Below are 57,671 nucleotides of genomic sequence, written 5' to 3' on the forward strand. Positions count from 1 at the left end.
GGACGGGCAAAAAAATGCCTACCCAACAGATAAAGGAGTTGTATTTCAAGTGACCCTCATATGCGTTATAAGGTCAACAAACCTTTGCGCAGGTCAGAAGTTGCCTGGCTGATACGACCACATTTAATGAATTTGATCTGTTGTAACTGATAGTTTACACGCCGGACCTGATTCCGACTGTGAGGGATGCGTGTGGGTTGGCCTTTATGCAAAATGAATAGCGCGTCAGGTTACATTAACTTTAGCGCTAGAGAACTCGTGTTTGCCGGTTAACTGTCAACTATTTGTCAACCGCGGCTTAGAAAACTTAAGCATGATATAGAATGAAGAGACCCGAAAGAAGTGACTCGTGCGGGAGATTGCCAAAAGGAAGCAATCTATTGCTTCTTCAGAGCTGACTTCTTAGCATGAATTCTGCAATAGCGCCACGGCCGTTTTTCGGCCGTGGCGCTATTGCAGAATATTTGGCGTAACTGTAGAAATAGGTCGATGATTGGTCTAGCTTTCATAAGTGGAGAAGTACGCGCGTCCTGAATACACCGTCTTGTGCGGCAAATTCCACCATGCCGTTGTACCGCTCAGCGGTGTAGCGGATGCTCCTTGTCCCGGTTCCGCCGCCTGGCTTTTGTGATTTTGGCAGGTCGCTTTCAAAAACGACGTTATCCGTGCAGGCGTTTTTGAATGCAATGTAAAGCTTTCCGGCTCCGTTATAAACGGAATAGGCGATGTTTACGGTGATAAATCTCACCGTGCCTTCAGGTGTGCGCAGGCAGCCCTCCACGGCATTTTCAAAGGAGTTGGCAAGAATGCCGGCCAGCGCAACCTCGTCCATCGGAAGATTTGCGGGAATGTTCGCGTCTATTTCCGTTTTGATGCCGTTCTCCCTTGCCCGAGCCGCCCATCTTGACAGGATGGCATTCGCTGCAGGATGCTGGCAAACGTCCGACAGAACGACGCTCTCCGTTCTCTGCGTCTGTGCAGTCAGATAAGACACGGCTTCCTGTGTTTTTCCGCCCTCCAGCATAGACAAAAGCGTGTCATAGTGATGGCGAAGATCATGACGGTCGCGACGGGCAGCATTGACGGCATTTTTCTGCTCCTCCAACTGTTCCTCCCACAGCTTGTTTTGCTGAGCAAGGATTCTTTCCCGCTCCTGAGCCTCATATTTCCCCACAATTGCACCGATCGATCGAAAAATCAGCCAGTAGACGCTGAAAAACACCAGATAAGAGCTTGCAACGAGATACCAGCGGTTGTCCGCCTCATACCAGTAAAAACGCGGGTAATATAGAATAACTGCCTCGAGAACGTAGAAGAAGAAGGCGGCCAGAGTGATGAATTGCCACTCTTTTCCCAGGACCTCTACCAGCCTGCGGAAGTGAGGACGCAGACATTTGAAATTAAAAAACAAAAGTGCGCCGAACAGCACAGTCCGGTATATGAAATATTCAATCTGATAGGTAAGCCCCGAGGCTTCCGTGGTGCACACATCCGAAAGATAACAGATCCCAAGATATAAATTGAACTGCGTAAACATGACAAAAAGCGATATGGCCCATTTATCCGCAGAACAAATGATAAGCAAAATCAGACACAACCCAATTTCGACGGGTACAATCAGTCGTTCCGCAAGCTCCTGCCCATGTACAAGTAGGAAGGCACAATATGCCCCGGCAACCGCAACATAAATCGCAACTGTAATTGCGACCCGTTTTCTTTTCGGCCCCTTCAGCTTTATGAGCGAAAAGAAAAACAGACTGATATAAGCTGCCGTCTGTAAAAACCTAAAGAGAACCAATAAACCTAATAATATACGCATAAGGCCCCCCTTTCAGAAGCGGCAGCTGTAATCCATGTACAGCTTTTTTAGCTCCATATATTTCCGGCTAAGAATCGGAATCCTAGCGCCTGAGGAAAAAGCCACGTCTTTGGACGAGAGCTCTACGATATAGTCCATATTTATGATATAGGTACTGCCACATTTGTAAAAACGGGGCTCTTCTTCGAGCAATTCGAATAGCTCGGTTGAGGATTTGCGAACACTGATAACTTTGCCGTCCGACAGATATAATTTCTGAACATGGTTCTCTGTTTCAGAGTATACGAGCTTGTTTAAGTCCACACGGCTGATACCATCCGTTGATTTGATTGTAATATAAACTTCGTCTTTTTTTGTGAGCTTATCCATCACCTTGTCAAGCGCCGAAAAGAACCCCTTCTCAGAATATGGCTTAACCAAATAATGTGCGGCATCCAGTGAAAAGGCGTCTATCGCATGGTCACGCGAGGTGGTCAGAAAGATTATCTGGCACTTATCACCCATGTCTCGTAGTTCTCGTGCTGCATCTGTTCCTAGAATACCGTCCATATAGACATCAAGCAGCAATAAATCAAATCCACCATTTGCTGACACAAAAGAAAGCAGATCTAGCGGCGCAGCAAAGGAATGAATTCTTATATCATATTGCGAGTGTTCAAAAGCATATTGCTTGAGCAAGCCCTTAGCTCGCTCAAGCTGCTGCAATTCGTCGTCACAGAGTGCAATACGAATCATCGGTCTGCTCCTTTTGTTTCGTAAAGGCTACTTTTAGAACTGATAAATAATTCTAACACAGGATATAACAGGTTACAAACAAAAAGCGACTACGTTTTTAATTATGGAGGACATAAAGATATGTCGTGAATCGCGGCCTCTCCGCAGCTTGGCAGTCTCTTTTCCGCCGGCACTCGTTCTCAGAAAGCGGCGCATCGCAAATACTACCTTGTTCTTCCTTTGATTCTATCACATTTGGGGTGCTTGTCTTCTGCACTTCCATGATATCTTTTCGGTCCGGTTTTGAAAAAGCCCCGGCGTGTTTTTGACACGCCGGGGCTTTTTCATGAAACTGGTAGGTTATCCCAAAATGCCAATACTCAGTGCGGGAATGAAGGTCAGCAACATCAAAACGCCAATCATAACCAGGATCATGGGCAGAATCTTTGCGGCGATCCTCGTAACCGGCACATTGGAGATGGCTGAGGCGAAGAACAGGTTGCAGCCGTATGGCGGTGTAATAAAGCCAATGGCCAGGTTCACCGTCATGACAATACCAAACTGAATAGGACTCATTCCGATTCCCAGCACGATAGGCAGCAGAATGGGCGTCAGAATGACGCAGGAGGAGATGTTATCGATGAAGCAGCCTACGACCAGCAGAAACGCGTTAATTACCAGCAGAATTAGAACGGGGTTGCTGATATTTAGGATGCTTCCGGCGATGGTGGCGGGAACCTGGGACATGGTCAGGAAACGGGCGAAGGACATGGAGATACCCACCAGGAAGGTCGTCTGGCCGTTAATCAAAACGGTGTCGCGCACAGCCTCATAAATGGTCTTCAGATTCAACTCCTTGTATACAAAGACACCAATGATGAGGGAGTAGACGATGGCCACGACGGCGGATTCAGTCGGCGTGAAGATGCCGCCGTAAATACCGCCCAAGATGATGACGGGCACCAGCAGCGCCCAGATGGAGGTGCGGAACGAGGTGAAAAGGTTCTTCGCGGAGAACTCTTTCTTGGTGCCGTAATGATGTTTCCTCGCGATAAAGTAGTTGACACCCATCAGCACAACGCCGATCATGACGCCGGGGATAATGCCGGCCAGAAACAGGTCGGAGATGGAGCACTGCGCCGCGACGCCGTAGATGACAAAGGGAATGCTGGGGGGAATGATGACGCCGATGGTTCCGGCCGCGGCGGCCAACGCGGTGGCGTAGGCGGGCTCATAGCCCTCCTTCTTCATCTCCGGGATCGTAATGCCGCCGATGGCGGTCACGGTGGCCGGAGAGGAGCCGGACAGCGCGGCGAAGAACATGGACGCAACAACCGTGACCATGCCGGTGCTGCCGGTGACGGAGCCGACCAGCGCGTCTGCGAAGCTAAGAATTCTTCGCGAGATACCCCCTGATTTCATCAGATTGCCGGCCAGAATAAAGAACGGAATGGCCATCAGCGGGAAGGAGTCCAGGCCGCTGAAGCAGGCCGTGCCGATAGTAGTCAGACCGATATTGGTGGTGCAGACCATGGTGGTGATGGTCGCAACGCCCAGAGAGACGGCGATCGGTGCACCGATAACCATCAGCACGAACATTACGCCAAACAGAATTAAAATATTCAATGCCATCAGTCTTCACCGCCTTCCTTTTTCGCCTGAGATGCGGCTCTGAGATCATGGACGCAGTTCTGAAGCAGTCGGAACAGCATCAGGATCATTCCGGTGGGGATGGAGGCATAGGGGATCCACATGCGCAGTCCGCTACCTACGGCGATCTGGCCGCCGCTTGCGACGCTGACGGTCAGCTTCACGGAGATATAGACCATGATGCACACGAAAGCAAGCCAGATGAGGGTGGAAAGAACGGTACAGGTCTTCTGTCCCGCCCGGGAAAGCTTTTGATAGACGACGTCAATGTTGACGTGCTTGCGCTCCTTCGTTGCAAAGGAGGCACCGACCCACGTCAGCCAGAGGAACATGTAGCGGGCAATCTCTTCGCTCCAGGGCAGGGGAATCTTTAAAATGTACCTAGTAAAAACCTGTGCGAAGACCAGAACGGTGGCGGCGATCATCAAGACCACCAGAAAAATTTCCTCCAGCTTTTCATTTAAAAAATGCATAACTTTCATGAAAAAGTTGGCGCTCCTCTCTCTAATGGGCTGTATGGGGGCCCAAAGCCCCCATACAGATTCCCATCTGTTCGCTTTTACGCTTCTTACTTATTGTGGGCTGCGGCCATGTCAATCAGATCCTGACCGTAATCCTTTGCGGCTGTTTTGTAAACAGAGTCCTCAGCAACCTTCTTGAAGGCCGCTTTCTCATCGTCGGTCAGAGTGGTGACTTTCACGCCGGCCTCTTCAATCTTGGAGGCAAGGTCCGCGTTCTGCTGAGTGATGAGCTCACGCTGATAGGAGATCGTGGCCGCGGCGGCTTCCTTAATCAGTTCCTGATAGTCGGAGGGCAGGCCGTTGAAGAAATCGGCGGCAATGCACATCGGGCAGCTGGTCCAGACGTGCTCGGTGATGGTCATATACTTCTGGACCTCATAGATACCATTGTTGTAGATCAGCGCGGTGGGGTTCTCCTGCCCGTCCACAGTCTTCTGCTGGAGCGCGGTGAACAGCTCGCTGAAGGACATGGGGGTGGGGATAGCGCCCAGAGCGGTGAAATACTCCACATGCAGGGGGTTGGTCATGGTGCGGATCTTCAGGCCCTTCAGATCGTCGGGGATCTTAATTTCCTTTTTGCTGTTGGTGATGTTGCGGAAGCCCACGTCCGCATAGCCGAGGTTGATGATGTTGCAGGTATCCAGCAGCTTCTGGCTCAGATATTGGCCGAAGTCACCGTCCAGCGCATCATGCGCGGCATCGATGGAGGTCCACAGATAGGGCAGGCCTACCACGCTGAACTCGGGAACGGAAGCTGAGATCGTGCCGTCGTTCAAATAGGCCATCTCCAGATCGCCAATCCGCATGGACTCCATATTCTCAGCCAGAGAGCCCAGCTGAGAGTTGGGGTACAGTTCGACGGTGATGTTACCGTTGGAGCCCTGCTCCAGCATGGCCTTGAATTTTTCGACGGTGGCCTTATGAGAGGGGTGGGATTCTGCAACGTCGTACGCGACGCGGATGGTGATCTTGTCGGTGGAGGTGACCTTGGTTTTCACTTCTACGGGTGTGGAACTGGAACTAGAGCTGGAGCTGGAAGATGCCGAGGCGCTGCTACCTGCAGACGTGGGGGTCTTGTCAGTGCTGCCGCTCCCGCAGCCGGTCAGAACAGCGGCGACCATCGCCAGGGAAAGAAATAGGCAAAATAACTTTCTCATCACAATCCTCCTCACAGTTTTGGGTCCTCTTGCTTTATTATCAAATACGCTTGGCGTATCCGACACGAAGTCAGGCGCGCGAGTAAACGAGCTGTCCGCCCAGGTAAGTCTTCTTGATGCCAATGTCCTTGATTTTTTCCGGATCCGTGTGAAACACGTCCGCGTCCAGCAGCACAAAGTCCGCCAGTTTGCCGGGCTCAATGGTACCCTTGATGTCCTCCTCGTAAGAGACGAAGGCGGCGTTTCGCGTATACATGGAAACGGCCTCATAAACCGTAACGCGCTCCTCCGGAAACCAGCCGCCCGCAGGCCAGCCATCCATTCCCTGACGGGTGGTAATGGCATAAACACCATCCATGGGGGCATAGGACTCGCAGGGGGAATCGGAGCCTGCCGTCAGGATCATGCCGTTGTCCAACAACTTCCTCCAGCAGTAATGGTATTTGGATCGCTCATGCCCCACGCGAGTCTCCGACCAATGGACGTTGGTGGAGACAAACATGGGCTGAATGTCCACCACTACCGGCAGCTTGGCGATGCGGTCCACCACGTCCTGATTCAAAAGGGACATATGGATCATGCGGAAACAACGGGGATCGGCGTTGGGCCGGTCGGCCCGGGCGCGTTCAATGGCGGTGGTCAGCATCTCGGCAGCCTTGTCACCGATGACGTGGGCGCCAACCTGAATGTGCAGGTCATAGGCCAGCTTCACCTGAGCGTCCAACTCCTCCTGCGTGTAGTTGGGAATGCCGCAGGTGGAAGAATCATCCTCATAGGGCTGCGTCAGCAGCGCCGTGCGTCCGCCCATGTTTCCGTCCACGTAGAGTTTGTAAAAGCCATATTTGACCATGTCGTCGCCCAGCCCCGTACGGATGGAGCAGCCGGGCAACCGGTCAAAGCCGAGAAAAACCCGTGCGGTCAGGCGGCCCTCGTCGGACAAATCCTGATAGACGTCGGTAAATTCCGGAAGGTTGCAGTGCAGGCCCTGAATGGCGTGAACGCCCGTCAGTCCGTGGCTGTTGAGCTCGCGGCAGGCTGCCTCCACCGCATCCTTACGTCCTTCCTGCGTGGAGAGGGGATCGGGAATCAGTGCCATGACATCCGCCGCAGCCGCGTCCCGCAGCGTGCCGGTGGGCTGGCCGTCGGGCCGGAACTCCACCGTGCCGGCCACCTTGGGGCGAAAGCCGGGGCCGATCCCGCCGGCCTTCAGAGCCAGGGAGTTGGCCACGTTCACATGCAGGCAATAGCGGGTAATCATCAGAGGATTATTGGGACAGACCCGATCCAAATCCTCTCTGGTGGGCAAAACCTTGCGGTCGGTAAATTTTTCATGGTCGAAGCCGGTGCCGAGGATCCACTGCCCATCGGGCGTTTCCTCAGCCCGGCGGCGGATCAGTTCCAGAAGCTGCTCAAAGGACTCCGCCTTTTTGAGATTCAGCTTCAGCCGATCCCTGGCGTAGGCAAACAGATGCTGGTGGGTGTCGATCATGCCGGGCAGCACCGTCGCACCATGGAGATCCACAACATTGCCGCCCGCCAGACGCCTCGCCTCTTCTTCCGTGCCGCAGTACAGGAATTTATCGCCTTCCACCACAAAGGCGCTGCATCGGTCGCCTTCCGCCTTCATGGTGTAAACTGTGCCGTTGACATATGCTGTCGCCATGATTTTCCTCCTCCTTCATCCGGACGGCTTCAAAGAGCCGCCGCCCCGCGTCTATACCAGACGGCACGAACAGCAATTTCGGGAAACCGGAAAATATGCAGGTGCGTTTTACTTTATTGCTTTATTACTTTATTGCATTATTGCACCTTTCGGCAAATTCCGCCACAACCAAATGTCGTGGTTTAAGCCATCCAAGTTTTAATCAATATTCACAAAGCAGAGAGTAATATCTGCCGTACCCACACAGAACGTTGTAGTAACCCTGCAGCTCCCGGCAGATTTCCGGGTCGCCGCAGTCCACGTGCAGCCGGTGGTGCGGGATGGAAACCAGCTTTGACTCCCCGGCAATGACGAGGAGGCTTTCCCTGCCCACCGCGTGCAGTACGCGGGCGCTGAACTGGTGGTTCCCCCGCCCAAAGAGGAAGCCTTGCCCGCCGATCGGCGAGACAATAATTTTCAGTCTGCCCGTCTGGGCGTAAGACCAAAGGCGCTCTTCTGTCACGTCTTTTTCAACCAGCTTCCGGTCTTGGATAATATCCACACCCAGAAGCTCGTACTCCACCTCCAGCAGACGTGAGATGCACTTGGCGGTGGAGCCGGAGCCAACGGCGTAAAAAACGCCCGGCTCCAGATGGTCGCAGAGATAGGAGGCGATGCCGCGGAGCTGATTTTCCTCGGAGGAAAAGCCGCTTTGCTTCATGCACTGCAGGTCGTTGGGCTGATCCGGTACCAGCATGGAACCAAACAGCGCGGCGCGAACGCGGCCCGAGCGATAGGCGTCCTCGTCCAGATCCACTACCTCCCGCTGAACCATGGACATATGAATATTCTGGGCAATTTTGGCCGCAATGAAACCGGCAGATTCCGGATGCAGCGCGAACACGGCGGACTGAATTTTGACGCCGGCGGGGATTCCGAGCACAGGAAACTTCCCACCGACCGCCTCACAGATATTGCGGGCAGTTCCGTCTCCGCCCGCGAACAGCAGCAGGGCGGCGCCCTTGTCGCGGATGGCGGCAGCGGCAGCGACGGTGTCGGCGGCGGATGTTGTCTCACCCGCTTGATAAACGACCTCACAGGGCAGCCCCAGCTTCCGGCACAGGGTCTCGCCCATGGCGCCGGAAGCCGTGCGAATCAGAAGACCGCTGCGGTAAGGGACAAGCGCTTTCAATGCCCGCTCCGCCTTTGCCGCAGATTCAGGTACCGCCCCCCTGTCACGGGCTGCGGCGAGAATTTTCTCACCGTCGGTACCCTTCAAAGCCACCTTGCCGCCCATACCGGCAATCGGATTGATAATCAGTCCGAGCGTCTTAGTGGCTTCCATTTTGCTTCTGGTACGCGCGCCAGGTTACCGCAAGCTGGTCAACGTGCTCAATGGAGTCGTTCTCCAACGGGGAGATCGGGCCGTTGTGGGGAGCTGTGAGGACCACCTTCGGTGTGCTGTACGCCTCGTCGCTGATCTTTTTCAGCGCGGAGACATACTCGTCGATGTCGTCCTTGGAGTAGGATTCCGTGGGTTCCGGTGTATAGGGCTCGGGCACAATCAGGGGGTGATGGCTGGGGAAAAAGCGCTGGAAACCGAAGTCCAGCATGTGGCGGTTTACGTGCTCTGCGCTGACACCGGTGTCCTCCAGCAGTTTTTCAAAGCTGTAGCGGACCTGCTCCAAACGGTTGGGGGCCTCCTCGGACCAAGGCATGGAGATGCCGCGGACTTCGCTTAGGACGCGCTTCATCATATAGTTATTGTTCAGGATGGCGGTCTCGCCGACGGTCTTCAGACCGTCGCGTCCCAGGCTCATCACCCATGCGTAGGCGCGAAGCACCGCCGCCAGAGAGCCTTGGAACTGACGGATCTTCCCAACGGAGGAGGGACCGTTATAGTCGGTATAGTAGCTCTCTCCGTCAAAACGGACGCGGGGGCGGGGCAGATATTTCTCAAGGTCGGCGCTGACGCACTGGGCGGCGCAGCCGGGACCCATGCAGCCATGGGGGGAGGAAAAAGCCTTGTGCAGATTGAAGTGGCACATATCGGCTCCCAGTTCCTTGGCGCGGACCAGACCGAACAGGCCATTATAGTCCGCCATGTCGCATACGCACAGGCCACCCGCTTCGTGAACGACTTCCACGAACTGACGGACGATGGGGTTAAAAACGCCGGTGTCCTCGGGGTTGGTGATAAAAATGCCCGCCGTCTTCTCGGAGACGACCGCCTTCAAATTTTCCAGGCTGGGATAGCCGTTGGCGTCGGGATAGAGACTGATTACTTCAAAGCCCTTCGTGGCGGGAGCGGCGCTGTCCAGGGGATGAGAGAGGATGGTGGTGATGATCTGGGTACGCTGATTCTCCTCACCCCGGTCGCGGAAGTATTTTTTCAGAACGGCCGCGTTGGCGTAGATGCCCTGACCGCCGCCGCCGGCCTGGAACGAGACTGCGTCCAGTCCGGATATCTCCTTCATGATCTGCTCAAAATCATAAATGACCTTCAAAGTGCCCTGCGCGGTGCTGTCGTCCTGATAGGGATGCATCTCCGCGAACTTGGGAGAACGGACGAACTGCTCGTTGATTTTGGGGCTGTATTTCATGGTACAGGTGCCCAGGCCAATGTCGATATTGATGTCCTGGCCGATGGTCTCCTGAGAGAGCCGCAGGTAGTGGCGGAGCACCTGAGGTTGCGCCATTTCGGGCAGCGCGGGCTTCCGGGCACGCTTCAAGCCGGCCGGCAGCAGCGAATTTACGTCGCCGGTGACGGGCTCGGCTGCTCCGGACACGTCCGGAATCAGCATGCTGCGGCTGCCAGGTACACTCTCTTCAAAAATGACAGGCTCGTCCCATTGAGCCTCGTGAAAATTCCGCAGTTTCGAATAAGACACGGTTGTTCCCTCCTTACAGAATCTTTGCCAGAGCATCCGCCAGGGCGTCGATGTCGGAGAGTTCGGTCTTCTCCGTGACACACACCAGCATGGACTGGCCCAGCTCCGGCATCTCGCGGCTCAGATCGTAGCCGCCGAAAATTCCGGTGCTAAGCAGCGCCTTGTTAATCTCGGACACCGTCTTACCGGTGCCGTCAAAATTTACCACGAATTCCACAAAGCTGTAGCTGGCGGAATAGGGGAGCCGGACCCCCTTCAGACCGGACAGCTTCATTTCGGCATAATTACTCTTGTAGAGAATGTTTTCACCCAGTTCCTTCATGCCCGCCGGGCCCATGACCGCGAGATAGGTCGCCGCCGTGACGGCCCACAGACCCACGCACGTGCCTAGGTACTCCACAGCCTCCTCCCGGGCAAAGTAGCTGGTGCGCTCCGGCAGAGCGCGGGCATAGCCGAACTGGCCTCTGGAGTTGCGGAAGATGTTGTAGAGATGATGCGGGTAATTCATGACGTACTTTTCTTCCTGTCGGGTCGCCAGATAGCCGCCCAGACCGGCACCGTAGCTCATATGAACACCCAAAGGCTGAATCTCGCCGCAGGCAATGTCCGCGCCGTAATCCGCGGGAGGCAGGATAATGCCCAGCGATGAAGGATCGGCATAGACGACGTACTCTGCGCCGACGGAGTGGGCCAGCTTGCCGATCTCGCCGCTCTGCTCTTCAAAAAAGCCCAGGAAGGCCGGGTTCTGGATGAAGACGCAGGCAACGTCGTCGTTCAGCTTGCTCTGCAGATCCTTCAAATCTAGCTGGCCGTTAGAGCAGCTGGCGATCTTCACGAGCTTCATGCCCTCGCAGTAGCACGCGAGCTGGGAATAAAGGCCCGGATTCATGGACGCGGGCACCAGAGCGGTGCTGCGGCCGTTGATGCGGCGGGACATCATGATCGCGGTGGAGGCCGCCTGTCCGCCGTCGTAGGTGGGAAATCCCACCACGTCCATGTCCAGCAGTTCGCCCATCATGCTGGTAAACTCGAAAAAGGCCTGGAGCTTGCCGTGATCGGCGTAAGTGTCACCGCTGTAAGCGGTCAGAAACTCGGATCGGCCGTTGATCTCATCGCACACGGCGGGGACATAGTGGTTGTAGCAGCCCGCGCCCAAAAAGCTGATGTTCTCCTCACAGGAGCTGTTCTTCTTTAGAATGCCGTCCATGTACTTCTTGAGGGAAATCTCAGAAGTGCAGGGCTCCGGAAGGTTTAGAGGTTTCTTCATCCGAACCTCATCCGGAATAAACGAATAGAGCTCTTCAACGGATTTTGCGCCGATGAAGTCCAGCATCTCCTTGCGTACAGCCTCGTTGCTGTTGGGGATGTATGGATACTGCATCATTTTGTTCGCCTCCTAATAGGTTTGCGGCCATTGGCCGTGCTTAAGTGACTGCGTTAGAAACAGCGCACCCAGAATCGGCAGAAAAAGCCGAGAGCATGGTGGATGTGAAGACGCTTCCCACAATAAGGTCCGGCGTGTCGCGGATCAGCGCGGGATGGACTTATGCGTGGAGAATATCGAAGGTCTCGGGAAGGGTGCTGCCGCCGTCGATTATCATTTCCGTACCAGTGATGTACTTGGCGTCATCAGAAGCCAGAAAGGCCACCAGATCTCCGATCTCCTCAATGCTGCACAGCCGCTTAAGCGGAATGAACTTCGCCATATCGCTCAGTGCGCCCTCGGGATCCTCGGGACGGCTGTCGGCGGCCACCTGCTCCACCTTCGGCGTGCGGACCCAGCCGGGCAGAACCGCGTTGACGGTGATGCCGTGAGGGCCTGCCTCGTATGCCAGCGCCTTGGTAAAGGACAGGACGGCGCCCTTGGTCATGGAGTACGTCGTCTGGCCCTCGTCCACCACCTTGACACCGGTGACGGATGAGGTATTGATGATGCGGCCATAGTTGGCCTTCAGCATGTACGGATACACGGCCCGGGCCATGTTCCAGACTCCGTTGATGTTGACGCCGAAAATAAAGTCGCGGGTCTTCGTGTCGAGGTTTTCAAACTTGACGCGGCGGTTCACACCAGCGTTGTTGAAAAGAATATCGATCTTACCGTATTCGGCGATGATCTCGTCCACCATTTTCTGTACGGCATCCAAATTGCTGACGTCCACGCGCTTTGCAGCAGCCTTGTAGCCCATGGTGCCGATCTCCTCTGCGGCAGCCTCAACGGATTCCGCAAAATCCACAAGAATTACCGTGGCGCCATGCCTGGCCAGCACCTTGGCGCTCCCGTTTCCGATTCCCTGTGCGGCGCCGGTAACAACAGCAATTCTATTATCCAGATTCCCCATATTCATTCTCTCCTTTAAAAAGTTGGCGTTCTTAACATAATCCAAGGATTCTGCTCTACGGATTGTACTCATTATATCGGCGTACCGGAGTTTTGTAACCGACCAAATGTCAAGAATCAAAGCAACCAAATTTTGTGGAAAGCGGCTCTTTTTTGTTATATAATATCAACTGAGCAAAAGCTGATTCTTCTGTAATAAAATTAAAAGTTATAAATGCAAATAGCCGCTGCCATCTTGCGATACAAGGTGCCTTGAATTATTCAGGAGGCATTGCACAAATGGCAGAATACAAAGACCCCAAACCGGATATTTTCCGGTTCGGGGTCTTTGCCTGTGACAAGTATATACTTCTTGCGTGAACGGAGCCCCTTACCGGCAGGGCACTGAAAAGCCGCATTTACCGCAGGCTGCGCACAATCTCCGCCAGACGGCGCATACTGCGCGACATCTCCTCCATCGAGAGGTATCCATAAGTCAGGCGCATGTGGGAGGTATAGAGCGGGTCGTAGATGTTGCCGGGTGGGACCAGCAGTTTTTCCTTCAGAGCGAGGTTGAAAACACGCTCGGCAGAAACCTGATTTTTTAGCCTTACCCATACGAAAAAGCCGCCTGCGGGCCGGTTCCATTCGGCCAAATCGCCGAAGAATTCCTCCAGCAGACTCAGCATCAGATCCCGCCGCCTGCGCAGCTGCTCTCTGACGGAGTTGAGCCCCTGGTAGTAAATGCCGCTGTTCAGCAGCTCCGCCACCACCTGCTGAGTCAAAACGCTGACACCGTAGTCTGTCTGCATTTTGATGTCCGCCAGCCGGTCCACAACCGGCTCCGGTCCCACCAGCCAGCCCAGCCGCAGTCCCGGGGAAAAGCACTTGGACAGGCTCCCGATGTAAACTACGCCGCCGCTTTCATCCGCCGCCTTCATAGGCGGAGGGGGCGGGGCGTCCAGCCACAGGTCGCAGAATACGTCGTCCTCGATGATGGGCATGTGCTGTTCTGAACAGTATTTCAGGACCTCCAGACGCCGAGATTCGGGCATAACGACCCCGGTGGGATTCTGGTAGGTCGGAATGGTATAAAGAAGGGAGTAGGTTCCCTCCCGCGGTTGATTGTGGATCATCCACGGTTGGATCCCGTTTTTATCCATGGGCACACTCGTCAGCGTCGCCCCGACCGACTGAAAAATATTCAAGGACCTGAGATAGGAGGGCTCCTCAACATAGACCGTGGAGCGGGACTGGACAATGCCGTTGGAGATAAGCTGCAGCGCCTGAAGAGCGCCGGAGACGATCAGGATGCAGGAGATCGGAACGTTGATGCCGCTCCGGCTCAGATGCGCCTGCACCGCCCGGCGCAAATCCGGCATTCCCAAAGGATCCGGATAGTTCATAAAGAGCTTGTGCTCGGACAGGTTGTCCAGCGCCTTTTGGGTCAGTTCTGCCTGCACCAGATCGGGGGAGAGTTCCCCCGTACTCATGCGGGTAATCCCCTCTTCAAATTCCAGCCGGTTGATGATTTGCACCATGGGGATGTTGGAGCGAAAGCCTCCCGCTGTAATATAGCTCTTCCAGTTGGGAGACTTGACCTGAATCAGCGAGGCCCAGCTGTCGTTGGCGATCCGGGTGCCGCGGCCAAAGCATCCTTCAATTAATCCCATGGCGGCCAGCTCGTCCATGGCCTCCACGATGGTACTGCGGTTCACGCCGAAAAGTTCGGAAAGCCGCCGCTGAGAGGGAATGTTTTGTCCACTCATCCACTCCCCACGGGAAATTTTCTCGCTGAAATAGCTGACGATCTGACTGTACAAAGGAACACCGGAGGCCCGATCCGGCATCCAATTGATCGAGATAGATCTGTCTTGATTTTCATGCATACCAGGCATACGGCACCAATTCTTTCTTAAAATAGCTTTTCCGGCAGAGACCTCTTGGTCGGGCTTGTCCGGTTCGCGGTTCCATTTTACATCATATTCCGACCAAAGCATTTGCGCAGTACCAGAGAATCATCGCATCCAAAGGGCGTTTGGACAGGTGTCGATTTGGCCCATTTCCCTTTTTAATTGGCGCCGGACCAGTGCTTTCCTGATCAATTCTCCGAAAATATTGAACCTGTAAACGTTTTTCCGAGCCGGTCCAGGGCTGAACCCGAAAACTATCCGATAATAATGGTGTGGGCTTTGCCGCATCAGGGCTCGGTCAGCTCCATCATATTCTGCGTATTTTTTGGTAAAAAATTCTGCAGACCCCATTCGCCCAGGATCAGGAGCGGGACAGAAGCAGGCTTTTTCTGCTGTTCCATGTAATTGTTCTCCATTTTAACTGCGGAGGGCCGGAAAAGCAAGTCCGGGACCCGCAGATATTTTAAAGGACACAAAACGCTTCATGATAGAGCGCTCCTTAAAATGAATTATAAAAGCTCCTCGTAAATAGCAAGAAACGGTGGATACACGTGTATCCACCGTTTCTTATAATCTGCAAAGACTTACTTTACAGCAGAGGTATTTCAACCCGTTGGGAATACTCTCTCAGGAAATCTGCCCTGGGGCCACACAGACCGCCGCGAGCAAGCAGCTTTCCCTGAATCGCTGCCGTCTGGCGCTCCACAAGCTCCTGGATGAGCATGGTGTGCCGATCCATCTGGTTGTTTAAAATGACAAACGCCTGATCCCGATGGCCTTCTGCTATCAGCCCGGATGCAATTGACTCGTTGGCGGCAGCTTCCGTGTCAAAGCGCTGCTCCAAGCTGCGGATCTCCGCCTGCACAGAGCCGGAAAAGGCGTTATATTCGGCACTGATCAGCATATTTAGCCGTTCCGCCCGCCACCAGGCCGACTGATCGGAGAACCTTTCACCGCCAGTCGGCCTGGTTTCGGGGAGATAGCCGGTGAAATAAACGGGCATATACACGGAGCCGCAGGGTATGGAGAAAGCATGCCTGGGCGCCCTTGCTCTTGGCTATGCACTTCCGGCCGCCGGGCGTGCCCGGGACTTTCACCCGTTAGATTTCGCCCATGCCGGGTACACATAGTTATGAAACAATCATTTATAGGCCGGCGAATAATAACCGCGCCGTGCTACACAAAATGAGGAGAGATTTTTAAAAGAAAACGCCAAAACGGAGATGTCTATGCTGGAAGAACTACTGATAAAATTTTGTTCACCCACTCTGGCTGGGTTAAAAACCGGGAGCCTTATCTCCTGCCCCTATTCCTCCAAGGAGGACACCATTCGTGAGATACGCCTGCTCAACCAGACTTTCATACCAAAAGGACTGTTCGCGCTTCCCCTACGGTATTTTAACGGGCGTGTGTTGATTTATCTTTTCCGACCAGCGCAGCTGAGACGGGATCTAGCCAACATGGATGCCGGCAGAGTGCTGTCGGCGAATGGGTATCAAAATGCAGAACCTGTGCATTGTCTCTCAGAGCTGATACGAAGGCTGAACAGCTGCGGGAGCTTTCCTCATGAAATCGGGTTGTTTCTCGGTTATCCGCCGGAGGATGTACGAGGATTTATTGAGAATCGGGCCGGAAATTTTAAGTGCGTTGGCTGCTGGAAGGTATATGGAGACGAGCGAGAGGCAAAAAAACGTTTCGCGCTGTATAAAAAATGCACAGATGTCTATTGCCGCTGTTGGGAGAATGGAAGGTCAATAACACAGCTTGCTGTGCCCGCTCTGCAACGATCATAACATTGCTCGAAGCTTATATGTCCCTAAGACGCGTCAACTTTCATTCTATGGGGGTAGTGGCGGAAAACGAATTTAACGCAGCGTCACCTGCGGAGCCGCTTGATTTGCCGCATGCAGCAGATGCGAAGAGTACAGAGTCCGGGTTTAAATTTTAAGCGGGACGAGCACCGATACAGTGGCACACGTAATCCTGACCGAGGCCGCCCCGGTTGATATCAGCAGCGCGTGATCCAAGTCTGCCTGGCAAAGTCCCAATCATTCATTTTTGGCAATTCCTGCTTCCAGAAGAAACGTAATGTATTGGGAAAGCTCACGGAAAGATTGCGGCTGAGTGGAAAAGTTTTGGTCAAAAATGTCTCATAATAACCTTTACAAACGAAAAAGGGACTGCTATTCTAGGGTAATCGCGCTGATTTCTAAAACTGTGATGGAATCGATACGAGAGTTTTGATTGAATCCGTTTGTTTCTGGCTTTCGTCTGAAAGATTCATAGGGGCGTCCGACGGTTTTGTCGTTTACATGTTCTTATGCTAGACCTTGGGACGACGCAGTACCGCACAGAAACCAACTGAGTAAAACACTGTAAAGGAAATTGTCTATGGAACTAATTGTCTCTCTTTCTATTTTTGTTATTGTGATGGCACTTGTAATGAGCGAGGTGGTAAACCGAACCATTGCCGCCATGGCAGGCGCCAGTGTTATTCTTCTGCTGGGGATCATGACATTCGATCAAGCCCTGAGCTACATCGACTTTAATACACTGGGTGTACTTGTCGGTATGATGATTATCGTCGGCATCGTGAAAAATACGGGCATCTTTGAGTACCTCGCTATTTATGCGTCGAAAAAAGTGAAGGGCGATCCGTGGAAAATCATTCTCAGCCTGAGTATCATTACCGCTGTCACCTCGGCGTTTCTGGATAACGTCACTACTGTATTACTAATTGTTCCGATGACATTTGTGATTACAGACACGCTGAACTTAGAACCTCTGCCATTCCTGATCCCAGAGATCATGGCCTCCAATATGGGTGGTACAGCGACGCTGATTGGCGATCCACCTAACATCATGATCGGTAGCGCCACCAATTTGAGCTTTATGGATTTTATTATGAATCTGGGCCCGATCATCGCCATTGTTTTTACCGTCACATTATTAATTTTTAAAGTTCTGTTTCGGAAGCAGCTTGTCCTTAGCCCGGAAAAAGCGCAGGAGATTTTACAGTTTGATGAGAAAAAGGCGATTAAGGATCCGGTCCTGCTGAAAAAATCTCTGATTGTGTTGGGACTTGTCATTTTGGGCTTTTCCTTCCACGAGCAACTGGATTATCCTTCCGCTCTGGTTGCACTGAGTGGCGCGGCGCTTCTTCTCTTGTTGAGCCGGGAGAGTATTGACGAAGTTTTCTCGAATGTGGAATGGCCGACCCTGTTTTTTTTCGGCAGTCTTTTTATCCTGGTCGGTGCCTTGGAGAAAGTCGGCTTAATCAATGACCTTGCTTCGATACTGGTGGGACTGACAAAGGATAATTTGCTGCTGACCGGAATTATTTTGATTTGGTTTTCCGCTCTGGCCTCGTCCGTTCTGGACAATATTCCTTTTGTGGCAACCCTGATTCCCTTGATCAAAGCTATCGGTGCGAATAGCGGTATGGACATAACGCCGCTTTGGTGGGCGATTTCCCTGGGCGCATGCCTCGGCGGCAACGGCACGCTGATCGGTGCTTCCGCCAATGTAATTGTTGCCGGTCTGGCGGAAAAGCACGGCCACAGGTTGACTTTTAGAAAATACCTGAAGTACGGACTTCCTCTGATGCTTTTATCAATTTTTCTATCAAGTATCTATTTAATTGTATTTTATCTGATATAATAATGCCGGGAGGTGTAACTCATGAATAATCTATCTGCTAATCTGGCGGAAGTTGATATGCAGCTGACGCAGATGGGAGCCAATGTAACCAACCTGCATGGTCTTGTTAGCTTTATTCATTTCAATCTAGATCAAATAGAACTTTTCTATGTATACAATATTAATTCCAAAAATCAGTATTTTTTGCAAATGGTAAAGCCTTTTTCCACGGGCGCGGGCGTCTTTTCTAAACCGCAAGATATTGTGCAGTACATCAAAGACGACTTGAAGCAATTTAAAAATGCAAGCAATAGCAATGTATTTCCAGAGTTTACGAGTGTCAATCAGGCCCTATGTTCCACGATTCAGAGCGTTAAGGATGTTTTTATGACGTATAACGTGCCCAAGGATAAAATGCTGCAGATCAAGGGGAAAATTGATGAAATCTCTGCGCTGCTGGACGACATCAGCCATACCAGCGCCGTCCTCTAAACGGTATCAAGTTACGCAATAAGCCTGGGGGAGTTTAACTCTTTCGGCACGAAATATCTTCCATGAGCAGGAAGTCCCGGAATACAAGAGGGTACACCAGATTTACGGTGTGCCCTCTTTTTATGTAAAAAATCAACATGATTGAAGATGGCGACTATGCGACCATGCTGCTGCCGATGGATATGAAAGAGGAGAACAATGGGAACAGGGTCCTGGTCCTTCTGTCACCGTGGCTTATCCCCGGAGGTTCCGGGCGGGCAGATGAAAATACTCCAGTGTGAAGTGGATAAAGGTCTGCGCGGCCAGCGACAGATCCTTTTGGGCGGAAAACAGAATCCCCAGTTTGCGGTAGTATCGGGGCTGCAGCGGCAGATACTTCAGGTGCGGTTTTCTCTGCTCAATCATCAGCTCCGGCAGAATACTGACGCCAATGTGGTGCTCCACCATGGACATGATCGCATAGTCGTTCCGAGAGGAAAAGAGAATGTCTGGGGTAATGCCGTTTTCACGCAGCATATCCGTTGTGCTGTAGTCATAGCTGGGCTCCGAGAGAATGAACGGCTGCCCGGTCAGATTTTCCAGCGGGTAAGCCGTCAGTGTGGGGTCCAGCGGATAGTCCGCAGGAAAAATCGCAACAAACTCATCCGTTTTTAAGGGGATAAATTCGGCGGTCTGATTTTTCAACGGATTGCAAAACGCAAAGTCCACTTGCTGCTGCTCGATCCACTTGTGGAGTTCGGCCGTGCCGCCCTCTTTCAGGCTGATGGCGATGTTCGGATGCGCATGCTTGAAGCTGCCCACGATCTGCGGCAGCCAGTTCACGGCGATACTGGAAAAGGCTCCGATGGTCAGTGAACCCACCTCCAGCCCCTGTACATCGTAAAGTAACTGCTCTAACTCCTCGTTTGCGTTTAGTACCTTCCGCACCCGCTGCAGAATGTCCATGCCGATGGGAGTCACATGAACGCCGTATCGATCCCGCACCAGCAGCCGGACATTCAGATCCTCCTCCAGCCGTTTCATGGAATGGCTGATGCCGGACTGGGTATAGCCGGTCAGCTCGGCCACCCGTGAAATATTACCGGTTTCCGCAACCATAGCAAATAATTTATATACATTTAAATCCACTTTTCGTATCCCCCCTTCTGTGCTTTCAGATATGAATATTATTTCTAACAAAAAGAAAAGTCTGTCGCTTTACAAATATCTACGAGATTAGTATAGTAGAAACACTGGAAGAAATCAACAAAAACTCAGACAGATTACAAATAATAATCAGTAAATCGCACAACAAAGTCGGAGGGAGACAGTGGAATGGAGCAAGTATTTACCTACCCGTTGAAGCAGCATGTCGGCGCGCCTTCAGAGCCGATTGTTCAAACGGGCGACACAGTTTTGCGGGGACAAATGATTGCCCGCATACCCGCGGACGCACTGAGCGCAAATTTGTTTTCCAGCGCATCAGGCACCGTGCGGGAAGTTTCCGACAGCTGGATCCAGGTCACCGCGGATGAGCGGCAGACAGATGATTATGTCAAGCTGACCTCGAAGGAACCGCTGGAGCTGATCCGGGAATCCGGAATCGTTGGTTTGGGCGGCGCAGGTTTTCCGACCTATGCCAAACTGAAGACGCCGTTTCAGGACGGTAAGGGCGTCGTTATTGTGAATGCGGCAGAGTGTGAGCCGATCCTGAGCCATAATATCGATTCCATCGAAAAGGACGCCGCCCGGCTGGTGCGCGGTCTCCACATCCTGATGGATGTAGTGCATGCGGGTCGGGGCATCATCGCCATCAAGGATATTCATGACACGGCCATTCAACGGTTGCAGGCAGCTATAGACAATCCCCGGATCACGATCGGACATCTGCCCAATATGTATCCGATGGGCGAGGAGCGGGCAATCGTGAGGGAGACGATGGACATCCTGCTGGGTGTGGATCAGCTGCCCATGGCCGCCGACGCCATCGTAGTCAACGCGGAGACTGTTTGCAGAGTCCGGGATGCCGTGGATCTGCGAAAGCCCATGATCGATAAGGACATGACTGTGGCGGGTAAGCTGCGGGACGGCATGATCAAAATTTTCCACGATGTACCGCTGGGCCTTCCGGTCAGCGCTGTGTTTGAAAAGGCCGGCGGCATTGGCCCGGAATACGGCGAGATCATTATGGGCGGCCCCTTCACCGGAAAGCGGACCACGCTGGAGTCTCCCATTCTCAAAACCACCGGTGGCCTGATCGCGGCAGAGGTGTTCTGGCCCGGGCCCGAAAAGCTGGGCCTTTTGGTCTGTGCCTGCGGTGGCAACCGGGAGCGGCTGGAGCAAATCGCCGCAAGCATGGGTTCGACTGTGGTGGATGTGCAGTATTGCAAGCAGGCGCAGACCATGAACAGCGGCGTGCTGAAATGTGAAAATCCGGGGCATTGCCCGGGGCAGGTGCAGAAGGTCATGGCGCTGAAAAAAGCCGGCGCGCAGGCGCTGCTGATCAGCAACTGCACGGATTGCACCAACACGGTTATGTCCTGCGCACCGCAGCTGAAGTTGCCGGTGTTCCATTGCACGGACGGCGCCCTGCGTGCGGTCAACCACAAGCTGATCCGGAGAATCAAGGCGGACTAAGCCTTTACAGCTCCCTTTCGGGGCTGTGGAGATATAGAACAAAAAAGGAGTGTGGTAGCATATGTCAATTACTCAGGAAACACTGCAGAAGCATCTGAAGGACCCTGCCATCTTCTGCTGTCGCAGAGAAAAGGGACTCGTGATCGGCGCGGCGGATCTGGAAGATCCAGGCCTTTTTGATGACATGGTGGAAGCCGGCCTGCTGAATCTCACCAGTGATGGTCTGACGATCGAGCAGGTCATTGGCAGAACCTTGAAGACGGACATGGAAGCACTGACGCCCATTACCAAGGAAGTTCTGGATTCAGTCAATGCAGTTGAGACTGTGGCGGCACCCGCCCCCGCAGCAGCTGAGAAAAAAGCGCCTGTGGCATCTGCCAAAACAAGCGTGGGAGGTAACGGAATGATTCATGTTGAAATCAACAAGCTGGAAGGTCTTTCCCTGGATATCCCTGCCGGCGTAGCACTGGGGGGCTTTGCTCCCGCAGCGGCCGATGAGATGACCGGCGAAAAGAAAGTGATCCGGAAACTGGTCAAGCGCCATATGAAGATCACAGAGGCCGAGATCGGCAAAGAGACTTCCATCAAGGAAGGCAAGATCACAATCGACAAGGACATCGTGAATAATGCCGTCAAGGAAGATCCCCTCTGCGTCAGCCTCGCGTTGGATGTGATCCATCCCAACGAGCGCCACATCTATACCGAGACAATCATGGATATCTGCCCCATTGCTACCAAGGTCGAGGGCGAACTCGGCGAGGGCGTCACCAAGGTGGCCGACGGCGTCGTGTTCATGCTGACCGGCGTGGACGAAGACGGTGTGCAGGTGCATGAGTTCGGTTCCTCCGAGGGCTATCTGGATGAAAAGATGTTCTTCGGTCATCCCGGCTGCGCGGATGCAAACGACATTATCATCCGCTGCCATGCCGTGGTCAAGAGACTGACCGGCATGACTCGTCCCGGCCCCTTTGCCGCTCACAAGTGCCAGGATTACATTGTTCAGGCGCTGCGCGAAGAGCTGAAGAAATATGACGGCGAAGTCGTACGGGAAGAAGTCTGCGAAGACGTCCGCCGCAAGGGCAATCCCCGTGTTGTTCTGGTCAAGGAAATTATGGGCCAGGGCGCTATGCACGACAACATTCTCTGCCCCAATGAGCCCTGCGGCGTCCTGGGCGGTCAGAAGAATGTCGATTGCGGCAATGTCCCTGTGATCATGACCCCGAATCAGGTGCGCGACGGTTCCATTCATGCGCTGACCTGCATTGGCCCGGCTACCAAGGAAATGACCCGCCACTACATCCGTGAGCCCCTGGTGGAAGGCCTTGCGGACGATCCCGAGCTGGATTTGATCGGCGTCGTGTTCGTCGGTTCTCCTCAAGTCAACGATGAAAAGATGTGGGTCTCCGAGCGGCTTGGCACCATGCTGGAAGGTCTGGACATCGCCGGCTGCATCATCACAACCGAAGGCTTTGGCAACAATCACATCGACTTTATTCAGCACATCGGCCAAGCCGGCAAGCGCGGCATCCCGGTCGTCGGCGTCTCCTATTGCGCTTATCAGGGCCAGCTGGTCGTCGGCAACAAGTACGCAAGCGCCATGGTCGAAGAGAACATGGACAAGGGCGGCTTTGAAAACAACATTGCCGGCTGCTCCTGCGTGACCAAGGAAGTCGCTGCACGCGCCATCCAGATGCTGAAGAACAAAATGTCCGGCGTGGAAGTGCAGGCCGCCCCGAAAAAGTGGACTCATGATGTGATCAACGCCAACAACAAGCTGATGGGTCTGCCCGAGACCGTCCTGGTGGACAACGGGACGCTTCATTAATGGACACTCCCGGCTATCAGATTCAACCTGCCCCCATGGGCGGTCTGATAAACGAGATTCTCGACGATTCGATTAAGATCAATCTGCGCGGTCGGCTGGGTGTCTTTTATGTCAAAAAGAACCTGTTTGAGCACGGTGATCAGGTTCATCCCGGACAGAATGTGGAATTTTACTTCAGCTATATCTGGATTGTAGCCGATAAGCTGGATTATGATCTTTCGGAATTAATCGGCAATCATGAGATTCAGCCCTGTCTCACGGGCGGCAGCATCATTGAAGTGAACGATACAGCGGCAAAGATACGGATCGACAGTGATCTGGGAACGGTTGCAGTCCCAAGACGCTGGCTGTTTACCGATGTGCCGCTGGAGGTCGGTCAGAATGTTGAATTCTACCTGAGCCGTATGCAGGTCAGGGCGGAGAACGGCGCAGCGGCGCAGCAGGCCTGACTGGGTACTGCAACTCCGCATCACACGCATACGAAATAATAACAAAGAGGAGAATATTCCATGAAATTAACTACATTGGAAGGAATGCGTTCCGAGATTTTTGTCCCGGAAACCCCTAAGCCTGTATTCACGGAACTGAAGAAGCCCCTCAGTGAGTGCAAAGTCGCGTTTATCACGGCCGGCGGCATTCACAAAAAGGATCAGACTCCCTTTAATACCTCCGGTGACTTTTCCTATCGCACCTTGCGGTTCGATACCCCGTCTTCCCAGCTGATGGTGACGCACGGTGGCTTTGATAACTCCGACATCAACAAAGACGTCAACGCCATGTTCCCGATCGACCGTCTGCATGAGCTTGTGAAGGCCGGCTTTATCGGCTCTCTGCCCGAAGAGACCTATACCTTCATGGGCGGCGGCGGCAACGTGGAGAAGTTCCGCGGTGAAACCGGTCCTGAGATTGCCAGAAAGCTGGCCGCGCAGGGCGTGGATATTGTTATTTGCACCGGCGGCTGCGGCACCTGCCATCGTTCCGCCACCATTGTCACTCGTTGCTGCGAGGAAGCCGGCATGAGCTGCTGCGTGATCGCGGCACTGCCTCCCATCGCCCGCCAGCAGGGCGCTCCCCGGATCACTGCGCCTCATGTGCCCATCGGCTCCAACGCCGGCGAGCCCAACAACCCCGCGATGCAGACGGCTATTCTGAAGGAAACCCTGGAGTGGGTCAGAGACTGCCCGAGCTACAACGGCCTGAAGGTGCTGCCCTATGAGTACAGGCACAACGTCTAATTATTAAAACCTTTAAAAGCGGGAGGGTGCAAAAAATCATTTGCGCCCTCCCGCTGCCTTTCGGTCAATACTTGAATAAAATGGGGGAATAAATGATGGGACTCGGACCAAGTATTAAAATGACGACGCTGCATCATTTCCGCTGCCCGGTTTCGCTGGTACTTCAGAAGGAAAAGGATCTGGAGTTCAATGGGATCATTATCAATGGTGTTTCCGAGGGCTTTGACGAAAAGGTATTTACGGCGGAGAGAACGGGATACATTGCCGAGTGTATGCGCGCCGACGGCGCGATCGTCGCAATCGACGGCTGGGGAAACCACCACATTGACTTTGTCAATGTAATTGAACAGCTGGGGCTGAAAGGGATTCCCGCCATCGGTATCAGCTATATCGGCCAGCAGGGGCGTCTGGTGTGTACGAATCGCTATGTGGACACCGTTGTCGATTTCAATAAGAACAGTTCCGGGTATGAATCCTGCATCGTAGGCGACAACAATCTGACGGATTACGACGCGATGAAGGCGGTCGCCCTGCTGAAAAACAAAATGAACAAATGGGGCAAGAAGGAACTGGCGGAGCCTTCTGGGGAAACCGTGCTCCGGAGGCTGACCCAAAAGAAATACGCGATCCACAAGGTCGAGTTCGGGGACAGGACAACGGTCACCCGCGGTGTTCTGACCCTGCGCAAGGGCATGGAGGAACGAATTCTGGAAGCCACGACGCGGATCAAGAGCATGACGGTGCAGATTGTCCAGCCGGGCGAGCACAACTTTTTCGTAAACTCCAATCTGGACTATATGCCCATTGCCTGCAAAACCCGCGGCAGCCTTGGCGAGGGAGAGACGAACTTGCTCACCGGCGTCACCGTCATGCTGACAGGCGTGGAGGATGTCAGCGGCTTTCAGCCCTCCAACATCGGCTCCTCTGAGGGAATTCTCGAAAAACAGGTCAAGCTGAATCAGGCCGGCACTCCGGCTGATTCGGATGTGATCCTGCACATCGATTTCCTGTTTGAGGAAGGTGAGGGCCGCACCGCCAAGGGCATTCAGGCCGCTCATCAGGCTGCCGACCAACTGCTCAATGAGATCCGCGGCGCGATGCGGCAGCTGGACGATATGCCCTATACCAAGGAGGAGTTCTGCGATGTTGCCAGACCCGGTCGGCGGAAGGTTGTTCTGGTCAAGGTTGTCTCTGGCCTCGGTAATATGTACGACACTTCCGTGTTTCCGGAGCAGCCTGGCGGCTATATTGGCTCCCGCCTTTTGATGAGCACGCGGAACATGCCAGTGGTCATTACGCCCAATCAGTGCATGGATGGTGCGATCCACTCGCTGCTTTAATCAAAGGGTGGTGATGAAGTCTCGCCGCGTTTCGATTCCGTTCGCTGTGTTACATGTATATTACAAATCGGAAAATTTGTTGCATACACCAAAGAAACCTGCTACAATCCACAATGAACAGAAGAAGGGGCCTATTCAGTTCCCGGAGCAGATACGGGACCGGCTAGCCACGGTATGTGCGCCGGGCAACGGAAGACCTCCTTGGATGTTCAAAACATAATGCCGTGTAAGCTTCGAAACAGGTACATATTACCGAATGGTAAAGGCCGTGCAACGCAGCAAAAGCGGCAAATTTTAAAGGAGGAAAATCCATGAAGAAGTTCCTTTCTCTGGTTCTGGCTCTGGTTATGACCATGTCTTTGGTCACCATCGGCGCCGGCGCTACCGAGTACAAGGATCTCACCGACAAGGGTGACATTCAGTATTCGGAAGCAGTCGCAGTTCTCAACAAGCTGGGCATTATCACCGGCTATGAGGACGGTTCCTTTAAGCCCACCGGGGCTCTGACCCGCGGCGCCGCCGCCAAGATCATCGTTTCTCTGATGATCGGCTCCGAGGCCGCTTCCAACCTGACGGTCGCCGCCGCTCCTTACAAGGACGTGCCCGTGACCAACACCTTTGCTGCCGTCATCAGCTATTGCAAGACTGCTGGTTACATCAGCGGTTACTCTGACGGCACCTTCCGTCCCACCGGCGCTCTGACCGGCTACGCTTTCAGCAAGATGCTGCTGGGCGCTCTGGGTTACAGCAGCGCAATTGAGGGCTTCACCAGTTCCGGCTGGACCATGAACGTTGCCAAGATCGGCAATGTTGCCGGCCTGTTCAACGACATCTCTGGCTTCTCTGGCAATGCCGGTGTGGATCGTCAGACTGCTTGCCAGCTGGCTTTGAACACCCTGAAGGCCACCGAGGTTGAGTATGCTGGCAGCTCTGTCAACGTTACCGGCAAAGACATCAACGTCTCCGTCGGCAACAACAAGGCTACCAAGATCGAGCGCCAAAACGAGTCCAGCACGCAGGCTTGGAACGGCACCCCCGATAACCTCTATCAGTTCTGCGAAGAGCACTTCAGCGATCTGAAGATGCTGACTGGCTCTCACTATGATGACTTCGGCCGTCCCGCCAACACCTGGACTTTCAAGAAGGTCACCATTGGCGACTTTGCCAAGACTGCTGACTTCGTGTACACTGCTTCTGTCGGCGATACCGGCAAGGACTCTGCGGATACTGCTCTGTCCAACATGGGCCTGAAGGGCTATAAGACCATTCCCGCCACCTACACTCTGAACGGTGCCGGCAATGTTAAGTCTCTGGCCTCTACGGACGGTCTGGGCCTTGAGAAGCTGACTGGCAACGGCACCATCGTCGAGATCTTCAAGGGCGACAGTGCTGATACCATCTCCGCAATTGTTGTGATTCAGCCCCAGCTGATGCAGGTCAGCTCCGTTTCCTCCAAGACGGTTGCTCTGAAGCTGGTCACCTCCGGCCAGGGCGTTGCCGCTGTCATGTCTGATGACAATGCATTCGCTTCTGTTTCCGGCATGAAGGCTGATGACTATGTCATGGTCATCCCCTGCAAGTCCTCTGCCTCTGCTTCCTGGAAAGTTTTCCAGGCTTATGCTCCCACCGTGGTCACCGGCTCTCTGACCAGCGTGTACACCAAATCCAGTGGTGCGTCCAACGCTGTGACTGTTGCCGGCACCAAGTATTCTGTGGCTGCTGTCAGCAAGGATCTGTCCGATCTGACTGCCTCTACCGTGACCAACACCAAGAAGGACGTCACCCTGTATGTGGATGCCAACGGCTTTGCCACTTACATCAAGGATACCGGCGCTGCTTCTGAGTTCATGATCTACAAGAACTTCTATCAGTCTCTGGTTAACGGCAAGATGGTTTACTACGTGGAAGGCTATGACTTCTCCGGTAATATCATCACCGTTAATGTTGGCTCTTCCTTGGCTGTTGATGGCGCAAAGTATGGTGATGTCATCAATTACACCACTTCCGGCGCTACCGGCTCTGCTGAGTACGTTGTGAAGCATGATGCCGCCCCCTATTCTTCTAATACTGCTGGTTGGAAGACCACCACTACCACTGCTCTGACGACCAGCACCAGCGTTGTGAACGGCGTCACGGTTGCCTCTGATGTGAAGACCATCTTCGTTTCTTGGGATACCGATGTTACCGCTGATGCTGCCTACAACAAGGGCACCGCAGTGAAGAACGTCACCATCAAGAACGGTGTGGCCAATGTGACTACTGCCGAGTTGGCCAATGCTCAGATGTATGTCAACAAGGACAATGCTGTCAAGGCGATTGTTGTCATGACCGAGTCCTCTGACGCTGTGTCCGATAGCGTTCTGTATGTCAAGCAGCTGACCAACAGTGCAGCTCCCAACGGCACCAAGACCTATACCTATACCGCATACATCAATGGCGCTGAGGAGAGCATCACTTCTACCGATCTGATCGACAACGGCAGCTTCGCAACCTACACCAAGGGCGATACCAATTACACCCTGAAGAAGGTTACTGCTTCTGCTTCTGCCACTTCCGCTCTGACCTTCACCATGAGCAAGAGTGCTGTCAACACCGTCAACAACGACCTGCTGACAATCGCTTCTCTGAATAATGTGAAGGATATGACTGCTGCTGCCAATACCGTTGCTCTGGGCGGCACTTCTCTGAACCTGTCCGGCGCTACCTGGATCGACCTGACCGATAATGGTATTGCTTCCGGCAAGACTCTGAAGGATTGCACCGAGATTGCCAGCTCCGATACGGTTGCTGTCAAGGTTATCCTGAACAACAAGCCCGCCGCTGACAACCAGTACAAGGTTGCTCAGATCGTCCTTGTCAATGCAAAGGACTCCACCTCTAATCTGACTGCTGTCACTTATGCTGGCGTTGCTCAGACTATCGGCGTGGGCACTCTGCCCAACATGACCTTTGCTGACAATACGGTTGCTTCCACTGCAGTTGTTCTCACTCCCGCTGCCGGCTCTACTGTGACCAGCATTGTGAGTGCAACTCCCGCAGCCGCAACTGTGTCTGCTGCTTCCGGCAACACCTTCTCCGTGACGCCTGTGGCTGCTGGCAACAGCGTAATCACTGTTGTTGTGACTGCCGCTGACGGCGTTACCACCACCTCTTATACCTTCACCGCAACTGTGACCGCCTAATCTCTCCTGAGATTAGCTCTATCAAAAACACATCTGTGTTGAGATAACAAAAGCCCCGCTCCGAAAGGAGCGGGGCTTTTGCGCGCAGATCCGGCAAAATTTCCCCGGGACCTACTAAAATGGTAACCGCCAAGGCAATAGAGCTTTGCAGTCAAGCGGAGCATTCGGGAATCAGGGATGCAAACCGGTTCTTTGCGCGATGGAGCCAGCCCGGTTCCTTTCGCGAAGCACCGGCCAGCCACGGCTGCTTCTGTTGGTTAAATTACTCCAAAACGAGAAGCAAATATTAATTAACGAAATTTTAACGAATATTAGAGCATTACTAATGAAATCTTAATTGTTTTTAACGTTTTCTGAACGCATTATCCTTGGAAAACCTGCTATGATTTTAACAGACACCTAATAAGCCGCTGGGAGCGGCAAAAAAAGGAGTGTGTGTATTTATGGCAACGTTTCTCATTGGACTACTGATCCTCGTGGGAGGAGCAGCGGCCTATGGCCGTTTCTGCGAGAGGATCTTTGGCCCGGACGGGCGTGAGACGCCCGCCTATTCCAAGCAGGACGGCGTTGACTACGTTCCGATGAAAGAATGGAAAAACAGTCTGATCAACCTGCTGAACATCGCCGGCACCGGCCCCATCATCGGGCCAATTCAGGGCATTTTGTTCGGGCCCATCGCGTTTTTGACCATCCCCATTGGCAACGTCATCGGCGGCGCTATGCACGATTACTTTTCCGGCATGATCTGCCTGCGCGACGGCGGAAGCCAGATGCCCGACATGATCCGCAAGTACAGCAACAAGGGAATTTACGGCATCTATCAGGTCTTTGTCAGCGTGCTTTTGCTGCTGGTGGGCGCGGTGTTCATCTATACCCCCGGAGACATCGCCGCTAAGCAGGTTTTCGGCTTTGACGGCGCTGCAACCTCCGTTTCCACCTGGGTTATCTACGGTGTCATCTTTGCCTATTACCTGGTCGCCACCGTCTTCCCCATCGACAAGATTATCGGCAAGATCTATCCCGTTTTTGGTGCCATCTTGCTGTTCTCCGCGGTGGGCGTGTTTATTGGCCTGTTTGTAAAGGGTTATCCCCTGATGAACGTGTGGGACGACTGGAACGGCGGCTTGATTGCCTACGGCGACTATTTTGGTGAGAACCACTTTATCCCCATCTTCTTCATCACCGTGGCCTGCGGCATCCTCTCTGGCTTCCATTCCACCCAGACGGCCATCATTTCCCGCACAGTGAAGAGCGAGAAGCAGGGCCGCATGACCTTCTACAACATGATGATCCTCGAGGGCTTCATCGCCATGGTTTGGGCTGCGGGCGCTATGGGCGTCTATAATCTGGGGCTGCAGGAGGCCAATCCCTCTCTGGCTACCGATACCATCGGCATTGTATGCAGAAACGTGCTGGGTAACGCCGGCGGCTTGATCGCTCTGCTGGGCGTCATCGTTCTGCCCATCACCTCCGGCGATACGGCCCTGCGGGCTCTGCGCCTGACCATTGCGGATTCTTTCCATCTGGATCAGAGTTCCAACGGCAAGCGCCTGTCACTGGCTGGCATCATCTTTGCGCTGGTTGCTGTGATTCTGGTGTTCGCCAAATCGAATCCCACCGGTTTCAGCACCCTGTGGCGTTACTTCGCATGGTCCAACCAGACGCTATCCCTGTTCGCCTTCTTGGCCATTACCATCTGGATGTTTGAAAACGGCAAGGCCAAATTCGCCTGGGTTCCGTTGATCCCCGGCGCATTCTATGCCTTTGTTACCGTCACATACATCATGAACGCCAAGATCGGTTTCCATATTCCGTGGACCGGCGCCTACATCATCGGTCTCTGCGCTGCTGTGGCCTACGTGGCTGCGATCCTCTGGTACGGACGTCGCAGAGTGGCTAACAGGACCCTGAATGCAAAGCAATAAGATTACGCTCCTCTAACCTTTTTGATTTGCCGCAGCAGGATGCGGTGAGTCCATACAGAAAGCAGGGCCGCGGCGAAAGCTGTGGTCCTGCTTTCTCGTACGGCAAAATAGGCGGAAATTTTTCGTAAGAATGCCTATCCGTGGTGTAAAGCTTTGGAAGTACTGCGTATTGAAATTTTCTCCCAGTAACCGTATAATTACGTAAAGGACAAACAAGCGCAGCTTTGTGCCCACATCAAGTACATATTTTACTTTCGGCGAATTTTTGACGGGACCCGTTTTGCGTGCGCGCAGAACGGAAGAGGCGCGCCGGTATTTCCCATGCCCGTCGTTGGTCCCAAAATAATTGTACAGGAGGGAAACATCATGCTGACTTTGGAAATGATTCTGGATGCTCAGGCCGCGCTGAAGGGCGTAGCCCGGGTGACGCCGCTGAATCCCGCGAAAAAGCTGGGAAAAAACGTATACATCAAGTCTGAAAATCTTCAGCTTACCGGTGCGTTCAAGCTGAGGGGCGCGTACAATAAAATCCGCTCCTTGACCCCGGAGGAGCGGGGGCGCGGCGTCATCGCCTGCTCCGCCGGGAACCATGCTCAGGGGATTGCCCTGTCTGCCACGAAACTTGGCATCAAGTCCATTATCTGCATGCCCGCCGGTGCTCCCATCAGTAAGGTAGAGGCCACCCGGAACTATGGCGCGGAGGTGGTTCTGGTTCCCGGCGTATATGACGACGCGGCGGCGGAGGCTGCCCGGCTCACGGAGGAGAAGGGTTATACCTTTGCCCATCCCTTCAACGACGAGCTGGTGATGGCCGGACAGGGAACCATCGGTCTGGAAATTCTGGAACAGCTGCCGGAGGTGGAGCAGGTGGTGATCCCCATCGGCGGCGGCGGCCTGATCGGCGGTGTGGCCTGCGCCATTAAAAGCCTGAAGCCCGATTGCCGGGTGGTGGGTGTTCAGGCGTCCGGCGCGGCCAGCATGTATATTTCTCAAAAGCAGGGACACCCGGTGGAGCTGCCCGGCGTTTCCACCATTGCCGACGGCATCGCCGTGAAAAGGCCGGGGAATCTTACCTTTGAGCTATGCGCAAAATATGTAGACGAAATCGTCACCGTGAAGGACGATGAGATTGCCACCGCGATTTTGGCGCTGATGGAGGATCAGAAGACTGTGGCCGAGGGCGCGGGAGCCACGCCGGTGGCCGCCGTCATGTTCGGCAAGGTAGACGTGACCGACAAGAAGACCGTGTGTCTTGTCTCCGGAGGAAATGTGGATGTGACCACGCTGTCCCGCATTATCACGAAGGGCTTGTCCAAATCGGGCCGCATCGCCGAGTTCTCCGCAAAAATCGCGGATAAGCCGGGCAGCCTGTTGGGACTTCTTCAGATCGTGGCCAACACCGGGGCTAACATTCTCAGCGTCAGCCATGCGCGGGAGGATAAACACTCCGATGTGGGGGCGTGTATCGTGTCCATGGTGCTGGAGACCCGGAACCCCCAGCATGTGGACGATATTGAACGGGAATTGAGCTCAAACGGCTATGAGCTGCTGTTCAAGTAGATCGGATAAAAAAACTCGCACCGATGATACCCAGGAGTGGGGGACACGATTTGTGATACCCCCACTTCTGGGTCACTGAGCGTTTCAGGGGTCCCATCGAAAGAACTCTCCCTTGACGGAAGGACAAGCATCTGGGAGAGGTAACGCAACTGCTTTGGAAAAATCTAAAATGGTTTTTCTGCGAACCTCTGCGAAATTATTCCTGTGCATGCGACTGAGAACAGCCCATTTGCCTATCTTGTGTTTTTTCCTGCAATGTGCTACGATGATATAGTATTAGCACACAACCCGATCCACTGCCAGCTTGAATCAGGGGATGGTGAAATGGAATATTCGAATATGCTGGAATCCTGCGTTTTTGATCTTTTGTGCAACGCGTCCGAGAAGCCGTACCTGTTTATGGCTGATCTGAAACGCGGCTGTTCCAGATGGTCCCCCGCCGCAGTGAGTTACTTCGGTCTTCCGGGCGAGTACATTGAGAATATGGTGCAGGTCTGGACTTCCTATGTTCATCCGGACGACCGTCGATTCTTTTTGAAGGACATCGGAAGAGTCCTGACCGGCGAATCCAAGCGATTCGACTGCGAATACCGCGCCCGCAACGCCGGCGGAGAATATGTATGGGTCAACTGCAAGGGAACCGCCGAAAGCAATCCGGACGGTTCCCCCGGCCTGTTCGTCGGGATGATGACCGATCTGGGCGGTGTCTCTGTATTCGACCCCGTTTCCGGGCTGCTCAGCGCTTCTGAATTTCAAAGGTGCCTGCACAAGGAACTTTCTCTCGGGCGACGGGGCGTTCTGCTTTTGTTCGGCATTGACGACTTCAAGCGGATCAACGATATGTATGGCTTCGTTTTCGGAGATCAGTTGCTGTGTGCGCTGGGACAGCAGATGCATAAGCTTCAGGGCTACACGTTCTATCGGATGGACGGGGACAAGTTTGCCTGCGTTGTTTCGGGAGACGAGGGAAAAGAGGCTGCTAGGATTTTTTCCAGAGTCCGAGATATTGCCCATGCTCTCCCCCTCACTGACAAAACGGCGTTTGGAATTTCCATTTCCTGCGGTGCGGTGCTCTATCCGACTTGCGGGAAAAAGGTTGAGGCCCTGCGCGCAAAAGCGGAATATGCGCTGGAACAGGCAAAAAGGAACGGACACGACAGCATGGCCGATTATTCGGAAAATCTCCATCGAAAAGCAATGGATCTTTTTCGTTTGCAGGAAGCCCTTTATAAAGCAATTTACAACGATTTCGAGGGATTTTCACTGCATTATCAGCCGCTGATCTGCGAGTCGGATGGAACCGTCTTCGGGGCTGAGGCACTGCTGCGCTTTTCTGCCCCGAATCTGCCGCATGTCACTCCGGCGGACTTTATCCCCGTGCTGGAGGATAGCGGCTCCATCAATGAGGTTGGCGCTTGGGTCATACGAACCGCGCTGCGCCAGGCCGCCGAATGGAGAAAGCTGCTTCCCGGCTTTACCGTCTCCGTCAATGTTTCTTATCTGCAAATGCGGCGGCCCGGGTTTCGGGACATGGTGCTTCGGGAACTGGAGCGGAGCGGTGTGCCTGCCGATGGATTGATTCTGGAGCTTACGGAAAGCTGCCGGGCAACCGCGTATGATCAATTGCAGGCTGACTTCCAATTTTTTGCGGAACACAGGATCAAGCTGGCGCTGGATGATTTCGGCACCGGGTACGCCTCCATTGCCATGCTGCGGGAGCTGGCACCGCCGTGGATCAAGATTGATCATACCTTCGTCGCCTCTATCAAAGATAGCAGTCTGGATCAGGCCATTATCGAGTACATTTTTCAGCTGTGCGACCGGGCCGGAATTCAAGTCTGCGTTGAGGGAATCGAAACAGTCGATATCCGCAGGACCGTCTGCCGATACCACCCGGAGCTGCTTCAGGGCTACTACTTTTCAAAACCCATGCCGACCGCCGAGTTTGAGACCTGTTACATCTCCCGGAGCTGATGGGAAATAATTCTCTCCGGGTTCTTCCGGAGTACCAGAATCGCGGCAGCGCCAGTCAAATAAAAGCCCAGCAAAAGCCGACGCATGCGTCGTCCTTTGCTGGGCTTTTCTGTTTGTCCGAGATATATTATAAGGTGGAATCCAGTCAATTGCGGGAATTTAATGGAGGCGCTGAAGCTGTTTATCGATTGGACCGCCGCCAGATCTTTTGCTGCTCGGCGGCGGCAATCAGGTCCTCCCGGAAATCCGGGTGAGCGATGGAAACCAGCATTTGCGCCCGTTCCCAGGTGGAGCGTCCCGCCAGATTCACCGCGCCGTACTCCGTGACGATGTAGTAGGCCTGACTGCGGGGGTCGGTGACGATGTCCCCGCCGAAGTGGGGCAGAATGCGGGAATGGCGGACACCGGCCTTGTCCATGTATGACGAAGTCATGCAGATGAACGCCTTGCCGCCGCGGGACATCGCCGCGCCGGTGAGATAATCCAGCTGGCCGCCGGTGCCGCTGATTTGTCGGAGTCCCACGCTTTCAGCGCAGACCTGCCCGTAGAGGTCCACAGAGATGCAGCTGTTGATGGAGATCATGTCGTCCATCCGCGCGATGGTCTCCGGCGCGTTGACGTATTCCAGCGGAGCCACCACCACGCCGGGGTTCTCGTTTACCCAGTCATACAGGGACTGAGAGCCGAACACGATACCGGCCATGCCCTTGTTGCGGTGGATGGCGCAGCGGGTATTAGTAAGCTTGCCGGCGCGAAACAGCTCGTAGTAAGCGTCGCCGCACAGCTCCGTGTGCATTCCCAAATCCTTCAGATCAGACTGAGCCAGCAGCGAGCCCACCACGTTGGGCATTCCCCCAATGCCCAATTGCAGCGTGGCGCCGGAGGGGATCTGCGGCACGATCAGCTCCGCGATCTTTACATCCTCCTCCGTGGGTTTGGCGATGGGGAACTGGAGCAGGGGAGCGTGTTCGCCCTCCACCACACAGTCCACCTCCGAAATGTGGATGGACTCGTCGAATCCGCCGTAGATGCGGGGCAGATGCTCATTGACCTCCAAAATGACGAGATCCGCCTTTTCGAGAATTCCCCGCGCCACGCCCGTGGCGCAGGAGAGGTTGAAGTACCCATGCTTATCCATGGGCGGCACGCTCATCATGGCCACATTTACCGTCAGAAAGTGACGGTAATAGGAAACTACGTTCCGGAAGATCATGGGAATATAGTTGCACAGTCCTTTGTCGCAGAGTTTGCGCTCGTAAGCGGAGCAGTGCCATGTGTTGTAGAAAAAGTGCTCCCGGGAGGGGTCGCATTCCGCCACTTGAATGGGAGAGAAAATCAAATTTCCCCGAATTTTTACATCCGTCAGCTCGTCTCTGCGCGCGGCCAGCGCTGCGTCCAGCAGGATGGGAAAACACATAGTGGTGGTATAGTCCACCCAGTCGCCGGACCTGACGGCTTGAACCGCCTCCGCCGGTGTGCGCAGTTTTGCCTGATATTCCTCATAAATGTCCATGTCAGTTACCTTCCTTTCCTGCGGCGGCCAGTCCGGAACGGAAGGCCTTTGATTTGTGTACTATCATATCGCCTTTGGCCGGGAAAAGTCAAGAAGGGCCTTGTGTTGTTGAAATGAGGTGCGGAGAAATCACCCCGCCTGAGTTCGGACCAAAAGGCAAAAACCACCGCCTGGGCGGCGGTTTATTTGTAGTACGCTACCAGAAGATCCACGACCATCCCATAGCTTTTCATTCCGTTTTCGTCGCCATAGCTTTTCAGAAGACGGTCATAGACCTTGTTGGAGACCTTTTTGACAGTGGAGTTGCGGAACTGCGCCCAGTATGCGTTGTTGTTCTGAAGATCCGCCCGGACGTTTTCGGGAAGACCGTCATAAATCTCCTGCCAGCGGTCGCGGTCCGCGCTGTACAGCGCGTTTCCCAAGTATACGTAGCCAAGGAGCCAGCCGGAATAGGCGTAATCCGACAAATTGCACGTGGTGGAGGCCAGGACGGCAATGAAGTTGCACTCCTGCTCCGAGGCGATGCCCCGCTGGTGAGCCAGCTCGTGGGCGATGGTGGATGGCAGAAAGACGGCGGGGCTGTCCACATTGACGTTGCTCTCGCCGGTCAGTGGGCAGTAGACCCCGGTGAAATCCAACAGGCTCATCACGCGGGAGAAGTGGACGGCTTTTGGCGGTTGATCGTCAAAAGCAAGAAAAGGAAACCGCTGTGAAACCGCACCGTAAACCTGAGTGCTCTGCGTCAGAATGTCCGCCCGAGAGACGGCGAAAAGGCCATTTTTGTCCCGCGCCACCTGGCCTTCCGTCTCCGCCAGCCGGTCCGCGAAGTACTGCGTCACAGAAGTCAGATCGCTGAGTGTCACGTCCTCTGCGTAAATTCCGGACCGGGCCTGAAATCCGTCGGCCTCGTATTGGACACCCCAGAGCCAGCAGAAAGCGCCCCAAATGGTCAGCCCGGTACACACCGCGCCGAGAAGGATGCTGTAAATCCGGCGGCTTCTTTGTTTCCCCGCCCGAATGACAGCGACAATCCCAACCATCAGGTACGCCGCGATAAACACCAACAGCGCAATGCACAGAACCTCCATCACGGAAAAGCGCACGCGATAGCTGAGAGTCCCCAATGCCCGACGAAAGGGATTGGAGACGCGCTGCGTCAGCGCGGTCATCCAGACCCCGTTTTTTTGGACGGCGAGAAAAACTCCCAGAATCGCCAGCTCCGCCAGCAGCCAGATATGAAGTTTCCTGTGCCTCAGAAAAAACACGTTCATATTTTCACTCCGCCGCCAGAAGCTGGCGGGTGTAGTCCTGCTGCGGGTGGTTAAAAATCTCCTCCACCGTCCCCTGCTCCACAATCCGGCCGGATTTCATCACCAATACCCGATGGCACAGCTGATAGACGACGTTCAAGTCGTGAGAGATGAAAAGGTAGCTGAGCCCAAGCTCCTGATTCAGCTTTTTGAGGAGCTCCAGAATCTGCGCCTGAATCGTCACATCCAGAGCGGAAACCGGCTCGTCGGCCACCAGAAATTTTGGCCGCTGGATCAGGGCCGCGGCAATGGAGACCCGCTGACGCTGCCCGCCGGAGAGCTCCGCGGGTTTTGCGTCCAGCACCTCCTCCGGCAGCTCCACCCGATCCAGAATGTCCCGTACCCGGCGCTTCCGTTCCGGACCGTCATATTTGCCGAAAATCCGCAGCGGCTCCTCCAGAATCCACGATACGGGGTAGGCGGGGTTCAGCGAACTGTAAGGGTCCTGAAAGATCATCTGGGGCCGTTTGGTGTGGTGGACAATCTCGCCGGAATCGGGTTTAATCATGCCCAGAATCGCCTTTGCAAGTGTGGATTTTCCCGTCCCGGATTCTCCCACCAGACCGAGAATTTCCCCTTCACGGACGTCGAAGGTCACGTCCCGCAGAACCTCCTGCCGGACGGTCTTTCCAAGCAGTCCGCCTCCCACCCGGTAACCGCAGGTGAGATGGCGGACGGACAAGGCCAGTTCATCGGTCATAACACGGCCCCCTTCTGTCAAAATGCGCGTCTTCTAAAATACAAAACGCAATATTATTAAAAAATATCGCGAAATGTAATCAAAAATTTTCCCTCTTACGGGTGGGAATGGCGGCGACCAGCTTTTTTGTATAAGGATGCTGCGGGTTGGCGTAAACCTCCTCCGTCGCTCCGGTCTCCACGATGACGCCGGTCTGCATCACTGCCACGCGGGAGCTGAGCTTGCGGACCACGTTCAGATTATGGGAGATGAACAGCATGGACATGCCGTATTCCCGGTTCAGCTTTTTTAAAAGCTCCAGGATCTGGGCCTGAATCGTCACATCCAGCGCGGTGGTGGGCTCGTCCAGCAGCAGAAGTTTCGGATGTGTCACCGCGGCGGCGGCGATCATAGCCCGCTGGAGCATTCCGCCGGACAGCTCATGGGGGTACTTGTCATAGAGCGTTTCCGGGTTCGGCAGCTCCACCGCCGTCATGGCGGCGAGGGCGCGGGCGCGGCGCTCCGCTTTCGTCAGGTCGGTGTGGAGGTACAGACACTCCTCCACTTGCTTCCCCACCTTCATCAGCGGGTCCAGGCTGGACTGGGGCTCCTGAAAAACCACGCCGATCTCCCGGCCTTGGATTTTCCGCAGGGCGGAGCGGTCCGCGTGAAGCAGGTCCGCGCCGTCCAGCAAAACGTCCCCGGAATAATCGCACTGCTTCCGGGGCAGAAGGCCTGCCACCGACATGGCGGTGACGGATTTACCGGAGCCGGATTCGCCCACAAGGCCCAGAATCTCCCCATCGGCAATGGAGAGGGAGACGCCAGCCACCGCCTCGCGGTGGCGGCTGTGGAATTTCACATGGAGGTCGCGGATCTCAAGCATTTCGCTCCCCCTTTCCGCCTTGAAGTCCCTCTCCGATCAGGCCCACTCCGAAAATCAGTCCCACAATCACTCCGCCGGTGCAAAGGGCGTACCACGGGGCGGAGGCCATCATCCCCTGTGCTTCGGATAAAAGCGCCCCCAGAGAGGCATCGGGCGGCTGACCGCAAAGGCCCAAAAAGCTCATAGACGCCTCCGCCAGCACCGCATTGTTAAAGCCGATGGTGGCGGCGGGCAGAAGGACGTGGAGCGTGTTGGGCAAAATATGGACAAAGAGAATGCGGGCGGGCGTTGCCCCCATGAGCCGGGCGCTTTGAACGAAGTTCGCGTCCCGCAGGGAGCTGAATGCCGTCCGGGCGATGCGGGCGAAGCTGGGAATGAACACGATACCCAGAACCAGCAGAACCTGGTACTTCCCAGAGCCAAAAACAGTGATGCACACCAGCGCCAGAAGAATGCTGGGAAAGGCGGTGATGGTGTCGTTGAAACGCATGAGCAGCTCGTCCACCGCGCCGCCGAAATAACCGGTGAGAGCACCTATTAAGGTACCGCATACCGCACCGATGACCACCGTGCCAACGGCTACCAGAGCCGTGGCGCCAGCTCCCTTGAGAACGCGGCTGAAGATATCCCGGCCGAAGTTGTCCGTTCCAAAAAGGTGAGCGAAGGACGGCCCGTCCAGTTTTGGCCCCGTCATCATGGCGGTGGGGTCATAAGGCGTCCACACCGCGCCCAGCAGGATCAAGGCCAGCAAGATGCCGGTGATGATGCAGCCCGCAAGGAAACAACCGTTTCGATGGTCCAGCACGGCCTTTTTGAGAGTCTTCATGTCCGCGCACCTCCAAGTCTTGGGTCAATGCGACGGTTCACAAGGTCCGCGACGGTGTTTGCCAGAACCACCCAGAACGCCAGTACGACCACGATGGCCTGTACCGTGGGATAATCCCGGCTTCCAATCGACGTCAGCAGCAGCCGACCAAGTCCGGGCAGGTTGAATACCTGCTCCACCACGATGCTGGCCGCCACAATCTCGGCCATGGTTTGGGCCAGAAAGGTCACCACAGGCACCAGCGAGTTTTTCAGCACATGGCGGTACAAAACCCCGGGGCGGTCATTGCCCCGGGCGATGGCGGTGCGGACATAGTCCTTGTCCATCTCCGTCAGCACGGTGCTGCGGAGCATCCGCACGGTTTGGGCGATGCGGGGTATGGCAATGGCGGCGGCGGGGAACAACAGGTACCAGAGGGAGCCGCCCACATTTACGGCAAAGCCGGGATACGCGCCGTGGCGAAACCAGTGAAGTGAGATACTAAACAGCCACGTCAGCAGGATGCCGGTAAAAAAGGGGGGCAGAGCCATAAGAAATTGATTAACCACCGTATGGACCGCGCTCCGGACCCCGCCGCCGTACCGGACGGAGCGAAGCCCCAGCGGCAGAGCAAGCAGCACCGTCAGCGCGAAGGTCATCAGACTCAGCACCAGCGTCACCGGCAAGCGGGCAGCCAGCAGATCTACAACCGACCCGCCGGAGTAGGACTCCCCCAAGTTGCCGGTGACAAATCCATAAAGCCAGCTGCCGTATTGGACAAGGAAGGGACGGTCAAGCCCCATCTCGTGTTGCAGCGCCGCCACCTTTTCCGGCGTGGCCTCGGTCCCCAGCAGGTTGGTGGCGGGGTCCCCCGCCACCAGCTGAAACGCCGCAAAGGCCAAAAAGGAGACGGCGACCATGGTCAACAGCAGCATAAAAAACTTTTTAACTGCGTATTTCACGGTCGTCGCCTCCTTTCTATATCTAGGCGTTTGAAATTCGAGTCTGTTTATTCGGCCTTCACGCCAGACAGGTCCATCACGTAAATGGGATAGAACTGATAGCCGGTGAGGCCGCTGCGGATGGCAACCAAGTCGCCCAGATCCTGAAGATACACGTTGGCGGCGTTCTCCGTCAAGTTTTTCTCCATCTGCTTGTAGAGGTCCACCTGCGCCGTATCGTCACCGGAGGCAGTGACCAGCTGGGTCTTCTGAAACAGGGCGTCATAGTCCGCGTTGCTGTAGTTGGTAAAGTTTTTACCGTAGGTGGAGGTAAACCGCTCCAGCATAGCCCGGGCAGTCATGCTGCTGGCATCCACGCCCACTACCGTGGACTGATAATCCCGGTCGGTATAGACCCGGCTGACCCAGGTGTTCCAGTCCACCGGTTCGATCTGCACATTGATGCCGATGGCCTTCAACTGTTCCACCAGCACCTGAGCGGTGTCAACGTGGGGCTGGTAGTTGGAAGGAACGGTGATGCTTAGGTCAAAGCCGTTGGGATATCCGGCCTCCGCCAGAAGGGATTTGGCCTTTTGGATATCCTGGGTATAATAGTTGGTGAGGGAGTCGTCAAAATATTTGGTGAAGGCGGGGTACATGCTGGACCCCAGGGCGGTGCCGGTACCGTCGGTGGCGAGGTCGATGACCTGCTGCTTGTCCACGGCGTAGCACAGTGCCTGCCGCACCCGCACATCGTCCAGAGGCTTCACCGCGTTGTTCAGGTACAGCGCCTGCACGAGATTCATCGTACCTTTGAGAATCTTAAAGCCGTCTTTCAGCTGCGCGGCCTGCGTGGTGGTGAGATGGGCGCACAGGTCGATGGCCCCGCTCTGAAGAGCCAGCACCATCGCGTCTCCGCTTTCAAAAATCTTAAAGGTCACGGTCTTCAGCTCCGGCTTTTCACCCCAGTAGTCGTCAAATCGCTCCAAAACAATGGAATCCCCATTGGTGCGGGAGACGAATTTGAAGGGGCCGGTGCCGATGGGCGCCGTTGCCTGCTGGTCGTAGTTTGCGGGAAGAATCGCGGTGGTGAGGGACGCCAGAAATTCGCTGTCCGGCGCGCTGAGGGTAATGACCACCGTTTTCTCGTCCGGTGCCTTCACCGACTGAATATTAGAAAACGCCTCCACCAAAGGGGTTTTACCCTCACTGGTGTCGGCGCAGCGTTCGATGGACCAGACCACATCGTTCGCTGTCACCGCCGCGCCGTTGTGGAACTTCACGCCCTCACGCAGAGTGAAGGTGTAAACCGTTCCGTCGGCGGATACCTCGTGGTGGCTGGCGACCGCGTCGATCAGATCTCCGCTAGGAGTGGGCTTTACCAGCCCCTCAAATACGTTGAACATGACTTCTCTGGTCCCTGCCGATACCGTAAGGTGTGGGTCAAGGCTTTCGTCTAAATCCTGTGCGATGCCCACGGTGATGGAATCTGCCGTGGACCCCGGGCTCGCGCTGCCCGCGTTGCTTTGTGCTCCCGCCGCGCCGCTCTCCTCGCTGCCGCCTCCACAACCGGAGAGTGCGGCGCACAGGAGTGTCGCCAGAAGCCCTGCCAAAATACGTTTTTTCATGTTTTCTCCTTCCCCTGGCCGCCCGGTGGGTCGACTGGGTTTGAAAAATATTTGGCTCCTATTCAGTTTTGTCCCAAAAAGGGGCCTTACGGGTTTGTCATAAAAATAACGCTCCCGCAAGGCCGTATTGTACACGATATTTGCCCTGATTGCAAGGGGATTTTACAGTTTCCCAGAATCTTTCGGCATTTTTTCTTCCGGCGTCGGCGTTTTGCCCTGATAAGCGGAGACCGATGTGGGCATACCCCGTTTTTTTAGCCGACAGTTTACGCAGAAGTCCACAAAGGTATTGAAGCAGGCGAACACCGGCACGGCAAAAAACATTCCCGGTACGCCGAAGAAGCTGCCGCCCACCAAAATCGCAATGATGACCCAGAGACTGGAAAGTCCTGTCCGGTCTCCCAAAATCTTGGGGCCGATGATGTTGCCGTCCACCTGCTGGAGGGCCAAAATGAAGATGAGAAAGTACAGCGCCTTGATGGGAGAGTCCAGCAGGATCAGAAACAGGCTGGGGATGGCGCCCAGAAACGGGCCGAAGAAGGGGATAATATTGGTGACACCGACGATGACCGACACCAACGGCGCATAGGGAAAGTTGAAGATGCTGGAAAAAATAAAGCAAATAATTCCGATGATAAGGGAGTCCAGCAGCTTTCCCCGGACAAATCCGCTGAAGATGCGGTCCGCCGTACCCACGGCCCGAAAGATCCAGGTGGCATGAAAGGAGCGGAACAATCCGCATACCAGCTTGCGGCAGTGAGCCGCGCAGCGCTCCTTCGTATCCAGCAGGTAAATGGAGACGATGATGCCAATCAACAGGTTTTTAAAAAAGTTCAACGCAGACACGACGCCGCCGCCCAGAGCGGACATCAGTTGCTGCGCCTGAGGCAGAACCTGATTGGTAATCAGGCTGGACAGATCCTTGTAATAGGCGCTCAACTGATTCATTACCCAGCCTTCAAGAGACGGATTTTGCTCCAAAAGCCCAGTGATCCAGGTGTTAATCGTATTGTAGTAGGTCTCCATATTGCTGAACAGACGCAGGACACTCTTGTACACTTGCGGCAGCAGAAAGCTCAACAACAGATAGGCAAAACCGGCAATGACGATCCACGTCAGCACCAGACTCGCCGCCCGAACTCCGGCGGAACGGAAGCGTCCGCCGCCCTTGGCGGCGGCCATCTGATGGGGAGAAATAAGCTGGTCGAAAAAGTCCACCATGGGGGCCAGCAGGTAGGCGATCATAGCTCCGTAGAGAATAGGTTTCAAAGCCTCGAACAGGCGGAGAACCAGTACCACCGCGTCCCGCTGACCGAAGAGCACATCGTAAAACAGAAGGATCGCCGCCGCGGTCAAAAACACGGTGACGCCCACTTTCCAGTATCTGCTCTGCCGCACGTGCCTCGCCTCCTTCAAATTTTCCGCGCTTTACGCGGCACTTTCTGATATTGTAACACGGAGGGAAAGAGAATTGCAATACCGCGCTGGACGTGTTATACTATTGCACACAACTGAAATGCAGTCGGTTTTAGATCATTTACAGATTCTTTACGGCTGTATGAGCAGGAGGCATCGCAATGAAAGATAAAAAACTGCTTCTGATCGTGAATCCACGCTCGGGAAAAACTCAGTCTGGAGGACCGCTGTTTGACGCGATGGGCGTATTCTCGGACGCGGGATATCTGATTAAGCTTCACAATACTGCCGGTCCTGGCGACGCCACGGAAACTGCCGCGGCAGAGGGATCAAAATATGACACGGTGGTCTGCGTGGGCGGGGATGGCACACTGAACGAGACCATCTCCGGACTGATGCAGCTGGAAAAGCCGCCGCTGCTGGGCTATCTGCCCCGGGGCAGCACCAATGACTTTGCCGCCAGCCTCCATATCTCCGCAAATCCTGTCCGGGCGGCGCAGACCGCCATGGCCGGCGAACTGCAGAAGCTGGACATTGGAAAGTGGAACCAGCGATATTTTGTGTACGTGGCCTCCTTTGGGGCCTTTGTGCGCAGCTCCTACGCCGCGTCCCAGGCCGCAAAAAACGCGCTGGGGCACTTTGCCTATATTCTGGAAGGCATGAAGGACCTGAATACCCTGCGCCCCTACCGGATCCGGCTGACCGCCGACGGGGAGACGCTGGACGGGGAATACCTGTTCGGAGCGGTGTGCAACTCCACCTCCATCGGCGGACTGATGAAGCTGGACCCGGAACGGGTGGTGCTGGATGATGGAAAGTTTGAAATGCTGCTGATCCCCAACCCAAAGACGCCCATCGACCTGAATAACCTCATTCTCGCCCTGCTGAATCAGGAGTATGATCAGGGCGGGCTGGTATTTCGCCATGTGTCCTCCGTCCATGTGGAAACGGAGGAGGAGCTGCCCTGGTCCCTTGATGGGGAGTATGCCCCCGCCGTGCCGTCGGTAGACATTGAAAATCAGCGGCAGGCCCTTTCCTTTTTGCTGGGATGAACAGGGAAACGCTGAAAACCCTGTGGCGGGACCGCGTGCCGGGACTGCTGGGGCGGAAACTTGAGTATGCGGTGCTGTGTCCCTTTGTGGAGAAGGAGGACGGGCTGCACCTCCTCTTTGAAGTCCGATCCGCGTCGTTGCGCCGTCAGGGCGGCCAGGTCTGCTTTCCCGGCGGCCGAATGGAGCCGGGGGAGACGGCGGAGCAATGCGCCCTGCGGGAGATGGAGGAGGAACTTCATGTCCCTACGGACCATATTCAATTGCTGGGACGGGCGGACTATCTCTGTCAGCCGGGGAAATTTTCTCTTCAGCCGGTGCCGGGACTGGTGGACGATGAGGGGTTTCGCGCCCTGCGGCCCTCTTTGGCGGAGGTGAGCGAGTTTTTTACCGTGCCGCTGAAATTTTTTCAGAACCATCCGCCGGAGATTCACGTCTATACGCTGGAACCCAGTGTTCCGCTGGACTTTCCCTATGACGCGGTGGGGGTTCCGCCCTCCTATCCCTGGGAGGCGGGCGAGATGGAGGTCCCCATCTGGCGCTGGGAGGGCCACGCCGTCTGGGGGCTCACAGGGCGCATCGTGAAAAACCTGCTTGAGACCATGGAGGGAGCCTTACCGGATAAAAATGGATAGAAATGTGCCCGCTGTCCTTTTGGACGGCGGGCGCATTGGTCTTTGTCAAATACTTCCCGAATAAGCGTCGGAACGAGCGCCGCCGCGCTTATTTTGCTTCGATCCGCGCCTTTAGTTCCTGGCACGCAACGCGGAAGCTCTCCTCCTCCATCGGATAGACGGGCAGAGCTTCCGGCAGGGCTTCCCCGCGGCGGCTGTAAATCGCGGCGATCACCTTGCGCATCAGGGGTGGGTTTTTTACCAGAATGGGTCCGGTCAGCTCCGAGGCGAACACGTTGTTTTTCCGGAAACCCTCCGGCCCACGCTCCTGCTCGTTGCCGAAGCCCATGTAAAGTTCCGTCAGCAGCGGCGTCACAACGCCGGAGATCAGCGTACAGGAGTTCATAAAGCCGACGATGGGGGACTGATAGAGGTCCGTGTGCCCGTATACATCGCCCACGAACCGCTTTTTGCCCTGTGTGCAGCTAAAATTGCCGACACGGACGCCCATGAAATACGTACCCGCCGCATCCGTAATAGACTGCCCCAGCAGCTGCATCGCCGTGCCGCAGAAGAGCATGGCAACACCCTCGTCGGCAGCGTCCCGGATATCTTTTCCAAAACGGGAGAAATCCTCCAGGGCAGCCTTCTGACTGCGCTCTGTCCCAGCGCCCATGAAAATGAAGTCCGCATTTTCAAAGCTCACCTGCTCGCCGGGACGGATCTCCTCCACCGTTACGGTGTTGCCCAGGTCCTCCAGATGGCGTCGCAAAAGAGCCACGTTGCCCCAGCTGCCGTACAGGCTCATAAGGTCTGGATAAAAATGCAGAAAACGAAGATCCATCTCACACCGCCTCCTTTTCCACCTGCGAGAGCAGCTTGTCCCGGTCGGAGAAGCAGGTGAGGACGTAGACGTCCTCCGCCCCGCCGGCCTTCAGGGAATTGCACGCTTCCGTGATATCGGGATGCAGCTCAATTTTTTCCTGAGGCACATCGGTAAAGGAGAAGCGGACGGCAAGATCGCTGGCATACTGCCCGCAAAGCAGGACCTTTTGCACATGTTCGCTGTTCAGCTGGCCAAAGTCGATGTCCCACAGCCAGCTGGTCTCGCTGGTGTAATACTTGCGGCTGACGGCGTCCACGATGATGACCACCGTGCAGGGGTCCTCCGTGGAGCGGACATAGCGCAGGTTCGTGTCATAGGCGATGGAGTTCTCGTGCTTGCTGGTCAGCAGCATCCCGTGGTGCGCTCCCAGGAGGAACCGAACCATGCGCCCGTTTTTCAGAATATAGTTGTTGACCACCTTTCCGATCTGCTCCGCGCCAACGCCGCATTCCCGGCACACGGCATAAGCTGCCAGAATGTTATAGACATTGTAGATGCTGCGGAAGGCCAGATGGATGGTGAGATCTTCGTCGATGGTCAGCACGCCTGTCTCCAAATCCAGAGCGGTGGCGGTATAGTCCACACGGACCGGTTTTGCAAACTCACAGGAGGGGCAGTGGTAGCTGCCGATGTGGTTAAAGTGGTAATAGCGGTATTCCATGGGGGATTTGCAGACGGGACAGTAGGCCCCGTCGCGGTAAGCGCCGGAGGGTTCCTCCGTGGAGATGGAGCAGCGGTCCAGCCCGAACCACCTCACATTGTCCCGATCCAGCGCAAAGCTGGCGGAAAGGGGGTCGTCGGCGTTGAGGATGAGCCGGGTCTCCGGGAACATGGCGGGCTTGAGCGCGTCAAAAACCCACTCGGGGTGTCCGTTCCGGGTCAGCTGGTCCCGGTACAGGTTGGTGACCACAAAGTGAGTGGGATGGAAAAACTGAAAGCTGTGGGCGGCGTACCGCTCGTCGGATTCGATCAGCAGCACGTCGGCCTTCATGACGCCGCCAAAGGTGGAGTGGGTCAGCACCGTGGTGGTCACGCCCTCAATCTGGTTGGAGCCCTCCTCGTTGTAGACCACATTTTTCCCCTCTGCCCGCAAAATGGCGGCGATCATTTCCACGGTAGAGGTCTTGCCATTGGAGCCGGTGACGGCAATGATGTAGCGGGGCAGTGTGATCTGCCGTAGAATGTCCGGGCAGATCTTCAGCGCGTACTGGCCGGGCAGCGAGCTGCCGCGCCCTACCAGCTTTCCGACAAAGCGGCCCAGCTTGCACACCAGAATGGCAAGAAATTTCATCATGTGTCAGCGCCCTCTTCCTTTTCTGAAAAGTCGCGGAACTCGGCCACGGCGCGGACAGGCGCGCCGTCGGCATCCAAAAATTTCATGGGCAGAGCAAAGAACATCATATCTTTCCGCCCCACGACCTTTTTCAGACACAGACTCTCCACGATCACAAGCCCGCCGCCCAGCAGCGTCTTGTGGGCCTTCCGGTCCGGGTCTATCAGAGTGTCCACGCTCAGCGCGTCGGTGCCCACGCCCTTGAGCCCGCAGGAGACCAGATACTGGGCTGCCTCTTTGTCCGGGACGGGAAACGTGTCTTCAAAATAGGCGTCGGTTCCCCATTTTTTCTCCCAGCCGGTGTAAAAAAGGACAAAATCGGTGGAGAGGACGGCGCCATTGAGGCCGCGCAAAAAGTCCGCCGTGATGATCCCACTGGGCGGGAGAAAGGACACGTCCACTACCGCCGCCCGTCCGCAGAACTGGGACACGGGCAACACGTCCAAGCTGGACCCGTGGGGCAGCATGTGGGACGGCGCGTCCATGTGGGTACCGGTGTGGGAAGCGAACTGGATCAGGGTCTCCCGGTAACCGTTCCGGGTCAGGTTGCCGGTGGGCTTGAACGCGGGCTGTGGCGAGCCGGGATAGACGGGCATATCTTCGCGAATGGTGTGTGTCAGGTCGAGAATCATAGTATAACTTCCTTTTCCTGAAAGTAAACGGCACGGCGGCCTTTTTAGCCGCACCGTTTTTGCCTGATATCTTAAAAATGCGGGTCAGCGGCTGAGATAGATCATTAAAACGGCGATGTCCGCCGGAGATACGCCGGAGATGCGGGAGGCCTGGCCCATATCGGCGGGCCGGACAGCGGCCAGCTTTTCACGGGCCTCCAGCCGGAGTCCCTCGATGGCGGCGTAGTCCAGCTCCGGGGAAAGCGCCCTGCCCTCCATGCGGCGAAAATCCGCTACCTGCTTTTCCTGACGCCGGATATAGCCCTCGTACTTCACGTTCAGCTCCACCTGCTCCGCCTCAGCGGGAGTCAGAACGGGGCGGCCGGAGTCAAAGGCGGACAACTCCTCATAGTGGATGCCCGGGCGGCGAAGCAGGTCAATCAGGCGGCAGCCGTCAGTCACGTCGGCGGTCTCCTTTTCCGCGAGAAAGGCGGACAGTGCCGGGCTGGGAGCCACGCCGGTGTGGGTCAGACGGTTTACCTCCGCGTCCACCCGGGCGTATTTTTCCGCCACCTCCGCCAGCCGGTGTTCGGAGATCAGACCAATTCGGTGACCGATGGGAGTCAGCCGCCGGTCGGCGTTGTCCTCCCGCAGAAGCAGACGGTATTCGCTGCGGGAGGTCATCATGCGGTAAGGCTCGTTGGTACCCTTGGTTACCAGATCATCAATCAGAGTACCAATATAAGATTCCGACCGGGACAGAATCACCGGCGGCTTTCCCAGCAGCTTCAGCGCGGCGTTTACACCGGCCATAAAGCCCTGGGCTGCCGCCTCCTCGTACCCGGAGGAGCCGTTGAACTGGCCCGCGCCGTAAAGCCCAGCAATCTGCTTGGACTCCAGCGTGGGATACAGGGACAGTGGGTCCACACAGTCGTATTCGATGGCGTATGCGGGGCGGGTCATCTCCGCGTGGGTGAGGCCGGGAACGCTGTGGAGCATCTGAAGCTGAATTTCCTCCGGCATGGAGGAGGAGAACCCCTGGACGTACAGCTCCTCGGTGTTCAGTCCCATGGGCTCGACGAACAGCTGGTGCCGTATTTTATCGGGAAATCGGACAACTTTTGTCTCAAAGGAGGGGCAGTACCGGGGCCCAACGCCCTCAATCACCCCACCGTAAATGGGGGAACGGTCCAGATTGGCGAGGACGATCCGTTTTGTCTCCTCCGTGGTCCAAGTCAGATGGCACACCGCGCGGTTCTCCGGTGGGGTCTGCGTGGTAAAGGAAAAGGGAAGGGGAAACTCGTCTCCGGGCTGAAGCTCCATCTCGTTAAAGTCCACGCTGCGGGCATTGACCCGGGGCGGGGTGCCGGTCTTGAACCGGCGCAGGGGCAGACCCAGCTTCAAAAGCGAATCCGTCAGGCGGTTTGCCGCATGCATCCCATCGGGGCCGGAGGATTCGATACACTCGCCAATCAGCGTCCGTCCCTTCAGATAGGTACCGGTGGCAATCACGGCGGCTCTCACGGAAAACGCCGCTCCGGTGGAGAGGACGACCTCGCTCACTGCGCCGTCTGCGGCCCGCACCTCAACGACTTCGCCCTGCCGGACGGTGAGGTTCTCCTGCTTTTCCAGAGTGTGCTTCATCCGTTCCTGGTACTTTCGCCGGTCGGCCTGCGCCCGGAGCGACCAGACGGCAGGTCCCTTGCCCCGGTTCAAAAGACGGTATTGGATGCAGCACGCGTCGGCGGCTTTTGCCATTTGGCCGCCCAGAGCATCCAACTCCCGGACCAGGTGGCCTTTGCCGGTGCCGCCGATGGCGGGGTTGCAGGGCATGTTGCCAACAGCGTCCAGATTGATGGTGAACACCACGGTGTGAAGCCCCAGGCGGGCGGCGGCCAATGCCGCCTCAATTCCCGCGTGGCCCGCGCCGACCACTGCGATATCAAATTGTCCGGCATGAAATTCCGTCATGGTCAATCCTCAAAAAAGTCCCGATATGGGACTGAAATCAGCTTTCACAGCGCAGAGTCAGGGACACCACCTCCGGCCGGTTGAACAGGCGGAAGGAGGGGCGGATGTTGCCAAGCCCCCGGGAGACAAAAAGCTCCGATCCCTCCACCGAGTAAAATCCGGCGGTATAGGAGGGGAAAAAGCCCTGATGGGGGTCGATCAGCCCGTCCGTAAAGGGAAGACGAATCAATCCTCCGTGGGCGTGTCCGGACAGAGTCAGATCATAGCCCAGCCGGTAATACTCCGAGGCAAACCGGTTGTTCCGGTGGGCCAGCAGAAGGCGAAAATCGTTTTCGCCATAGGTTTCCAGCAGCTCCCGCGCCACATCCCCCGGCGATTTCTGTTCGGCGTAGGCATTCGGGTCGTCCACGCCGGAAAGAAGGATTCGCGCTCCGCCGCGTTCAATGGGAACCGTCTCGTTCCGAAGACACACCACCCCGGCGCTCTCCAGCGCGGCGCAGATGTCCTCTGCCTCCCGGGCCACCCACTCGTGGTTCCCGGTCACGAAATAGGTGGGGGCCAGCTCCGCCAAAGCGCCGCCGGTCCCGGCGGCATATTCCAAAGGCTGCTCCGTGTTTTCGTCCACCAAATCGCCGGTGACGGCGATCAAATCGGGCGCTTCCGCACGGACGGCGTCCAGCAGCGTTTTATTTCCGGCGCCAAACTCCTTGCCGTGAAGATCTGAAAGTTGGACGACGGTAAATCCGTCGAACGCGGCGGGAAGGCGGGAGGAAGAGAACTCCACCCGGTTGGTCTCCGGCGCGTTGTTGTCCCACCAGACAAAGCCCGCCAGCGCGAGAAGAATCGGCACCGCCCGCAGCAGGCGGTGGCGCCGCTTGGTTGCTTTTTTCATCAACAGCGTCCCTCAAACCGTTTTTCATGCCGCAGCTGAATCAGCGTGGCAGGGTTAAAATCACATGAAAACAGAATTATGCCGGAACATCATGCGGTCATGTGCCGTGTTTTGCGGAGCCGCAGGCGGAAATACACGCGTATTGCAGGCGTTCAACGGCATGTGCAATCGTGTAAAATCCGTATCATAATCACACTACTATTATTATACCATGGTTCCCTGTTTTTTGACGAGATGAAAATTCAACAAAGAACGGAAAATAATCCGCCGTTTCAGAGCGCCGCCTCGTAAAAACTGACAAAACCGCGGGCGTGACAGCCAGTACCGGCAAACTTGGAAACCAGTGATTAAAGACCAATAAGGAAACGAATTGTAAAAACCGCATAAAAGAATATTAAATTTTTGTAACAACTGTCAAAAAGCACTTGCTTTTAAAAAAAAGACGGTTATAATAAAGATACAACAGAAAAGAAAGGAGGCGCATACGATGATGCAGAACGAAAAGTTCACAGCGTTTGACCTGGATGACCTGATTTATGGCACTGCCACACTGGTTCCCAGCGATCGCTAAAGCAGCAACGGAGCCGCGCTTGAAAGAGCGTGGGTTTTTTCTATTTTTGGGAAGAAATTGGACCTGAACCGGAGGCGGACGCGCCCCGGCAGGCCGCTGCCGCTGGGTGCGAAAGTAAATACGAAGGATTATAACGCCGCCGGAGGAAGAGCCTCAGCGGCGTTTTTGATTACCCGCAGCAAAACAGAGCGGCATAGCTGCCCTCCGAAAGGGCGGTTTTCTCATCAAGTCTGGAAATCTGCCGCTTTTGCCCGGAAAATTGTAAAAATCAGTGGATTTTTGCATAATTTTATGATAGATTAGAAAAAAGGGAATGGTTTTGTCGAGTGTGTTTGATCAAAACCTGATGGGGAGAGAAGACCTATGAAAGAGGGAAAGTGCGCAGCCCTGGTTTTGGCCGCCGTACTTCTGTCCGGCTGCGGCGCGGCGGAGCAAACGGCGACATCCTCCGCTGCCTCCGGCAGCGGAGGCGAATTGGCCGTGGTCGTCTCCGTCGCACCGGCGGAATCGGCTGCCGGGTCCACGGAGATCATGGGTGCGGCAAGGACCCGGGGGAACGACCGGGAACTGACGGAGGAGGAAATACTCGCCGCCTATGACCGCGCTGTTACCGCCTGTGAGTGGTTCAACCTGAATCCGCTGCCCTGCGGCGGACCGGTGGTGTTGGAGGATGGAATCGGGTACCAGCGGGTGGAATATGCCGGATTTGACACGCTGGACGACCTCAGAACTTATCTCAGAAGCCTTTTCTCCGAGGAAGTGATCACCCGCCTGATTTCGGAAGGTGCGCAGATACCCCGGTACCGGGACATTGACGGCGAGTTGTACGTCCACCCCGGCGGACGGGAGGCTGACCCCGAGAAAGGCAGCGCCTCCGCCTCGGTGGAGCAGAAGGAGGACGGCTCGTACCTCATCAATGTGACCGTCGATCTGCTGGACAACGATCAGACCACCGTCGCAGGGGTAGAGTGCTACGCATTCCCCTATCAGGAGGTAAATGGCCGCTGGGTCTTTACGGATTTTCAGCTGGCATATTGAACGGCGCTGCGGCATATTTTTATAATGCAGATACTGAAGAGGCGGTCGCCGGCGGCGTCCGTCTCTTGCCTTTAAAAATTGGGGGGCCTGAAAGTGAGTCTGAGAAACAGCCGAAAAAGAAAAAACTGGAAGCAAAAGGGACAATATTTTCTTGCAAATATTGTTCTGTATGGTACAATAAAGACGACGTAACGATAGCTAACAGAGAAAGCTGTCATGAGAAAGGGAGCGTAAAAAGCAATGGAAAACATGTTCTGGATCGGATTTGTCGGCTTCGTGCTGGCAATCGCCTTTGCCTGGGTGCAAAAGGGCAAAGTGATGGGTTACTCTGAGGGAACCGAGAAAATGCAGAAGATCGCGGCCTCCATCCGGGAGGGCGCCAACGCCTACCTCAAGCACCAGTATACTACGGTCGCAAAGGTCTTTGCCGTGGTCTTTGTGATTTTGCTGATCATGGCATTTGCCTCTGGCGGTCAAATGCTCTCCAAGTTTACGCCGTTTGCTTTCCTCACCGGAGGCATCTGGTCCATGCTTGCGGGTTTCATCGGCATGAAGATTGCCACCAACGCCAATGCCCGCACCGCGCAGGCCGCGTCTGAGAGCCTGAACAAGGGGCTGCGGGTGGCCTTCTCCTCCGGCTCCGTCATGGGCTTCACCGTGGTGGGTCTGGGCATGCTGGATATCTCGATTTGGTTCTTCCTGCTTCACAGCGCATTTGGCATTACCGACGCCAACGTGCTTGCCAACATCATGGTTATGAACGGCATGGGCGCGTCCTTCATGGCACTCTTTGCCCGTGTGGGCGGCGGCATCTACACGAAAGCTGCCGACGTGGGCGCGGACCTTGTCGGCAAGGTCGAGGCCGGCATTCCCGAGGACGATCCCCGGAATCCAGCAACCATCGCCGACAATGTGGGCGACAACGTGGGTGATGTGGCCGGTATGGGCGCGGATCTGTACGAGAGCTATGTGGGCTCCATCCTGGCTACGTTTGCTTTGTCCGCCGTGGCCGGATACGGCTATGCGGGGATGCTGCTGCCCATGCTGATCGCCGTATGCGGTATTGTGTGCTCCATCATCGGCTCCTTCTTTGTCAAGACCAAGGAGGACGCCACCCAGATGTCTTTACTGAAATCCCTGCGGACCGGCACCTATCTGGCCGCCATACTCTCCGCCATCGCCGCCGCGCCGCTGACCTATTACACCGTGGGCAACTGGGGCGTGTATGTGGCCATCCTCTGCGGACTTGCGGGCGGCTGCGCCATCGGCTATTTCACGGAATATTATACCTCCGATACATATAAGCCCACCCAGGATCTGGCGGCTTCCTCCGAGACCGGCTCTGCCACCGTGATCATCGGCGGATTGTCTCTGGGCATGAAGTCCACAGTGGCCTCCATCCTGATTGTGGCCGTGGCGGTCATCATCAGCTTCTTCGCCGCGGGCGGCGGAGAGTTCTCCACCGGACTGTACGGCATCGGCATCGCAGCCGTGGGCATGCTGTCCACGCTGGGCATCACGCTGGCAACCGACGCTTACGGCCCCGTGGCCGACAACGCGGGCGGCATCGCGGAGATGGCCGGCCTTCCCGAAGAGGTCCGGGACCGCACCGATGCGCTGGACTCTCTGGGCAACACCACCGCTGCCACCGGCAAGGGCTTTGCCATCGGCTCTGCATCCCTGACCGCACTGGCGCTGCTGGTGTCCTATGTCAATATTGTGGAAGGCAAGGGTTATACCATGGACCTGTCCATCACAAGCCCCACGGTTCTGGTGGGATTGTTCGTGGGGGCCATGCTGACATTTGTGTTCTCCGCGTTTACCATGAGCGCCGTCCAGACCGCCGCCCAGTCCATCGTGGTGGAAGTCCGCCGTCAGTTTAAAGAGATAGCCGGCATTATGGAGGGGACCACCGATCCCGACTATGCCTCCTGCGTGAGCCTTTGCACGAAAGGCGCACTGCATGAAATGGTGGCTCCGGCATTGCTCGCCATCATCGTCCCCATCCTTACGGGCCTGATTCTTGGGCCTGCGGGTGTGGTGGGTCTGCTGGGCGGCGTGTCCGTGACGGGCTTCGCCATGGCTGTGTTCATGTCCAACGCGGGCGGAGCCTGGGATAACGCCAAGAAGTACATCGAAGCCGGACACCATGGCGGGAAGGGTTCTCCCTGCCACAAGGCCGCCGTCGTGGGCGATACCGTGGGCGATCCGTTCAAGGACACCTCCGGTCCGTCCCTGAACATTCTCATCAAGCTCTGCTCCACCGTGTCCATCGTATTTTCCGGACTGATCATCAGCTTTAACCTGATGAATCTGCTGTAAGCCGTAGACTTACAATTTCCGACGACGCTCTGCCGCGGGGTTACGGATGCGGTGGGAGGCGGTCGGTCTCAGAATAGCAGCAAACAAACAGACGGCAGGAGGTCTTTGATCTCCTGCCGTCTGTTTGTTCTGTGGGGCGGTATTACCAGATTTCCAGTATATGCTGCATCAAAAGGCTGACAGCGGTGATGCCCGCCCAGCAGCAGGCACCCAGCACGATGGGCTTCCCCCCGGTCCTGACCAACTTGACAAGGTTGCTGTTCAAACCGATGGCCGCCATGGCCAGCACAATGAAAAACTTGCTCAGTTCTTTTACCGGTGTAAACACGGCCGCCGGAACGCCAAGGCGCAGAGCCAAGGTTGTAATCACGGACGCCGCGATAAAATAGAGGATAAAGAAAGGAAAAATACTCCTGAAATTCACGGCCTTACCTTCGCCGCCGGCTGCCTTTTCCCGACGTGTTCGTACCAAAGCCAACACCATTGTGATGGGAATGATCGCCAGAGTCCGGGTCAGCTTGACTGTGACGGCCTTGTCCAATGTGGCCGTGCCCAGATTCCACATGCTGTCCCATGTGGCGGCGGCCGCGGTGACGGATGAGGTGTCGTTTACGGCTGTGCCGGCAAAAATACCGAAGGCCTCGCCGGAGGTGGTGCTGAAGCCTAGCAGACTTCCAAAGGCGGGAAACAGCACTGCCGCCAGCACATTAAAAAAGAAGATGACGGAAATGGCCTGTGCCACCTCCTCGTCATCCGCGTCAATGACAGGGGCGGTGGCGGCTATGGCACTGCCGCCGCAGATGGAGGAGCCGACTCCGACCAGCGTGGAAATTTTTCCGGGGATGTGCAGAACTTTGTGCAGAGCAAAAGCGATAACGAGAGAAGTTGTGATCGTACACAGGATGATGGGCAGGGACTGGCGCCCCGTCTGTGCGATGACCCGCAGATTCAGCCCAAAGCCCAGCAGCACCACGGCCCATTGAAGAATCTTTTTAGAGGCGAATTTGATGCCGCTCTCCAGGCGGCTTTTATCCCGGAGAAACATGGTGACTACCATACCTGCGAGAATTGCGATGACCGCGCCGCCCACCACGGGAAAGCACTTGCCCAGCAGCCAGGACGGCACCGCGATGGCCAGACATACCAGCAGTCCCGGCCCGTTCTTTTTTAAAAATCCCATCGGTCTTTCCTCTTTTCTAAAAGTCTCATCCGCCATAATACGCTTGTTAATAGATAAATTCAAATTATAAATATTTATGTTACCATAAATGTGTGTTATAATATGACAGCTATGAAAAGAGGGGTGTGCTCATGTTGGATTTTCGCATTGTAACATTTTTGACGGTTTGCGATACCCGGAACTACACCCGGGCCGCGGAGCAGCTGCACATCACGCAGCCCGCAGTCTCCCAGCATATCCGTTATCTGGAGGAGACCTACGGCACAAAGCTTTTTTGCAGCGAGGGAAGACGCCTGACCCTGACACCTGAGGGAGAGGTGCTGCGTCGGACAGCCGCGGCCATGCGCAACGACGAGCTTCTGATGCGGGAACGGCTGCGTACAGGGGCAAATGGAGAACTACCGCTGCACTTTGGGGTGACTATGACGGTGGGTGAGTTTCTGATTGCTCGGCCGCTGAGTGCGTACCTGCTGGAACATCCCGGGGCAGATGTGCGCATGGAGATGGGCAATACGGAGGAACTGCTGGGAAAGCTGCGCCGGGGGGAGCTTTATTTTGCCCTGGTGGAGGGGTACTTTGACCGGACGGAGTTTGACTCCGCCCTTTATCAAACGGAACGGTTCCTCGCCGTGTGCGCGGCGAATCACCGGTTTGCCTGTCCTCCCACTGCCCTGCGGGATCTGCTGCGGGAGCGGGTACTGGCCCGAGAGTCGGGCTCCGGCACAAGAGACATTTTGGAAAAGCATCTGGCAGCCCAAAACATGGCCCTTTCAGATTTTGCGGATATTGTACAGATCAGCGGAATGCAGGCCATTTTACAGCTGCTGGAGCGCGATGTAGGCATTTCCTTCCTCTATGAGGCTGTGGCACGGAAGGGCATCCGGAGTGGCACTCTGCGGGAAATCCCTCTGCGAGATTTTCAGGTGGAGCACGACATTGCTCTCATCTGGGAGCGGGGGAGCGTCTTTGCTGGGGAATACCAAGACCTGTGCCGCAAACTGCTGAAAGCGGACATGGACTGAGCAAAACCGGCTGGGCCGCTGCCTGCTTTAGCAGCGGCCCAGCCGGTTGAATTTCGGAATTTCGGAATTTCGCAATATTCGAGCGGCTCGACGGATTAAAGCAATCTTCTCCCGTCCCTTTTAGGTCATGCTTTAAAGCAGACGGCAATGTCTTCGGTGATCTTTGCGTCAATCTTCCCCTCGCGGGCCATATCGCGAAGAATGTTTATCGCCTCGCTGTGGGAAAGGCCGTCCTTATAGGGACGAGCTTCGGTAAGCGCCTGATAAATGTCAATGCAGCACAGGAGCCGCTCGTTCCGATCAAGCTCCGCAGCGGTCTTACCGAAGGGATAGCCGCTGCCGTCAAGCTTTTCGTGATGCAGACAGGCCCAGGCGACCACGTCCGGAAGATCGGTCAAATTTTTGAGAATCTCATAGGAGGCGCCAGCGTGGGTTTTCATAACGGCAAACTCCTTGTCCGTCAGCTTATCCGGCTTTTCCAGGATCTCGTTTGGAATCGTCAGTTTACCAATGTCATGCAGCGCACCCGCAAGATACAGCTTGGTGCAGGTATCCGCGTCCTCCCCATAAAATCGGCCCATGGCGGCGGACT

At 55.3% G+C, this 57,671-nt stretch carries 45 protein-coding genes (1 of these 45 running past the window's edge); 17 read left to right on the forward strand and 28 right to left on the reverse strand.

The genetic code is table 11. The features are described from left to right. Positions 1–505: 505 nt before the first annotated feature. The 12 genes from ABWQ15_RS09375 to ABWQ15_RS09430 form a co-directional block, all read right to left on the reverse strand. Positions 506–1,585, reverse strand: coding sequence for a sensor histidine kinase (locus ABWQ15_RS09375; RefSeq protein WP_353908510.1), 1,080 nt, complete (start codon positions 1,583–1,585; stop codon positions 506–508). A gap of 246 nt (positions 1,586–1,831) precedes the next feature. Continuing rightward, the gene (locus ABWQ15_RS09380) at positions 1,832–2,554 is read right to left on the reverse strand and encodes a LytR/AlgR family response regulator transcription factor (RefSeq protein ID WP_353908511.1); all 723 of its coding nucleotides are present in this window, start codon (positions 2,552–2,554) and stop codon (positions 1,832–1,834) included. Positions 2,555–2,893: 339 nt separating this feature from the next. Next, entirely contained in the window at positions 2,894–4,165 is a 1,272-nt protein-coding gene (locus tag ABWQ15_RS09385; protein WP_353908512.1) for a TRAP transporter large permease, read from the reverse strand. Further along, positions 4,165–4,665 carry a TRAP transporter small permease gene (locus ABWQ15_RS09390; protein ID WP_353908513.1) on the reverse strand — a complete coding sequence of 167 codons (501 nt, stop codon included), beginning with the start codon at positions 4,663–4,665 and terminating at the stop codon, positions 4,165–4,167. Before ABWQ15_RS09390 ends, ABWQ15_RS09385 begins: the two co-directional genes overlap by 1 nt. A gap of 86 nt (positions 4,666–4,751) precedes the next feature. After that, positions 4,752–5,861, reverse strand: a complete 1,110-nt coding sequence (locus tag ABWQ15_RS09395; protein ID WP_353908514.1) for a TRAP transporter substrate-binding protein — start codon at positions 5,859–5,861, stop codon at positions 4,752–4,754. Positions 5,862–5,931: 70 nt separating this feature from the next. After that, positions 5,932–7,524: an amidohydrolase gene (locus tag ABWQ15_RS09400; RefSeq protein WP_353908515.1), complete on the reverse strand. Its 1,593-nt coding sequence runs from the start codon at positions 7,522–7,524 to the stop codon at positions 5,932–5,934. Positions 7,525–7,726: 202 nt separating this feature from the next. Beyond that, positions 7,727–8,848 carry an ATP-NAD kinase family protein gene (locus ABWQ15_RS09405; RefSeq protein WP_353908516.1) on the reverse strand — a complete coding sequence of 374 codons (1,122 nt, stop codon included), beginning with the start codon at positions 8,846–8,848 and terminating at the stop codon, positions 7,727–7,729. Next, positions 8,835–10,394 carry an aminomethyl-transferring glycine dehydrogenase subunit GcvPB gene (gene gcvPB / locus ABWQ15_RS09410; RefSeq protein ID WP_353908517.1) on the reverse strand — a complete coding sequence of 520 codons (1,560 nt, stop codon included), beginning with the start codon at positions 10,392–10,394 and terminating at the stop codon, positions 8,835–8,837. The genes ABWQ15_RS09405 and gcvPB overlap by 14 nt, the downstream gene beginning before the upstream one ends. Positions 10,395–10,407: 13 nt before the next feature. Continuing rightward, positions 10,408–11,778: an aminomethyl-transferring glycine dehydrogenase subunit GcvPA gene (gene gcvPA, locus ABWQ15_RS09415; RefSeq protein WP_353908518.1), complete on the reverse strand. Its 1,371-nt coding sequence runs from the start codon at positions 11,776–11,778 to the stop codon at positions 10,408–10,410. Between the two features lie 160 nt (positions 11,779–11,938). Further along, entirely contained in the window at positions 11,939–12,733 is a 795-nt protein-coding gene (locus ABWQ15_RS09420) for a glucose 1-dehydrogenase (RefSeq protein ID WP_353908519.1), read from the reverse strand. 397 nt (positions 12,734–13,130) lie between these two features. Beyond that, the gene (locus tag ABWQ15_RS09425; RefSeq protein WP_353908520.1) at positions 13,131–14,609 is read right to left on the reverse strand and encodes an aminotransferase-like domain-containing protein; all 1,479 of its coding nucleotides are present in this window, start codon (positions 14,607–14,609) and stop codon (positions 13,131–13,133) included. Between the two features lie 604 nt (positions 14,610–15,213). Continuing rightward, a complete protein-coding gene (locus ABWQ15_RS09430) occupies positions 15,214–15,528 on the reverse strand; it encodes a hypothetical protein (RefSeq protein WP_353908521.1) in 315 nt (104 codons plus the stop codon). A 325-nt stretch (positions 15,529–15,853) separates the two neighbouring features. On the opposite strand from ABWQ15_RS09430, the gene ABWQ15_RS09435 reads away from it, so the two are divergent. From ABWQ15_RS09435 to ABWQ15_RS09445, 3 genes are all read left to right on the forward strand, one after another. Then, entirely contained in the window at positions 15,854–16,417 is a 564-nt protein-coding gene (locus ABWQ15_RS09435; RefSeq protein ID WP_353908522.1) for a DUF3793 family protein, read from the forward strand. A gap of 598 nt (positions 16,418–17,015) precedes the next feature. Beyond that, the gene (locus tag ABWQ15_RS09440; RefSeq protein ID WP_353908523.1) at positions 17,016–18,284 is read left to right on the forward strand and encodes an ArsB/NhaD family transporter; all 1,269 of its coding nucleotides are present in this window, start codon (positions 17,016–17,018) and stop codon (positions 18,282–18,284) included. Between the two features lie 21 nt (positions 18,285–18,305). Next, on the forward strand, positions 18,306–18,755 hold the full coding sequence (locus ABWQ15_RS09445) for a hypothetical protein (protein WP_353908524.1): 450 nt from the start codon (positions 18,306–18,308) through the stop codon (positions 18,753–18,755). A 234-nt stretch (positions 18,756–18,989) separates the two neighbouring features. Here ABWQ15_RS09445 and ABWQ15_RS09450 read toward each other — a convergent pair whose 3' ends face one another. Continuing rightward, on the reverse strand, positions 18,990–19,883 hold the full coding sequence (locus ABWQ15_RS09450) for a LysR family transcriptional regulator (RefSeq protein WP_353908525.1): 894 nt from the start codon (positions 19,881–19,883) through the stop codon (positions 18,990–18,992). Positions 19,884–20,069: 186 nt separating this feature from the next. On the opposite strand from ABWQ15_RS09450, the gene prdC reads away from it, so the two are divergent. The 9 genes from prdC (at position 20,070) to ABWQ15_RS09495 (ending at position 34,412) form a co-directional block, all read left to right on the forward strand. Further along, the gene (gene prdC / locus ABWQ15_RS09455) at positions 20,070–21,371 is read left to right on the forward strand and encodes a proline reductase-associated electron transfer protein PrdC (protein WP_353908526.1); all 1,302 of its coding nucleotides are present in this window, start codon (positions 20,070–20,072) and stop codon (positions 21,369–21,371) included. Between the two features lie 61 nt (positions 21,372–21,432). Further along, on the forward strand, positions 21,433–23,196 hold the full coding sequence (prdA, locus tag ABWQ15_RS09460; protein ID WP_353908527.1) for a D-proline reductase (dithiol) proprotein PrdA: 1,764 nt from the start codon (positions 21,433–21,435) through the stop codon (positions 23,194–23,196). Then, on the forward strand, positions 23,196–23,645 hold the full coding sequence (locus ABWQ15_RS09465) for a CBO2463/CBO2479 domain-containing protein (RefSeq protein WP_353908528.1): 450 nt from the start codon (positions 23,196–23,198) through the stop codon (positions 23,643–23,645). Before prdA ends, ABWQ15_RS09465 begins: the two co-directional genes overlap by 1 nt. Positions 23,646–23,705: 60 nt before the next feature. Next, complete coding sequence (gene prdB / locus ABWQ15_RS09470; RefSeq protein WP_353908529.1) at positions 23,706–24,431, forward strand: D-proline reductase (dithiol) protein PrdB; 726 nt, start codon at positions 23,706–23,708, stop codon at positions 24,429–24,431. A gap of 92 nt (positions 24,432–24,523) precedes the next feature. Continuing rightward, positions 24,524–25,771: a glycine/sarcosine/betaine reductase component B subunit gene (locus ABWQ15_RS09475; protein ID WP_353908530.1), complete on the forward strand. Its 1,248-nt coding sequence runs from the start codon at positions 24,524–24,526 to the stop codon at positions 25,769–25,771. Positions 25,772–26,082: 311 nt separating this feature from the next. Beyond that, on the forward strand, positions 26,083–28,953 hold the full coding sequence (locus ABWQ15_RS09480) for an S-layer homology domain-containing protein (RefSeq protein ID WP_353908531.1): 2,871 nt from the start codon (positions 26,083–26,085) through the stop codon (positions 28,951–28,953). Between the two features lie 443 nt (positions 28,954–29,396). Continuing rightward, positions 29,397–30,878, forward strand: a complete 1,482-nt coding sequence (locus ABWQ15_RS09485; RefSeq protein WP_353908532.1) for a carbon starvation CstA family protein — start codon at positions 29,397–29,399, stop codon at positions 30,876–30,878. 366 nt (positions 30,879–31,244) lie between these two features. Continuing rightward, positions 31,245–32,438, forward strand: a complete 1,194-nt coding sequence (gene ilvA / locus ABWQ15_RS09490; protein WP_353908533.1) for a threonine ammonia-lyase — start codon at positions 31,245–31,247, stop codon at positions 32,436–32,438. Between the two features lie 324 nt (positions 32,439–32,762). Beyond that, positions 32,763–34,412: a bifunctional diguanylate cyclase/phosphodiesterase gene (locus ABWQ15_RS09495; protein ID WP_353908534.1), complete on the forward strand. Its 1,650-nt coding sequence runs from the start codon at positions 32,763–32,765 to the stop codon at positions 34,410–34,412. Between the two features lie 181 nt (positions 34,413–34,593). Here ABWQ15_RS09495 and ABWQ15_RS09500 read toward each other — a convergent pair whose 3' ends face one another. The 8 genes from ABWQ15_RS09500 to ABWQ15_RS09535 all read right to left on the reverse strand — a co-directional run bounded on the left by ABWQ15_RS09500 (position 34,594) and on the right by ABWQ15_RS09535 (position 43,572). Further along, a complete protein-coding gene (locus ABWQ15_RS09500) occupies positions 34,594–35,925 on the reverse strand; it encodes an acetyl-CoA hydrolase/transferase family protein (RefSeq protein ID WP_353908535.1) in 1,332 nt (443 codons plus the stop codon). 182 nt (positions 35,926–36,107) lie between these two features. Next, positions 36,108–37,196 (reverse strand): DUF3810 domain-containing protein, encoded by a 1,089-nt coding sequence (locus ABWQ15_RS09505; RefSeq protein ID WP_353908536.1) that lies wholly within the window; start codon positions 37,194–37,196, stop codon positions 36,108–36,110. Between the two features lie 4 nt (positions 37,197–37,200). Beyond that, positions 37,201–37,935, reverse strand: coding sequence for an ABC transporter ATP-binding protein (locus ABWQ15_RS09510; protein WP_353908537.1), 735 nt, complete (start codon positions 37,933–37,935; stop codon positions 37,201–37,203). 79 nt (positions 37,936–38,014) lie between these two features. After that, positions 38,015–38,800, reverse strand: coding sequence for an ATP-binding cassette domain-containing protein (locus ABWQ15_RS09515; protein WP_353908538.1), 786 nt, complete (start codon positions 38,798–38,800; stop codon positions 38,015–38,017). Then, positions 38,793–39,626 (reverse strand): ABC transporter permease, encoded by an 834-nt coding sequence (locus tag ABWQ15_RS09520; RefSeq protein WP_353908539.1) that lies wholly within the window; start codon positions 39,624–39,626, stop codon positions 38,793–38,795. The genes ABWQ15_RS09515 and ABWQ15_RS09520 overlap by 8 nt, the downstream gene beginning before the upstream one ends. Next, a complete protein-coding gene (locus ABWQ15_RS09525) occupies positions 39,623–40,567 on the reverse strand; it encodes an ABC transporter permease (protein WP_353908540.1) in 945 nt (314 codons plus the stop codon). Before ABWQ15_RS09525 ends, ABWQ15_RS09520 begins: the two co-directional genes overlap by 4 nt. A 47-nt stretch (positions 40,568–40,614) precedes the next feature. Then, on the reverse strand, positions 40,615–42,174 hold the full coding sequence (locus tag ABWQ15_RS09530; RefSeq protein ID WP_353908541.1) for an ABC transporter substrate-binding protein: 1,560 nt from the start codon (positions 42,172–42,174) through the stop codon (positions 40,615–40,617). 162 nt (positions 42,175–42,336) lie between these two features. After that, complete coding sequence (locus ABWQ15_RS09535) at positions 42,337–43,572, reverse strand: AI-2E family transporter (protein ID WP_353908542.1); 1,236 nt, start codon at positions 43,570–43,572, stop codon at positions 42,337–42,339. A 179-nt stretch (positions 43,573–43,751) separates the two neighbouring features. On the opposite strand from ABWQ15_RS09535, the gene ABWQ15_RS09540 reads away from it, so the two are divergent. Together ABWQ15_RS09540 and ABWQ15_RS09545 are read left to right on the forward strand one after the other, a co-directional pair. Further along, positions 43,752–44,642, forward strand: a complete 891-nt coding sequence (locus ABWQ15_RS09540; protein ID WP_353908543.1) for a diacylglycerol/lipid kinase family protein — start codon at positions 43,752–43,754, stop codon at positions 44,640–44,642. 35 nt (positions 44,643–44,677) lie between these two features. Then, positions 44,678–45,274: an NUDIX hydrolase gene (locus ABWQ15_RS09545; RefSeq protein WP_353908544.1), complete on the forward strand. Its 597-nt coding sequence runs from the start codon at positions 44,678–44,680 to the stop codon at positions 45,272–45,274. An 88-nt stretch (positions 45,275–45,362) separates the two neighbouring features. Here ABWQ15_RS09545 and ABWQ15_RS09550 read toward each other — a convergent pair whose 3' ends face one another. The 5 genes from ABWQ15_RS09550 to ABWQ15_RS09570 form a co-directional block, all read right to left on the reverse strand. Continuing rightward, a complete protein-coding gene (locus ABWQ15_RS09550; protein WP_353908545.1) occupies positions 45,363–46,097 on the reverse strand; it encodes a type 1 glutamine amidotransferase in 735 nt (244 codons plus the stop codon). 1 nt (position 46,098) lies between these two features. Continuing rightward, a complete protein-coding gene (locus ABWQ15_RS09555; protein WP_353908546.1) occupies positions 46,099–47,433 on the reverse strand; it encodes a MurT ligase domain-containing protein in 1,335 nt (444 codons plus the stop codon). After that, entirely contained in the window at positions 47,430–48,104 is a 675-nt protein-coding gene (locus ABWQ15_RS09560) for a cyclase family protein (protein ID WP_353908547.1), read from the reverse strand. Before ABWQ15_RS09560 ends, ABWQ15_RS09555 begins: the two co-directional genes overlap by 4 nt. Positions 48,105–48,188: 84 nt before the next feature. Continuing rightward, positions 48,189–50,054: a tRNA uridine-5-carboxymethylaminomethyl(34) synthesis enzyme MnmG gene (gene mnmG, locus ABWQ15_RS09565; protein ID WP_353908548.1), complete on the reverse strand. Its 1,866-nt coding sequence runs from the start codon at positions 50,052–50,054 to the stop codon at positions 48,189–48,191. Between the two features lie 37 nt (positions 50,055–50,091). Then, positions 50,092–50,946, reverse strand: a complete 855-nt coding sequence (locus tag ABWQ15_RS09570; protein WP_353908549.1) for a metallophosphoesterase — start codon at positions 50,944–50,946, stop codon at positions 50,092–50,094. A 934-nt stretch (positions 50,947–51,880) separates the two neighbouring features. Here ABWQ15_RS09570 and ABWQ15_RS09575 point away from each other — a divergent pair. Together ABWQ15_RS09575 and ABWQ15_RS09580 are read left to right on the forward strand one after the other, a co-directional pair. Next, a complete protein-coding gene (locus ABWQ15_RS09575) occupies positions 51,881–52,555 on the forward strand; it encodes a ferrochelatase (protein WP_353908550.1) in 675 nt (224 codons plus the stop codon). Positions 52,556–52,795: 240 nt separating this feature from the next. Next, positions 52,796–54,877 (forward strand): sodium-translocating pyrophosphatase, encoded by a 2,082-nt coding sequence (locus tag ABWQ15_RS09580; protein WP_353908551.1) that lies wholly within the window; start codon positions 52,796–52,798, stop codon positions 54,875–54,877. 142 nt (positions 54,878–55,019) lie between these two features. Here the strand turns inward: ABWQ15_RS09580 and ABWQ15_RS09585 are convergent, their stop codons facing one another. Further along, positions 55,020–56,057 (reverse strand): YeiH family protein, encoded by a 1,038-nt coding sequence (locus tag ABWQ15_RS09585; RefSeq protein ID WP_353908552.1) that lies wholly within the window; start codon positions 56,055–56,057, stop codon positions 55,020–55,022. Positions 56,058–56,188: 131 nt separating this feature from the next. Between ABWQ15_RS09585 and ABWQ15_RS09590 the strand changes: the two genes are divergently transcribed. Beyond that, positions 56,189–57,079, forward strand: coding sequence for a LysR family transcriptional regulator (locus ABWQ15_RS09590; RefSeq protein WP_353908553.1), 891 nt, complete (start codon positions 56,189–56,191; stop codon positions 57,077–57,079). Between the two features lie 125 nt (positions 57,080–57,204). Here ABWQ15_RS09590 and ABWQ15_RS09595 read toward each other — a convergent pair whose 3' ends face one another. Continuing rightward, on the reverse strand, positions 57,205–57,671 hold the end of the coding sequence (locus ABWQ15_RS09595; RefSeq protein WP_353908554.1) for an HD-GYP domain-containing protein. Its footprint extends 736 nt past the window's final position; only the last 467 of its 1,203 coding nucleotides appear in the window; the start codon falls outside the window, past its right edge — the gene reads right to left on this strand; it ends in the stop codon at positions 57,205–57,207.

Source organism: Oscillibacter sp. (assembly GCF_040505565.1).
In the GTDB taxonomy this organism is placed as follows: Bacteria; Bacillota; Clostridia; order Oscillospirales; family Oscillospiraceae; genus Oscillibacter.

Coding starts and splice junctions, on each gene's coding strand:
- ABWQ15_RS09390 (WP_353908513.1), bottom strand. CDS start 4,665: ATGAAAGTTATGCATTTTTTAAATGAAAAGCTGGAGGAAATTTTTCTG.
- ABWQ15_RS09405 (WP_353908516.1), bottom strand. CDS start 8,848: ATGGAAGCCACTAAGACGCTCGGACTGATTATCAATCCGATTGCCGGT.
- ABWQ15_RS09435 (WP_353908522.1), top strand. CDS start 15,854: ATGCTGGAAGAACTACTGATAAAATTTTGTTCACCCACTCTGGCTGGG.
- ABWQ15_RS09520 (WP_353908539.1), bottom strand. CDS start 39,626: ATGAAGACTCTCAAAAAGGCCGTGCTGGACCATCGAAACGGTTGTTTC.
- ABWQ15_RS09440 (WP_353908523.1), top strand. CDS start 17,016: ATGGAACTAATTGTCTCTCTTTCTATTTTTGTTATTGTGATGGCACTT.
- ABWQ15_RS09580 (WP_353908551.1), top strand. CDS start 52,796: ATGGAAAACATGTTCTGGATCGGATTTGTCGGCTTCGTGCTGGCAATC.
- ABWQ15_RS09495 (WP_353908534.1), top strand. CDS start 32,763: ATGGAATATTCGAATATGCTGGAATCCTGCGTTTTTGATCTTTTGTGC.
- ABWQ15_RS09530 (WP_353908541.1), bottom strand. CDS start 42,174: ATGAAAAAACGTATTTTGGCAGGGCTTCTGGCGACACTCCTGTGCGCC.
- ABWQ15_RS09425 (WP_353908520.1), bottom strand. CDS start 14,609: ATGCCTGGTATGCATGAAAATCAAGACAGATCTATCTCGATCAATTGG.
- ABWQ15_RS09480 (WP_353908531.1), top strand. CDS start 26,083: ATGAAGAAGTTCCTTTCTCTGGTTCTGGCTCTGGTTATGACCATGTCT.
- ABWQ15_RS09465 (WP_353908528.1), top strand. CDS start 23,196: ATGGACACTCCCGGCTATCAGATTCAACCTGCCCCCATGGGCGGTCTG.
- ABWQ15_RS09560 (WP_353908547.1), bottom strand. CDS start 48,104: ATGATTCTCGACCTGACACACACCATTCGCGAAGATATGCCCGTCTAT.
- ABWQ15_RS09475 (WP_353908530.1), top strand. CDS start 24,524: ATGATGGGACTCGGACCAAGTATTAAAATGACGACGCTGCATCATTTC.
- ABWQ15_RS09395 (WP_353908514.1), bottom strand. CDS start 5,861: ATGAGAAAGTTATTTTGCCTATTTCTTTCCCTGGCGATGGTCGCCGCT.
- ABWQ15_RS09505 (WP_353908536.1), bottom strand. CDS start 37,196: ATGAACGTGTTTTTTCTGAGGCACAGGAAACTTCATATCTGGCTGCTG.
- ABWQ15_RS09380 (WP_353908511.1), bottom strand. CDS start 2,554: ATGATTCGTATTGCACTCTGTGACGACGAATTGCAGCAGCTTGAGCGA.
- ilvA (WP_353908533.1), top strand. CDS start 31,245: ATGCTGACTTTGGAAATGATTCTGGATGCTCAGGCCGCGCTGAAGGGC.
- ABWQ15_RS09400 (WP_353908515.1), bottom strand. CDS start 7,524: ATGGCGACAGCATATGTCAACGGCACAGTTTACACCATGAAGGCGGAA.
- prdC (WP_353908526.1), top strand. CDS start 20,070: ATGGAGCAAGTATTTACCTACCCGTTGAAGCAGCATGTCGGCGCGCCT.
- ABWQ15_RS09555 (WP_353908546.1), bottom strand. CDS start 47,433: ATGATGAAATTTCTTGCCATTCTGGTGTGCAAGCTGGGCCGCTTTGTC.
- ABWQ15_RS09550 (WP_353908545.1), bottom strand. CDS start 46,097: ATGGATCTTCGTTTTCTGCATTTTTATCCAGACCTTATGAGCCTGTAC.
- ABWQ15_RS09485 (WP_353908532.1), top strand. CDS start 29,397: ATGGCAACGTTTCTCATTGGACTACTGATCCTCGTGGGAGGAGCAGCG.
- ABWQ15_RS09430 (WP_353908521.1), bottom strand. CDS start 15,528: ATGCTGATCAGTGCCGAATATAACGCCTTTTCCGGCTCTGTGCAGGCG.
- ABWQ15_RS09445 (WP_353908524.1), top strand. CDS start 18,306: ATGAATAATCTATCTGCTAATCTGGCGGAAGTTGATATGCAGCTGACG.
- prdA (WP_353908527.1), top strand. CDS start 21,433: ATGTCAATTACTCAGGAAACACTGCAGAAGCATCTGAAGGACCCTGCC.
- ABWQ15_RS09500 (WP_353908535.1), bottom strand. CDS start 35,925: ATGGACATTTATGAGGAATATCAGGCAAAACTGCGCACACCGGCGGAG.
- ABWQ15_RS09510 (WP_353908537.1), bottom strand. CDS start 37,935: ATGACCGATGAACTGGCCTTGTCCGTCCGCCATCTCACCTGCGGTTAC.
- ABWQ15_RS09420 (WP_353908519.1), bottom strand. CDS start 12,733: ATGGGGAATCTGGATAATAGAATTGCTGTTGTTACCGGCGCCGCACAG.
- gcvPA (WP_353908518.1), bottom strand. CDS start 11,778: ATGATGCAGTATCCATACATCCCCAACAGCAACGAGGCTGTACGCAAG.
- ABWQ15_RS09540 (WP_353908543.1), top strand. CDS start 43,752: ATGAAAGATAAAAAACTGCTTCTGATCGTGAATCCACGCTCGGGAAAA.
- ABWQ15_RS09585 (WP_353908552.1), bottom strand. CDS start 56,057: ATGGGATTTTTAAAAAAGAACGGGCCGGGACTGCTGGTATGTCTGGCC.
- ABWQ15_RS09385 (WP_353908512.1), bottom strand. CDS start 4,165: ATGGCATTGAATATTTTAATTCTGTTTGGCGTAATGTTCGTGCTGATG.
- ABWQ15_RS09570 (WP_353908549.1), bottom strand. CDS start 50,946: ATGAAAAAAGCAACCAAGCGGCGCCACCGCCTGCTGCGGGCGGTGCCG.
- ABWQ15_RS09575 (WP_353908550.1), top strand. CDS start 51,881: ATGAAAGAGGGAAAGTGCGCAGCCCTGGTTTTGGCCGCCGTACTTCTG.
- mnmG (WP_353908548.1), bottom strand. CDS start 50,054: ATGACGGAATTTCATGCCGGACAATTTGATATCGCAGTGGTCGGCGCG.
- prdB (WP_353908529.1), top strand. CDS start 23,706: ATGAAATTAACTACATTGGAAGGAATGCGTTCCGAGATTTTTGTCCCG.
- ABWQ15_RS09590 (WP_353908553.1), top strand. CDS start 56,189: ATGTTGGATTTTCGCATTGTAACATTTTTGACGGTTTGCGATACCCGG.
- ABWQ15_RS09515 (WP_353908538.1), bottom strand. CDS start 38,800: ATGCTTGAGATCCGCGACCTCCATGTGAAATTCCACAGCCGCCACCGC.